This is a genomic window from Acidisoma sp. L85 (assembly GCF_009765865.1).
GTDB lineage: Bacteria > Pseudomonadota > Alphaproteobacteria > Acetobacterales > Acetobacteraceae > Acidisoma.
The window spans coordinates 287,543-344,197 of the sequence record NZ_LMUQ01000039.1; the positions used below are offsets into that span (position 1 = coordinate 287,543).

Here is a 56,655-nt window from a genome sequence, read left to right on the forward strand (position 1 = left end):
GTCCCGGCGCAAGACGCCGGAAACTTCCTAGATACGCCGGGCTCCGCCGATAGGCGAGACTCTGCGCACGCGCGGGGCGAAGATCAGCCCTCCGCTCCCGCGCGCGCGTTTCGGCTCAGGGTTGCAGGTGGACGTGCTCATCCTCGATCGAGAAGCCGATCTTGAGAGTCACCTGGTAGTAGTGGACCTTGCCGTTCTCGACCTGGCCCCGGGTCTCGATGACCTCGAACCAGCGGATATGCCGGATCGTGGCGGAGGCTTTCGTAACGGCGGATTGGATAGCGTCCTCGATGCTCGTCTCGGAAGAGCCGACGACTTCGATGAGGCGATAGACGTGGTCGGTCATGAGGGCACTCCTGGCGCTGGTCCGTTCGCATTTAATTTGGGTGTCGCGAGCAATGCTCAAGCGCCACTGTTAGACACAATCTCCGATCGGGCTTCTGTAGCATAGCTGAATGCGGAGAAAAGCTATTCCGTCAGGTTGGGCCATGTCCTACGACATGTCGCTTTCGATGAGGGTAGCACCTTTGATTCCAAATCAAATCGAAATCTAGCCGAAATGAATCGGCTTGCCGTTTTTCGGATTCGTTTACTGAACCAACCTAGATCTGGTTCTGACTAGCAACCAAGGAAAGTCAGGCCGATGCCCAAGATCGAAAATGTCGACAAAGTACGTATGTTGCGGCTGAAGCCGCAAGACGTGCCGCACGCCCAGATGTTCGGCCTAGCGCTCGAGAATGCTCGTCAACTCGGCCCAAACCTGACACACGAGCAGAGATTTAAGCTGGAGCAGAACAATCGCCGGTTTGCCTATATGGTCGAAATCCCCAACAACGTCATCCGCCCATACAAGCCACGGGGCCCTGTGTCCAGCACTACAGGTCTAATCACGAAAGCCCGTGGGTTTCTCGGAGTCTAATTTCGTCCGAGCGGTTATGCGGCGGGCTACCGCTACTACGGCGGTCCGCCGATTTCCGGGTGAAGCAACCTGTAAACAGCCTACTTCACGCAATTCCTCTCGCGGGACTACGGGCGCCCCTCAGTTCGTCGCCTCGATCATCGCGCGCACCTTGGGGTAAATCTCCCGCGCCCAGTGGCTGCCGCTGAAGACGCCGTAGTGACCGACGCCCGTCTGCAGGTGGTGGCTTTTCATCGTTGCCGGCAGGCCGCTGCACAGATCCAGCGCGGACATCGTCTGGCCGATACCGCAGATATCGTCCCGCTCGCCCTCCACCGTCAGCACGGCGGTGCGGCGGATCGCCCCAGGATCGACGAGCTCTCCCCGGTGGGTGAGACAGCCGCGCGCCAGGTCATGGTCCTGGAACACCCGCTTCACGGTCTCCAAAAAAAACTCCGCCGGAAGATCCATAACGGAGAGATACTCGTCGTAGAAATGCCGATGCATTTCGGCCTTTGGAACGTCGCCGCCCACGATATTGCGACACTGGGTAACTTGAGCCCGTAGATGGCGGTCGAAATTCATCGCGATGAACGACCCGAGCTGCAGGAACCCTGGATAGACATGCCGGTTGGCGCCTTTGAACTTCCAGGGCACCACGCCGATGAGCTTCTCCTCGAACCATTCGATCGGATGCTGCTTGGCGAGGTGATCCACCTTCGTTGGTGACACCCGCGTATCCACGGGTCCCGCCATCAACGTCATGCTGCGTGGCGCCGCGATATTGTCCTGCTGCGCCATCACCGCCACGGCGGCCAGCACCGGCACGGCGGGCTGACACACACCGAGCACATGCGCGCCCGGACCGATCGCTTCCAGGCTGTCGATCACGTGATCCGTATAGTCGTCGAAGCCAAAGGCTCCGGCGGCGAGCGGAACCTCCCGCGCGTTCTTCCAATCGGTGATGAACACATCGTGATCAGCGAGGAGCGTCTGGACCGTATTGCGCAGCAGAGTGGCGAAGTGGCCAGACATCGGTGCCACGACCAATACACGCGGCTGCCGCGGCGCGCCTTCCTTGCGGAAATGGAGCAGCGAGTAGAAGGGCGTTTCCCGCAGAACCTCCTCGGTCACCGTGAAAGCCTGGTTGCCCACCGTCACCGGCCGAAAACCGAAAGCCGGGCGCTCATGCAGGACCTCGGTCCGCCACATCGTTTCGCAGACGGCCGCCGCCTGTCGCCAGCCAAGAGCATAGGGCGAGGCAAGATTCATCTGATGCAACAGCGTATCTGCGAATTTCGCCATCTGGCGCATCGGCGCCATGGCATCCGCCTGCGCCTGGTAGAGCTGATAGATCATTGGCGTGCCGGCAGCCGCCACCACGTCCGAAAACGGCAGACCCGCTACGGGACGCGCCATGTCGTAGAAAATCGACTTGCCAGAATCTTCCATTCTCTGCGCGCGATCGTTTCGCCCCAGACCAGCGTACTGGTAGGGTATCGACGCCTTCCCCCGCGAAAGGGCTTCGCCCATGACAGAGGCCACGCTTCTCATCAGCAGCAAGAACTATTCCTCCTGGTCACTGCGAGGCTGGCTCATCATGCGCCTCTCCGGCCTGCCATTTCACGAGGAAACGGCATCGCCCGACGATCCGGTCGCGCGCGCGGAGCTGCTTCTGCAATCATCGTCCATTCGACTACCGATGCTCATCCACGGCGAGATATCCATATGGGACACGCTCGCGATAGCCGAATACCTCAATGAGCTGAGACCAGATGCGCGCATGCTGCCTGAGGAACCCAAGGCACGCGCGCTGTGCCGCGCTATCAGCGGCGAAATGCATTCGGGCTTTTCGGCTCTGCGCAACTCGCTGCCCATGAATCTCCACGCCCATCGCCCCGGCTTCAAACTCTGGTCCGCGGCGCGCAGCGACATCGATCGAATCCTGGAAATCTGGGAAGAATGCCTCAATGAATGGGGTGGCCCCTTCCTATTCGGAGCACGCCCCTCGGTCGCAGACGCAATGTATGCGCCCGTCGTCACTCGCCTGCAGACCTACGATGTCGCGGTGGGAGGGCGTTCGGCCGGGTATTGCCGCACCATCCTGGCGTGGCCCGAGATGGTCGAATGGGTGGCCGCCGCACAGGAAGAACCTCAGGAAATTACCGAATTGGAGCTCGATTTCTGACGCCGGACCATCAACCTAGTTCCGGAACATGTCAAAGACATGAACGGGCGGAAAGTCTTTCTGTGGGACAATCTGACAGATATGTGACTTCCGGGCATCACCCGAGCAAGCGTCCCACAACCCGGGCGGTGTAATCCACAACCGGTATCACCCGTCCGTAATTGAGACGGGTCGGCCCGATCACCCCGATGGCGCCCACGATCCGGTCCCGCGCGTTGCGGGCCGGCGCCACGATCATCGAGACGCCGGCGCTGCCGAACAAGCCGCTTTCGGCGCCGATGAAGATCCGCACCCCGTCCGAGGTCTCGGCGAGTTCCAGCAGGCGCAGCATCGTCTCCTGCGTCTCAAGGCGCTCAAACAGTGTCTGGATCGAGGCCAGCTTCTCGATCTGATCGACATCGGCGAGCAGCCGCGCCTGACCCCGTACAATGAGGTTGCCGCCCCGCCCCTCTCCGCCCCAGGTAGCAAGCCCGGCCTCGATAATGCTGGCGGCCAGTTCGTTGAGGGTGGTGCGGTCCTGCGCCATCTCATCCCGCACATCCAGCTTGAACTCCGCCAGAGTTCGCCCGGCGAGGCGCGCGTTGAGAAAGTTGCTCGCCTCCTGCAAAGCTGAGGGCGGCACGCCCAGCGGGATGTCGATCACCCGATTCTCGACCTGTCCGTCGGACGAGACCAAGACCACCAGCGCCCGGCCCGAGGCGAGCGGCACGAATTCGATGTGCTTCAGCGCGCCTTCCGCCTTCGGCGCCAGAACGAGCCCGGCGGCCGAGGAGAGGCCCGAGAGCAGCAGCGAGGCTTCCGCCAGCGTGTCCTGCAGGCTGCGGCCATGGCTGAGCAAAGCCACATCGATGGCGTCGCGATCCTCCTCCGCCAGTTCGCCGAATTGCAGCAGCCCGTCCACGAACAGCCGCAGACCGCGATCGGTCGGCAATCGTCCGGCTGAGACGTGCGGCGAGTAAAGTAGGCCTGCCTCGGTCAGATCCGCCATGACGTTGCGGATGGTGGCGGGGGACAGCGAGACTGGGAGGCGTCGTGACAAGGTGCGGCTGCCCATGGGCTCCCCGGTCTCGACATATTGCTCAACGATCTCCCGCAATACCGCCGCCGACCGCGGATCGAGTCCGGGCGGCAAAGGTGGCGAGGTCGGTGGCCAGGCACGGCCGCGGGACTCCATGGTGATAAGAACGATCCTCCAACGACTGATGACGTGCCAAACTACAGGATAGCACGCGACCTCGGGACAAGCCTCCGCCATGATACGACTGCAGCGCAGGTCACGCGCGCTCATGGAACGCTTCGGCCGGCTCCCGCCGGTGCTCGCGCAGCATTCCGGGCTTCTGCTGGTTCTCGGCGCTTACTCCGCCTTTGCGGCTCATGATGCGCTGGTCAAGGCGCTGGTCGCTCATTACGCCTCCGGCGAAATCCTCTTCATGCGCAGCCTGACGGTCGTCGTTCTCTGCCTCTCGCTCGGTGGGCGCGGGGTGATTACCCGCGGGCTCTTCTCTCCGGTGCGCAACAAGCTGCTCGTCCGCTCCTTCCTCACCCTCACGGCTTGGCTGCTTTATTATTCTTCGGCGCGCTATCTCGGCCTCGCCCAGCTGATCACGATCTACTTCGCAAGCCCGCTGATCGTCGCCGTGCTGGCCGGGCCAATGCTCGGCGAGCGGGTCACACTGGTTCGTTGGTTCGCGCTAGGCATCGGCTTTGTCGGTGTTGTGCTGGCGGCGCATCCGCGCGGGTCCAGCCCGCTGCTGCCGGTGCTTTGCGTCGGCGCGGCAGCCATAATCTGGGCCTATACGATGATTCTGATGCGCCAGATCGCGGCGCAGATTCGGGGCTACGACCAGATCTTCTTGATCGGCGTGATCTTCGTGGTGGTCTGCGGCGGCACGCTGCCCTTTGTCTGGCGCACGCCGACACTCCCCGCTTCCGCCCTCATGCTGAGCCTCGGCCTCATCTCGACCACCGCGCAACTGCTGCTCATCGAGGGCGTCAAGCGCGCCCAGGCGAGTGTCGTGGCGCCCATGGAATTCAGCGGACTGCTGTGGAGCTTCGTCTTCGGCTACCTGCTGTTCGGCGACATCCCGGCGGTCGGCGTTTTCCTCGGCGCGGGCCTCATTCTGCTGAGCGGCGGCATGGTGGTGACGAGCGAGATCCGCCAGGCGCGCCGCGACAGAATGGCGCGCGAGGTGTCGCCGCTGGGTTGAGGCTTGGGAACTCCGCGTCACGTCCACTCAGCCTGAAATATTACCGCCGCAAAGTCATGGCCTCCCCCGTCATGGCACGCGGAGGCGTGCCATCCACGCCTTACCCGAACCGGCCGCATGCCCAAGGAAGGCGTGGATGGCATGCCTTCGCATGCCATGACGCTCGGAACATTGGGCGCGACTCGCCCATGCGCAGCCGTCGCGGGTCACACACATCCAAACCTACCTCAACAACGCCGCCAGCAGCGGATCCAGCCGCAGCCGTCCCTCTAAGGTCGCTCGTAACCGATCGCCCGACCAGACCAGGTACCCCTCCCCGATCGCCGTCTCGAGAATCTCGGGATCGACCGCCTCTTCCAGTGTCCGCCCAGTCCGCGCCGCGAAGGCGCTCGCCGGCACGCCTTCCGTCAGGCGCAGCCCCATGAGCAGCATCTCCCGCCCGCGATCCTCGGTGCCGACCGTAAGCTCCTCGCCGGAGCCATGCCCCTGCGCCTCGACCCGAGCCGCCCAGATCTCCGGCGCCCGATGCCGCCGCGTCGCGACAAGCCGGTCGCCCAGCATGATCCGGCCATGCGCGCCGGGGCCGATGCCCACGTAATCGCCATAGCGCCAGTAAGCGAGGTTGTGCCGGCTTTCAGAACCCGGTCGCGCGTAATTCGACACCTCGTAAGGCAGCAGCCCGAATCGGGCCGCCTCCTCGCCGGTCGCGTTGTAGAGCGCCGCCGCGAGGTCCCCCTCGGGCAGAATGATTTCCCCGCGCCGGTGCCGCGCCTCGAAGCCGGTGCCAGGCTCGATCGTCAGTTGGTACAGAGAGAGGTGATCCGCCGCGAGGTCCAGCGCCTGGCGCAGCTCGGTACGCCAGGCCGCCTCGGTCTGGTCCGGCCTCGCATAGATAAGATCGAAGGAGATACGCGGGAAAAGCCGCCTCCCGATTTCCAGCGCCGCCACCGCCTGGGTCGCCGAATGCTCCCGCCCCAGCATCCGCAGCGCTGCCTCATCCAGGCTCTGCACACCAATCGAGACGCGGTTGACGCCAGCCCCCCGGAAACCCGCGAAACGCCCTGCCTCGATGCTGGTCGGATTGGCCTCCAGCGTAATCTCCAGATCCGCCACCGGCACGAATAGCTCCAGCGCGCGGGCGATCAGCGCGGCGACCGTCTCCGGTTCCATGAGGCTCGGCGTGCCGCCGCCGAAAAAGATGGAGCGCAGCGGGCGCGGGCCGAGGCGTTCGGCCTCCCATTCCAGTTCACGCACCAGGGCCGCGCGGAACCGTGCCTGCGGAATGACATCCCGCACATGGCTGTTGAAGTCGCAGTATGGGCATTTCGCGAGGCAGAAGGGCCAGTGGATATAGAGGGCGAGCGGTTCCAACGTGGCTATAACCGCTCGACCATTGCGCGCATCTGCGCCTCGGTCGGCTGCCGCCCGCGAGACCAGGTCACACCCTCCCGCACCACCCGCGCGGGCGTGCCGACGGCGGCGACCCGCGCCGGAATGTCCTGCGCCACGACCGCTCCTAAGCCGATGATGCTGCCGGCACCGATTGTCACGCCTCGCGAGATGCGGACCCCCTGTCCCAGCCAGACATGGGCGCCGAGCACGAGGTCCCTTGCCGGGTTGATCAAGGCGAGGCTCGCGATATCGAAGATTCCGTGCGAGTCGGAATTCCGGCACCACACATCCCAGGAGACCATGCTGTCGTCCCCGGCCATCACGCAGCAGGGACCTGACGCATCTTCCTCCACCAGCCACTGGCTGCCGACTGACGTGAAACCGGGCGCGAAATAGGCCGCGCAGCCCGCATTGATGGTCAATGCGATGCGCGAGCCGTGCATGGTGCCGCAGCCGCCGAAACCCGCCAGGCCGCCGGGCCCCCAGAAGTTAACCTCGCCGGCCAGCGGGCCACCCATACCGATGATGACGGTGCAGTCGTCATGACCCCGAAAGCCGATCCCAAGCTCCAGCCCCGTCAACCGCGCATCGACAATGACGACGCACCCCACCCCGGCCGAACCGTTCACGGTTACGCCGCGTTCCAGTAGCCGCCCCCGCGTCGCCTCTTCGACGGGCAGGACCAACGGATCGCCAAGGCGAGGCGGCTCGTAGCCGCGCTCCCCAACTTTCGGCACACGCGCGAAGCCCGGATGCCGCTGAAGGCGCTCGATCGCCGGTGCCGCAAGATCGGTCATGACAGGCTCACAAAAACTCCACGGATCGACAGTGGCTTAGTTCATGCCATCTATAGGTGAGATGAACCACGGCGGAGCGAGAATGGCCGACGAGAGCCCGGCGGAGGTGGAGCAAGTGCGCGACGCGTTGCGCGCGGCTGGCCACCCCGACACCATCAAGACGTTCGACCAAAGCACCCACACGGCCGCCGAGGCCGCGGCCGCCATCGGCTGCAGCCCGAGGCAGATCGCGAAATCCATCGTCTTCCGCATCGGCGATACCCCGGTGCTTGTCATCGCCTCGGGACCCAACCGTATCAGCCTGCCCCGAATCTCGAAGGAACTGGGCCAAGGCGTGAGCCGCGCAGATCCTGACTTCGTGCGCGAGAAAACCGGCTTCGCGCCGGGCGGCGTGCCACCCATCGCCCATGCCACGGCACCCGTCACCCTGTTGGATGAAGATCTGCTCGCCTTCGACACAATCTGGGCAGCGGCGGGCAGCCCCGCCCATGTCTTCCAAACCACCGCCGCCGAACTTATGCGGCTTTCCGCCGCACGCAGCGCCACCGTGAAGGATTAGCCACAACGTGCTCGGCTCCACCAAGATCGCCGCCGCCGACCTTTCGATCCGCAACACGCTGGTCTGGGGCATCGGTCTCATTCTCGCCGGCATCGTGCTCTGGCTGCTCCATGGCGAGTTGCTGCTGGTGCTGCTCGCCACCCTGCTCGCCGTCTCCCTGCGCGGCGCGGCCGAGCGGGTAGCGCGCCATTCCCCGCTCTCGACGCATTGGGCCCTCGCGATCATCAGCCTGCTGATCCTGCTGCTCATCGTCGGCTTCTGCGTTTGGGTCGGACCGCAGCTGCTCCAGCAGGGTCAGGACCTTGTGAAGCACCTCATCCAGGAGGGCACCGACCTCAAGAACCGCTACGGCCAGACCAGCTGGGGCCGCATGATCATGCAAAAGGCCTCCTCGGGCGCGCCGGACCCGAAGTCGCTCGCCGCTCCCGCGGCGGCCGCCGCCGGGGCCTCGATCGAGGGCGTGGCCTCCTTCCTCGTGCTGATCGTGACGATGCTCTATTTCTCGGCCAATCCCGACCTCTACACCAAAGGTCTGGTCAAGCTGGTGCCTGAGCCGCGCCGTGTCCGCATCCGCGAGGTGATGGGCAAAGTCGCCCATGCCTGGCGCTGGTGGTTCATGGGCCAGCTCGTGGACATGCTGGTGGTCGGCGTCCTGACCACCATCGGCCTGATGCTGGTCGGCATGCCTCTCGCTTTGGCTTTGGGCGTGCTGGCGGGTCTGCTGACCTTCGTGCCCTATTTCGGCGCCATCCTGGCGGCGATCCCGGCACTTGCCATAGCCCTCGGCTCCGGCTGGCACATGGTGCTGATGACGCTGCTTGTCTTCGGCGTCTGTCATCTCGTCGAGGGCTATGTCGTCTCGCCCCTGGTGCAGGACCGAATGGTGAAGCTGCCGCCCGCTTTGCTGATCCTGTCGATGACCTTCATGGGCACCGTCTTCGGCCCGATGGGCATCATCATGGCGAGCCCCCTGGCCGCCGCCGCCCTGGTGCTGGTGTCGGAGCTTTACGTGGTGGATGTGCTCGGTGACGAGAGCGGCCGGGACGTCACAACACGGAAATAATCGGCTTGCGGCAATCACACCCAATCATGATGATTGGGTGTGATTAGTGGAGTGTCCTCATGGAGACGAGAGTCCTGACGACCCTCGTCCGTTGCCGCTCGCGGAGAAGGTCGATCTGCTCGCGGCCCGGCTGGAGCGTTCGCGCGGCTGGATCGTCAAGCAGGCCCTGACCGCCTGGATCGAGCAGGACGAAGAGCGGCGGCGGCTAACGCTGGAAGCGATGGCCGAGGTCGATGCAGGGCAGGTTATAGACCACCAGGCCGTGCAAGCCTGGGCCGATAGCCTCGGCAGCGATGCGCCGCTTCCGGCCCCTACCGTTACGCCCTGAATCTACGGTGGACGGGCCGCGCCTTATCCGACCTGTCACGCCTCCATGACTTCCTAGCCTCGGTCAATGCCAAGGCCGCCGGGGAGATCGTGCGTTCACTGACCGCCGCGCCGTTATGGCTAACCAAACACCCGCATCTTGGCGAAAAGCTCGACGAGTTCAGCCCATATCACATCCGCCGGATCTTCGTCGGCCACTACTAGATTCGCTACGAGGTCTGCGACGGGACAATCTTCGTCCTGCGACTAAGGCACACACGTGAGGACAGGTAGACGTCCTCAGACCATCACGACACGGAAATAAACGCAGCACGGCGTTGGAGCGATTGACATCACCCGCGTGTTGGAGTAATTTCCAACATGAAAGCTCGGCTCCTGCTTCATGAGCGCCTCCAGCTCCGGGTCGATGCCTTTGTGGAGTTGCGGGTTTGGCAGGTGCCGCGACCGGTAGCCGGATCAGCGCATAGCTACAAACATGCCTTGGCCTATGTCGTCGCTAAGCTCTGTGTGTTCCGCTACGACAATGAAGCCGTGAAAGGCGACCATCGCCATATCGGCGGTCTTGAGGCGCCCTACGACTTCAGGACGCCCGATGAACTTCTCGGGGATTTTTGGCAGGATGTGGACCGATGGAGACCCGAATGAACAACGTGACACTTTCGGTCGCTACGCGCGAGGATGTCGGCCCCCGCGCCCGCGCCGCTTTCAAGGGCGAGCATCAAGGCGCTTACATTTCTTTCGGCTCCTTTGAGTTGCTTGTGCAGACGCTCACCGTGAAGCGTTGGGAGATCCTGCAAGCGCTGACTGGGCAGAGCGAAATGTCGATCCGCGAGGTCGCGCGCCGCGTCAGGCGAGACGTCAAAGCCGTTCACGGAGATGTAACGGCGCTTATCCAGGCCGGAGTGATCGACCGCACCGATGGCGGTGTGGTCTTCCCCTATGACTCAGTGCATGTCGATTTCACGCTGACCAAGACGACCAAGCCGCGGCAAGCGGCTTGATCCCTCCGGGCGCTAAACCTTCCGCCCCCGGATGTCTCGCAGGATCTCGCGCGCCGCATTGTGCCCGGGAATACCCGACACGCCACCACCCGGATGGGTCGAGGCGCCGCAGAGGTAAAGACCCTTCACCGGCGTGCGATAATCGGCATAGCCGGAAACCGGGCGCTGGAAGAAAAGCTGGTCGGCTGAAAGCTCGCCATGGAAGATATGGCCCTGCGGCACGCCGATCATCGCCTCTAGATCGGGCGGCACCAATGTCTGCGCCGCGATGACGTCATTTGAGAAGCCCGGCGCGTAGTTGTCGATCGTCTTCAGCACGATCGACTTGAACTTCTCCTTCTCGACGCCCCAGTCACCGTTCTTGAGCTTATAGGGCGCGTGGCCACCGAAAACATTCACCACATGCTTGCCCGGCGGCGACAGCGTGTCATCAACGATGGTCGGCGTGCAAAGCGTCATGAAGGGCTCGGACGAATACCAGCCGTGCTTCGCATCATCATAGGCGCGTTCGAGATAATCGATATCCGGCGCGATGTGGCAGTATGTTGGGTAGGGGAAATTGCCCAATGAACCGTCGGCCCGAGCCTTCTCCAGGATGCGATATTGCGGCGGCCGCTCGCAGGCGATGTTCATCTTGAAGGCAGTGGAGAAAGTCCGGTAGCCGCGCACCTCTCGCAGCACCTCCGGCGGCACGTGTTTCTCGTCCAGCATGTCGAGATAGACCGCCTTGGCATTGGCGCCCGAAGCCACGACGCGGGCGCGGAAAACATCGCCCTTCGTCGTCACCACTTCGCTCGCGCGGCCATTGGTCACGCGAATTTCGGCGACCGCGGTCTCAGTGAAGATCTCGACGCCCATCTCCCGCCCGGCCGCGGCGAGCGCCTGGGTGATCGAACCCATGCCGCCCTTGATGAAGCCCCAGCCGCCGGCGCCCTCATGCTCTCCCATGATGTGATGCATGATGACATACGCGGTCCCTGGACTCTTCGGCCCCGCGAAGGTTCCGATCGAGGCGTAATAGGCGAGGCATGCCATCACGCGGTCGTCGTCGAACCATTCCTTGAGATAGTCATAGGCGCTCATCGTGAGGAGATCGACGAGGCGATACATCTTCTTGCCGATGCGGCGGTACTTCCACAGCAGACCAGCGCCTTCGCGGAAATTCTTCCAATTCGCCTTGGACGGATCGATCGGCGTTTCCCACAAGAGGGACTGCACGACCTTGGTCGCCTCCTTCAGATAGGCGTCGAAAGCCGGATAGATCTCGGCATCGTGCAGCGAAAACTTGGCGAAGCTTGCCTGGGTTTTCGCCATATCCTCGGAAAACAGGATGTAGTCGTCATAGGACACCGACGAGATCATGTCCGAGCAGGGCAATACCGTCAGCCCATGCCGCTTGAGGTCGAAGTCCTTAATGATGCGAGGATGCAGCAGACTCATCAGATACGAGAAGATCGAGGCGCGAAAACCGGGCGCGATCTCCTCCGTCACCGCCGCACCGCCGATCACGTGGCGGCGCTCCAACACCGCGACCTTCAATCCCTTGCGGGCAAGATAATTGGCGCAGACAAGACCGTTATGGCCGCTGCCGATGATGACGGCATCATAGGTCTTGGCGGCCGTCTGCGCGGCCTGGCCGGGGGCGATAGCGTCAAGCATCCGGATCAGCCTTCCAGGCCGGGCATGGCGGCGCGCACCATATTCTGGAAGGCGCCGACCGCGCGCTCCTGCTTCGGCGAAAGAATGCCGCGATCATAGACGCCGATTTCCAAGTTGCGCTGCACGGTCACGTTCATATCCATATCCTCGGCGACGATTTGCGCCGACCATTCAGCCGAGCGCCGGTTCTCCTCAGCCTTCTCCGGGCTAAGGTCGGAGAACAAATACCAATTGATGTGACGCAGCCGCCCCGCACCCAGTGGCTCCACGGTCGCGATCGAGCTGCCCCATTGGTAGAAGTTCAGCATCAGGAATGGGAACCGATAGAAATACAGACCATCCGTGAAGCCGCCATCACGCTTGGGGCCATACAGATGGAAAAACCCATCCTCCGGATAAGAATCGATCGTGTATTTCGAGATGTCGAGCGATTCGCAAAGGCCCGGATGCATATTCGGGCAGTGGTAGCATTCCAGATAGTTCTCGCCGTAGACTTTCCAGTCGATCGCGACCTCCTGGTTCTTCTCCATGAAGAAGCGCTGGTCCTGCAGCGGATATTGCGCCGCCATCGGCACGATGGGACCGAGCCATTCCACGAGCGTCGGACCCGCTGTCGCGATCCGCACGAAGACAAGGCCGCGCCACTCGTCAGCGGAAATCGGAAAGAGCGACCACTGCGCAGGATCGATCGCGCCTTTCTCGGCACCGAAGCCCGGCGAGCGGTTGAGGCAGCCATTCAGCTCATAGGTCCAGCTATGATAGGGACAGCGGATCATGCCGCCGGAAAACGCGCCTTCCGGATTCTGTGCCAGCGCCGCAGCGCGATGACGGCACACGTTGTGGAAACCCTTCAGCGTGCCGTCCTTCTGGCGGACGACGACGACCGGATAACCGACGATGGTGAGCGCGAGATAGTCGCCGGGCTTCGCGAGCTGGTCGCTGCGGCCATACAGCAGCCATTCCTTGGTGAAGATCGCCTGCCGCTCGCGCTCGAACTGCGCGGGATCGCGATAGAGCGTCGCGGGCAGCGTCGGCACGGGGTTCGCGACATTCGGCCGCTCCAGGATCATCGACATCGGGCTGTCCCCCTGCTTTTCGGGCGCATGACACCCGACACGCGACCATTAACAGATGCTGAACGATCGCTCAACACTGAGCCTGCACTGAATAATATCATGGCGCGTTGCGCCGCTTCGCGAATTCGCCCAGCACCTTCATGACTCGTCATTTTTGATCTAGCCTCCCGACAAACAGCGTCAGGAAACGCGCGCCAATGCCCCGCTTCGCGGCCAATCTCAGTATGATGTTCACGGAGCATCCCTTCCTCGACCGCTTCGCCGCGGCCTCGGAGGCCGGCTTCACGGCGGTGGAATTCCTTTTTCCCTACGATCACACGCCGGAAGCCGTGGGAGACGCCCTTCGCCGTAACGGCCTGACCCAGGCCCTGTTCAACCTGCCGCCCGGCGACTTCGCGCTCGGCGAACGCGGCCTCGCGGCACTCCCTGCCCGTGCGGACGAGTTGGCCGCCGGCGTGGACACCGCATTGCGCTACACCGCGGCGACGGGCTGCAAGACGCTCCACCTCATGGCCGGGAACGCCTCGCGCGAAAACACCTCAGCGGTGGCGGCCTATCGGGCAGGCGTCCGGATGGTGGCGGAACGTCTCGCGCCGAAGGGCATCACGCTGGTGATCGAGCCGATCAATGGCCGCGACATGCCCGCCTATTTCCTCAACGACTTCGCCTGGGCTGCCGCGCTCATCACGGAACTCAAGTTGCCGAACCTGAAGCTGCAATTCGACATCTACCACCGCCAGATCATGCATGGCGACGTGACGAAAGCGCTGGAAGCCATGATGCCCCTGATCGCCCATGTGCAGATCGCCGGCGTTCCCGATCGGCACGAGCCGGATAGCGGCGAGCTAGACGCAGCCTATGTCTTCGCCGCTCTGGACCGGCTCGGCTATGACGGTTTCGTCGGCTGCGAATACCGCCCGGCGGGAGACACCGTAGCCGGCCTCGGCTGGTTCGCGCCGTGGAGGGGTCGCGCGTGACCCTCGTCCTCGGCTGCATCGCCGACGACTATACCGGTGCCTCCGACCTTGCGAATACGCTGACGCGCCAAGGTCTGCGCACCATCCAGACCATCGGCCTTCCCGCCCCCGGCCTCGACCTGCCGGAGGTCGATGCGATGGTGATTGCCTTCAAAAGCCGTTCGATCCCGGCGGAGGAAGCCATCGCTTTGTCGCGCTTGGCCGACCGCTGGTTGCGCACCGCCGGGGCGAGCCATGTGCTGTTCAAGATCTGCTCGACCTTCGATTCGACCGATGCCGGCAATATCGGACCGGTAACGGATGCGCTACGGGCGGATTGCGGCGCGTCGATCGTCGCCGTCACGCCCGCTTTCCCCGGCACCAACCGGACCGTGTTCCAGGGCAACCTCTATGTCGGCTCCGTCCCGCTGAACGAGAGTCCGCTGAAGGACCACCCGCTCAACCCGATGCGCGACGCCAATCTCGTCCGCGTCCTCGCGCGCCAGAGCAGCAGCACTGTCGGCCTCGTGCCGATCGCCACCGTCGAAGCGGGAGTCGAGGCTTTGCGGGAAGCGCTCGCGGCCTTGGCCGCCGAGGGCTATGGCGACGCCATCATCGACGCCATCTTCGATCGCCATCTGGAGACCATCGGCGAGGCTGTGCTCGACAACCCGCTTTCGACCGGCGCCTCAGGTCTCGGCCTCGGTCTCGCCCGCGCCCTGGTGGCTCGGGGCCGGGTGACGGCAGCGTCGGCAAGCGGCGATCAACGCGCGGCGCCACCTGGTCATGCCGCCATCATCGCCGGCAGTTGCTCCCGCGCCACGCTGGAGCAGATCGCCGTCGCCGAACACGCGATGCCGGTGCGCCACCTCTCGCCCGAGCGCCTGGTGACTGAGGGCGCGACCGAGGCAGTGGAAGCGCTCGCCTGGGCCAAGTCGCGCCTTGCACTTGGCCCGGTGCTGATCGCGAGCAGTGCCATGCCAGAGGATGTGACAGCGCTGCAAGCCAAGCATGGCGGCGCCGCTGCCGGACATGCCATCGAGCAGGCGCTGGCGACCATCGCCGAGGGCCTGGTCCATGCCGGTGTCGGGCGGCTGGTGGTCGCAGGGGGCGAGACCTCCGGCGCCGTGGTCGACCGGCTCGGGCTGGCCGCGTTCCTGCTCGGTCCCGAGATCGCACCCGGCGTGCCGGTGCTGCGGACCATTGGCGACAGGGACCTCGTGCTCGCCCTGAAGTCCGGCAATTTCGGCGGACCCGATTTCTTCGCCCGCGCCCTCACCGCCATGGAGCAGCCGCTGTGAGCCATGCCGCGGCGCGCGAGGCCATCTGCCGCCTCGGCCACAGCCTCTATGCGCGGGGCCTGACCTTTGGCAGTTCGGGCAATATCAGCGTCGCGGTGCCGGATGGCTGGCTGATGACACCAACCAATGTGACGCTGGGGGACCTCGACCCCGCCCGCCTCTCTCATATCGCCACTGACGGAAGCCTCATCGCCGGCGAGCCGCCGACCAAGGAGGCCTTTCTGCATCGCGTGATGTATGAGGGTCGGCCCGATGCTGGCGCCGTGGTGCATCTGCATTCGACGCATTCCGTCGCGGTCTCCGTGCTCGCCGACATCGATCCGGAGGACGTGCTGCCGCCGATCACCGCCTATTACGTGATGCGCGTCGGCCGCCTGCCGCTGGTGCCTTATTTCCCGCCCGGCGACACCGCGCTGGCCGAGGCGGTGCGGCCATTGGTAGGCAAGCATCATGCGGTGCTGCTGGCCAATCACGGGCCGGTGGTGGCGGGCACTTCCCTCTCGGCGGCAGCGGCGGCGATCGAGGAGTTGGAGGAGACCGCGAAGCTTCATTTAATGTTAGAAGGACACCGGATTCGCCTGCTCACCCCTGAGCAGGTGGCAGTGCTGCGACATCGTTTCGGCTGAATATTAAATAAAAGAGGATTCCATCCATGAAATTCGCCCGCGTTCCTTGGGTGCTCGGCGCCCTTTTGCTTGCGGCGCCGATGCTGCCCCGACATGCACTGGCTCAGGCCTCGGCCATGGGCGGCGCCGGCAGCAGCCAGACCGTGACGATCCGCGCCTTGGTGGTGATGGCCAATCCAACGTCGCATTTGCTCGAAGTGCGGGACGCCTCGGGCGCACCGCTGTTCGTGACCTATGACCCGACGATTTCCGGAGCTGAGCGGCTGAAGCAGGGCGATGTCATCGTGCTGCATTACCATCAGGCCGTATCCTTCGTACTGTCCGGCCGCGGCACGCCGCTGCCGCCCGATTCGCTGACCACCAAGTCGAAAACCTCAGCGCCAGGCGCGGCAGATCCGACGATCGCCGCGCATGCGCGGCTGGTGGTGACGGGCCTCGTCGTTGGTGTCGACCCTTCGGCGAATACGATCTCGCTGGCACCGCCGGACGGCGGCCGTGTCGAGGTGCTGCCGGTAACCGACCCACAGATGCAGGCGCGCCTCCCCAACGTAAAAGTGGGCGACACGCTAACGGCGATCTTTACGCGCGGCGCGGCGGTGGGGATCGAACGAGGGCAGTAATGTTTACGGCGGAATGCGCCGCAACGCGCATTCCGCCGTATCGAGGTGTGACCAAATTACTTGGGATCTGAGTCGTCGTCCTCGACAGCGCGGGTCAGCAGGAAGGAAGGAATGGTTGGGCTGATGAGCGCGCTGCGCTTGAGGTAGAACCAGCCGATCGCGAGCGCCGCCGCCACGAAGGGGATGGCAACGATCGTGAAGGTACCATCGGGATAGTCGAAGCCCATCAGAACCAGCACACCGAACAGGAAGGCGAGGGTGAGCCACGATGTCAGTGGCGCGAAGGGCATGCGGAAATCCACCCCTTGCAGTTCGCCACGATTCACGGCGCGGCGAAACATCATCTGGCAGATGATGATGAAGCCCCAGGTGCTTACGATACCGAGCGAGGCGATGTTCAGCACGATCTCAAACACGCTGGACGGCACTATATAGTTCAGCACGACACCGATGAGATAGATCGCGACTGTCACAAGGATGCCGCCATAGGGCACCTTATGCACGTTCATCTTCGCGACGAAGGGCGGCGCGGAACCGCCCATGGCCAGCGAGCGCAAGACGCGGCCTGTGGAATACAATCCCGAATTCAGGCTGGAGAGCGCCGCCGTAAGCACGACCACGTTCATTACGGAGCCAATACCCGGCACGCCGAGCGCACCGAAGAAGGTGACGAAGGGGCTCACGCCCGCCTTGTATGCGGTCCAAGGCAGCAGCAGCACCAGCAACACCACGGAGCCGACATAGAAAAGGGCGATGCGCCACATCACGCTGTTGATGGCGCGCGGCAAGACCCGGCGCGCATCCTGCGCCTCGCCTGCCGCCGTGCCGATCAGCTCCACGCCCGCATAGGCAAAGACGACGCCTTGCACGATGATGATGGCGGGCAGCAGACCATGCGGGAAAATGCCGCCATGATCGGCGATCAGATGCAGTCCCGTGGTGTGGCCGGCGATGTGATGGCCGCTGATCAGGAAAACCACGCCGATAATCAGGAACAGCACCAGCGCCGTCACCTTCACCAGCGAGAACCAGAACTCCATCTCCCCGAACCAGCTCACGGCGATCATATTCATGACCGTGACGAGCGCAAGCGCCGCCAGGGCAAAGAGCCATTGCGGCACATCCGAGAAGGTGCCCCAATATTTCATGTAAAGCGCGACGGCGGTGATATCGACAATGCCGGTCATCGCCCAGTTCAAGTAATAGAGCCAACCGGCGACGAAGGATCCGCGTTCGCCTAGAAATTCCCGTGCATAGGATACGAAACTACCTGACGTCGGGCGATGCATCACAAGCTCGCCGAGAGCGCGCAGGATGAGGAACGAGAAAACACCGCAGACCAGATACACCAGCGCCAGTGCAGGTCCGGCGCTCTGAAGCCGCCCGCCGGCGCCGAGGAATAGACCGGTGCCGATCGCGCCGCCGATCGCGATCATGGTGACCTGACGGGGTTTGAGGCCTTTGTCGTAGCCATGTTCGTGCGAGTCGAGCCAGGCGCGCTTCGCATGGGCGCGAGCGGCATGATGCTCGGAGAGCGCCGGTCTGGTCTGATCGCTCACAATCGCCACTCCTTGCTGAAATGTTTCGATAATCCAGCAAATCGTGTGCCAAGCGGCAAAGGTTCTCGTTTTGGGATGTAACAATCCCGTTACGTGCGGCCTTTGAGTGACATCTTAAACAACCCGTCTTGCGCGCAGAGCCGTCGCCAGTGTGCCGTCATCCAGCACCTCCAGCGCGCCCCCAATCGGGACGCCCTGGGCAACTCGCGACACTTCCACCGGCAGTGCCGCCAGACGATCCATCAGCCAATGCGCCGTCGCGGCACCATCCACTGTCGCGCCCAAAGCCAGAATGACCTCGCGCGCCTCGCCCTCCGCTATGCGGCGCAGCAGCGGGGTCAGGCTGAGGTCCTCGGGTCCCACCCCTGCCAGCGGCGACAAAGTGCCGCCGAGCACATGGTACAGCCCGCGATGCGCTTGCGCGCGTTCCAGAGCCCAGAGATCGCCGACACCCTCGACCACGCAGATCAGCGAGCGGTCGCGCTCAGGATTGGCGCAGATGGCGCAGGGGTCCTGGCTGTCGAGGTTGCCGCAAAGCTCGCAGGGCCGCACCGCGCGGGCGGCCTCCACCAGCGCTTGCGCCAAAGGCACCATACGGGCCTCGGGCTGTTGCAGCATGCGGAGCGCCGCTCGGCGGGCGCTGCGCGGGCCGAGGCCGGGCAAGCGTGCCAGCAGCCCGATCAGCCGCTCGACTTCCGGGCCGCCCATTAGCCGATACGCCTAGAAGGGCAGCTTCATCCCGGCTGGAAGCTGCAAACCACCCGTCGCCTTCTGCATTTCCTCGGCGGCCAGCGCCTCGACCTTGCGCTTGGCGTCGGTATGGGCGGCGAGGATCAGATCCTCAAGCATCTCCATCTCGGCCGGATCGGCGAGCTTGGGGTCGATCTTGACCCGGCGCATGTCGCCCTTGCCGCTCAGCGTCACGACCACCATGCCGGCGCCGGCCTGCCCCTCGACCTCGCGGCTTTCCAGCAATTCCTGCATTTCCTGCATTTTCTGCTGCATCTGCGACGCCTGCTTCATCAGCCCGGCCAGGTTCTTCATCGATCTTCCTCCAACGCCATCTCGGCCTCGTAATCCAGGTCCGGGTTCATCGAGCCGACCAGCTCCGCCTCCGGCGGCGCGAAATCCGGCATGTCCGGCGGCATCTCTAGCCCGGCTTCGGCGGCCGGCATAACCGGAGCGGGCGGCGCTGGGAATTCCTCGGCCAGCGGATCGCGCACGGCTTGCAACTTGGCGCCGGGGAAACTCGTCAGGATGGCGCGGACCAGCGGGTGCTCACCAGCCTCGGCCAGCAGCGATTGCTCGGCGGTCTGGCGCTGTTCGTCGATGGTGGGGTCGCCAGGAGCAGCGGAGAGCGCGATGGTCCAGCGGGTGCCGGTGGCCTCACCGAGCAGGGCGGCGAGTTTCGAGGCGAGGTCGCGCGGCGCCTCGGGCTGCGGCCGCAACTCGATGACCGGAGGCGCGAAGCGGACCAGATGGACCGAGTGCAGTAGGTGGCCGTAGAGGCGGACTTCCTTCAGGTCGCGCACCAGCATCACCACGTCGCGGAAGCTCGCGGGCAAGGCGGGGGGGGCGTCCGGCGAAGGAGTTTCGGGCGGAGGCGCTTCGGCGAGTGGCTGCGGAGCCGGAGCCATGGCGGCCTGGGTTTTGGTATTGCCGTAGCTCGCGAAGGCGCGGGGCGTGTCCGCTCGAGGCTGTTCCACGCGGGTCGGTTCAACCGCGAAGGGCGGTGCTGCGACAGCGGTTGCTACTGCGACGGGCGTGGGGGACGGCGCGGCGGCGGGTGCGGGCAGGCGGGGCGCGCTGGGTTCGCCTGAAGTCAGACGGCGAACCAGCTCACCCGGCGGGGGCTGGTCGGCGAGGTAGCAGAGGCGGATGAGCACCATCTCGGTGGCGGCGCGGCGATCGGGCGCCGCCTCGACCTCCTGCACGCCGCGCAGCAGCATCTGCCAGGCGCGGCCGAGGATGGGGATGCTGAGGCGGTCGGCGAGCGCCGCGCCACGGGAACGCTCGGCCTCGGGCAGGTCGGGGCTTTGGCGCAGGTCGGGCGAGGCTTTAAGGCGGCTCAGCACATGGGCCAGCGCCAGCATGTCCTGCAGCACCAGCCCGGCATCGGCGCCGCGCTCATGGGCCTGGTCCAGCGCCGCCAGGGCCGCCGCCGGCTGGCCGCCCATGACGCCTTCCATGAGGTCGAGGACGAGGCCGCGATCGGCGAGGCCCAGCATGTCCGCCACCGCATCGGCGCTGACGGTGGCCCCGTCGTCGCCCGGCCCCATGGCGATGGCCTGGTCGAGGAGAGAAAGACCGTCGCGCACGGAACCGTCCGCCGCGCGGGCGATCAGGGCGATGGCTTCGGGGGAGACGGCGACGCGCTCGATCTCGGCGATACGGGTGAAGTGGGCGGCGAGTTCGGCGGCCGGGACGCGGCGGAGGTCGAATTTCTGGCAACGGGACAGAACGGTGACGGGAACCTTGCGCAACTCGGTCGTCGCGAAGACGAACTTCACATGCGGCGGCGGCTCCTCCAGCGTCTTCAGCAGCGCGTTGAAGGCGTTGCGCGACAGCATGTGCACTTCATCGATGATGAAGACCTTGGTGCGGGCCTCCATGGGGCGGAAGCGCGTGGCCTCGATGATTTCGCGTACGTCGTCGACGCCGGTGTTGCTGGCGGCGTCCATCTCGATGACGTCGGGGTGGCGGTCGGCGATGATGGCACGGCAGTTGGAACAGACGCCGCAGGGCTCGGCCGTGGGGCCGCCGGCGCCGTCGGGGCCGGTGCAGTTGAGGCAGCGGGCGATGATGCGGGCGGTGGTGGTTTTGCCGGTGCCGCGCACGCCGGTGAGCATGAAGGCATGGGCGATGCGGCCGGTGGCAAAGGCGCGGCGCAGAATGCGGACCATCGCCTCCTGCCCGATCAAATCCTCGAAGCGCGTCGGGCGATAGGCGCGGGCGAGGACTCGGTAGGAGGCCTGGCGGGATGAAGGCGCGGGCGTCGCCGCATCGCCGAACAGGCCGGGGCCTTCGGGTATCGGCAGGGTGTCGTCGGGGGAATCGAGATCGGCCACACGACCTCTCTAGCGGATATGGACCGTGGCCGGGAGAGGGCGCTGAGTGCGGGCGCCTGGAGAAGCGGGGGGCCGGACGATGACCCGAGCGGAAACTCGTTGCGGCTGCTTCCTTCCGGACCTGACCGGGTTGGCGAGGTGCCCGTCCACCGCCGACCCCCCTACGCGGTATTATCGCGTGGCAGCCTTCCCGCTGCAAGTGTCGCGCTGGGTTGTCCGCTCGCGGCGGCCATGCGACCAAGACCCATGAACGCTATCAGACCCTCCCGCAAAAATATGTACACCGGCAGCCCGCTTGACCGCATGGCGGAGCGACGCCCGGATGCGGAGTGGATTGCGGATGCGATCGCGGCGGAGACCGCCCTGGTGGTGCCGCTGTGGCGCACCAAGAGTCTGCTGCGAAGCGAACAGGCGCCGGCGGCGGTTTTTGTCGAGCCGACCGCGGCATTGCGCGGCGCGGTTGAGCCAGCGGAGTGGGTTTTCCTTGGCATGTGGAGCGGGCGGCCTATCTTCACGGTCGATCTCAGCGCGACCGAGGAGCCGGCGGCGCTGCTGCCGCCCGATCATGGCGCGTTTGGCGATTTACGCGGGATCGCGAGCCTGTTGCCGGCAGGCGAGGCATCGATCCTCGCTCATGCGCGCGGGCTGCTGCACTGGCGTAGCCGGACCCGGTTCTGCAGTGTTTGTGGCGCGCCCTGTGAGCCGACGGGCGGAGGGCATGTCATGCACTGCACCGGCTGCGGCACGGATCACTTTCCGCGCACGGATCCGGCGGTGATCATGCTGGTGACGCGCGGCGATTCCATTTTACTCGGCCACGCCTCGCGTTTCCCGACGGCGATGTATTCGACGCTGGCGGGTTTCGTGGAGCCGGGGGAAAGCCTGGAAGAAGCGGTCGCGCGCGAGGTCTATGAGGAAACCGGCATCCGGGTCGGCCATGTCGCCTATCATTCGAGCCAGCCCTGGCCGTTTCCGGCGTCGCTGATGCTGGGCTTTTACGCGGAGGGGCTGACCGAGGAGATCACCCTGCACGACGCGGAACTGGCGGATGCCCGCTGGTTCACCCGCGCGATGTGCCTGTCACCCGAGGAGCATGGTTTCCAATTGCCGGGCGGCGACAGCATCGCGCGTCGGCTGGTCGAGGACTGGCTGGCGCATCCGGCTGATTAAGCGCGCCAACACGTCATGTTCGGCGAAGGCCGAGCATCCACGCCTTCGCTTGCGCGACGAAGCAAGGCGTGGGTGGCACGCCTTCGCGTGCCATGACGGATTTTTCTGGTCGCCCTTCGATACAAGATCACGCCCTCAGAGCACGTGGAAGATCAGCAGCAAAATGATGATCGGGATAGGGATCCCCAGCAGCCATAATAGAATTGCCGGCATCGCGGCCTCCTTCGTCTTGATGATGAACCGATCTCCGACTTGGGAATCGGCCGCGGTTCCTCAAGCCGGGCGGTCGATCACGGATTAGTCGGGTCGCGTGCGAAGCGTGTCGCGAGGCGCGACCGTAAGGCGGCGAAGCGGCGGCCGGAGCTGACGGCGCCGTGGTTGCCGCGCAGAAGCCGCGCTACGCCCGCGCGGACCCTCCGCCAGCTCGGCCCCACGATGCTGGTCGCCCAGCGGCGGCTCGCCTCAACCTTGCCATGCAACCATGCGAACCAGCCAATCGTCATGAGAGCAGGGCGGCAGGCTTGGTAAATCCAGAGGGCGATGATCACCCCCACTCCCTTGATGAGCACCACGACGGCGGTCGCCGCGGCGTATTGCTTGTGGGCGAAGAGGAAGGCGGCATAGAAGCCGCCGACATGGCTCATTGCCTCCGGGATGAGAAACAGCGGAAGGATCGCCCAAGGCGGCAGCCGGGCCAGACGCGCCTCAAGATGGCGAACCGGCGTCCAGCGCCGCAGCACGCGCGACCCCGAGCGCAGCATCGCCTCGCCGAGCACGAGCATAAGCGCGAAAGGCAACAGGAGGGCATCGACGAGTCGCCGCCGCCAGCGGGCGCGGCCTTGGCCGAGGAAGGGTTGAGGCATGGCGACCTTCTACGCCACTTCGCCCATTCCCCGCACCTTAACTCCCCCCAAGGTAGGGCCGCCCAAAAACAGGGACGGCCGGGGCTTTTGTGAATTCCGGCCCCCTCCATTAGAACCGGCGCCTCCCGACCCGGGACGCTGCCGCGCCGCCGACGAGGACAGGATACGACACGCAGATATGGCGACCGCCTCCCCCTTCCGGTCCGGGTTCACGCGCCTGGACCGCTATATCTTCAAGCAGGTGCTGACGGCGCTGATCGCCGTCACCGTGGCACTCGTCGCCCTCATCTGGCTCACCCAGTCGCTGCGTTTCGTCGAGCTCATCGTCAATCGCGGCCTGTCGCCCTTCGTCTTCCTCCGGCTGACTGTGCTGCTGATCCCGAGCTTTATCGCGGTGATACTGCCCATCACGACCTTCGTGGTGGTGCAATTCGTCTACCAGCGGCTGGCCGGCGACCGCGAATTGACCGTGATGCGAGCGGCCGGCCAGTCGCCACTGGCGCTCGCCAAGCCTACCTTGCTGCTGACCCTGCTCGTCACGCTGTTCTGCTACTGGCTCAACCTCTCGGTGGTGCCGGCGAGTTTCGCCGCCTTCCGGGAGTTCCAGTTCGAAATTCGCAACCGCATCGCCGCCTTCCTGCTGCAGGAGGGCGTGTTCACGCCGATTGCCCCGAACCTCACCGTCTATGTCCGCAAACGGGACCAGGACGGCACGCTGCACGGCATCCTGGTCGATGACGAGCGCAGCGGAACCGACCCCACCACCATCCTCGCCGAAGGCGGCCGGATCATTCCCGGCCCGCTCGGTCCGCGCGTGGTGCTGTTCAAGGGCGTGCGGCAGGAGGTTGATGCCAAGACCGGGCGCCTCAACCTGCTGAGCTTCAGCGAAAACGTCATTAACCTCGCCGAAAGCGCCGGCGGACAGGATGCCCGCTTCCGCGACGATTCCGAGGTTTCCCTGCATGATTTGCTCAACCCGCCGCCCGGCGAGATCAGGCCGCAGGATATCCCGAAATGGCGGGCCGAGGCGCATCGGCGGCTCGCGGCGCCGCTCACCATCATCTCCTACGCAATGGTCGCCCTCGCTTCGGTTCTTACCGGCGCTTTCCGGCGGCATGGCGGTTTGCTGCGGCCGCTGATCGGCGTCGCCATCACGGTGGGATTGGTGGCGCTGGGGCTAACGGTCAACAATATCGCTGCACGCGACAGCGCTTGGCTGCCTCTTGTCTGGGCCCATGCGGTGCTGCCCGGGCTGATCGCCGGATGGCTGCTACTACGGCCTGAGCGCTTCCGGGTTCCGGCACCACCCGAGTCTCTCGTCTCCGCGCGTCCCGACACCGTTAGCGGGCCGGGCTGAGCCGATGTTCCCGTCTCCCATCCTGACGATCTACATCAGCCGGCAGTTCTCCGTCGCGGTGGCTTCGGTCCTTGCCGCCCTTACCGGGCTGGTCTCGCTCTTCGATTTCCTGGAGTTGCTGCGTCGCTCGGCCTCCCGCCCCGACGCGACCTTCAACCTCATTGTCGAGATGGCGCTGCTGCGGACGCCCTGGGTGGTCATGACGATCCTGCCCTTCGCCATCCTGCTTGGGGGCATCTGGGCCTTCTGGCGGCTTACCCGCTCTTCTGAACTGGTAGTGGCGCGGGCAGCCGGGCTTTCAGCCTGGCAGTTTCTGGGCGGCCCGGTGCTGTGTGCCCTCGCCCTCGGGCTCTTTGCCGTCGGGGGGCTGAGCCCGGTCTCGGCGGCGCTGTTTGCCCAGGCGGAGCGGCTGCAGGAAAGCTTCCTCGACGCCGGCGGCGGTCCGCTCGCGTTGAATGGCGGCCAGCTCTGGCTACGCCAGGCGGACAATACCGGGAGTGTCCAGGGTGTCGCCATCATGCATGCGCGTGGCGTGATGATGAGGGATAACGTGCTAACCGCCTCGCAAGTCAGCATCTTCCGTCTCGGTCCCAACGATCACATGATCGACCGCATCGAAGCGATGCAGGCGCGGCTCATTCCCCACAGCTGGCTACTCGCCAATGCCCGCGTCCTCGTGCCAGGAAAGCTGCCCTCACCACCGAGCGCGATGGCGATGCCGACAGACCTGACTATCGACCGCATCCAGCAGAGCTTCGCGGCGCCCGAGGCGCTTTCCTTCTGGCGCCTGCCGGGCTTCATCCATGTGCTGGAGCGCGCGGGCTTTTCGGCGGTGGGTCACCGCTTGCGATTCCAGGCTTTGCTGGCACTTCCGCTGCTCTGTGCCACGATGTCCCTGGTGGCGGCCGGATTCTCGATGCAGAGCAGCCGGAGAGGCGGCGTGGGGCGGATGATCGGCGGCGGAGTCGCAGCCGGCTTCGCCCTTTTCATGCTCTCGAATATCGCTGAGCAGTTTGGGCAATCAGGGGCGCTCCCTGTGGTATTGGCGGCTTGGGCGCCGGCCGCCGCCGGCCTCATGCTCGCGCTGTCGCTTCTTCTCCATCTCGAAGACGGCTAAGGATCGGCGATGTCCAAGACGAGTTACGGGATCGGCCTGATCGCCCTCGCCGCCACAGTCGCAGCGGTCGTCGCCGTACCGCGCGTCCAGCACGCCCATGCCCAGATCGCCGGGCTTACGGGCGGCGAGACGGCATCCGACGCGAAGCAGCCAGTGACGTTTCGGGCCGATCGGATCGAATACAACCAGAAGTCGAACATCGTCACGCTGAGCGGACATGTGGAGGCGTGGCAGGCTGGCCACGTCCTATTCGCTGATCACGTGCTGTATGACCGCAACACCAATATTTCCGATGCGATTGGTCACGTGGTGCTCATCTCCCCCGACGGGCAGGTGGTTTACTCGGATTACGCCGAGCTCAGCCGCGACATGACCAACGGCATCATGAAGTCGATGAACGTGACCTTGCCGAGCAACGCCAAGCTCGCGGCGAATGGCGCGAGGCGGACCGAGGGCAAGCTCAACGAACTCAGCCATGCGGTCTACACGGCCTGCGAGGTCTGCCTGAAGCATCCCAAAAGTTATCCGCTTTGGCAGATTCGCGCGCGATCGGGCGTGCAGGATCTGCAGCATCACGTGATCGAATACAAAGACGCGACGATGCAGATCTACGGCGTTCCGGTCGCGTATTTTCCCTATTTCTGGCATCCCGACCCGACGGCCAAGCGGATGAGTGGCCTGCTCATTCCCAGCATCGGCGTCAATAGCCATCTCGGTGGGTTCCTCGACCTTCCCTATTATATTGTGCTCGACGACCAGTCCGATGCGACGGTCACGCCGATCCTGACGACGCATAACGGCGCCGCCGGTGACCTCAAGTATCGCCGCGCCTTCAATTTTGGTCAGGTAAATGCGGATGTTTCGGGCGGCTACGATGAGGGCAAGCTGGAGGGCGCTCTCTTCGCCCATGGCACCTTCGACCTCAATGACACCTGGCGCGCGGGCTTCGATTTCGAACGCGCATCCTCGGTCAGCTACCTCAACGACTACTCCATCCTGCCGAGTGTCAACGAACTGACAAGCGACGCTTATCTCGAAGGTTTCGGCAACGGCTCCTATGCCCGCATCGACAGCCGCTGGTATCAGGGCCTCACCGACAGCGTGACCGACAGCGAGTTGCCGGTGGTGCTGCCGCATGCCGAGTATTCCTTCACCGGCACGCCCGATACCCTCGGCGGCCATGTCAATTTCGATGCCAGCTTCTTTAATATCCTGCGCAGCACCGGCACGAACACGCTACGCGGCGCCGCGACGACCGAATACGAACTGCCCTTCCACGACAATCTCGGCGGCCAGTGGAGCACCGTCTTCCACCTTGACGCCGCAGGCTATTCCGCGCGCGACCTGAGCCAGTTCCCGAACTTCTCGACCGGCGCGAATGACGCGCAGACCGCGCGGGCCCTGCCGCAGATCGCGCTGAATTATCGCTGGCCGTTGATCAACGATAGCGGGCGCTGGGGTTCCGAATTGATCGAGCCGATTTTCCAGCTCATCGCCGCGCCGATCGTGGGCAACAGCGTCGACAAGACCAATATCCCGAACGAGGACAGCTTCGACTTCAATTTCACCGACGCCAACCTGTTCGGTTTCAACAAATACCCAGGCCTTGATCGGCTGGAGAGCGGCATGCGCGCCAATCTTGCGCTTCATGGGGCTTGGTATCTGAACAATGGTAGCGTGATCGACGCGCTGGTCGGCCAGTCCTATCGCGCCCACAAGGATGACACCTTCCCTGTCGGCTCCGGCCTTGAGGACAATATCTCGGATATCGTGGCGAAGATTTCCTATACGCCGAATCAGTATGTCGATTTCACCTATCGCACGCGACTCAGCCACGTTTCGCTGCAAAATGAATTCATCGATGCCTTCGCGACGGCGGGCGTTCCGATACTGCGGGTCTCGGCGGGCTATCTATATTCCTCCACCGATCCCTACTTCTTCTACGACGGCGTGCCGCCGCCGGCGTCCTATTTTACGCCCCGCAACGAAGCAACGCTGGGCATTAGCACGCAGCTCCAGCAGTGGACGCTGAACGCCTCCGCGCAGCGCAACCTGCAAACCGGGCAATTCGACGCGACCAATCTTGACGCGACCTGGCAGAATGACTGTCTCGCGCTTAGTGCCAGCTTCAGCCGCCGTTACACCTCGGTCGCGGATGACGACGGTTCGACCACGTTGCTGTTCCGCGTGGTCTTCAAGACCCTCGGCGGCATCGGCTTCAACGCCCTCTAATGCAACAACAAGAAACTCGAGCGAAGGTAGCGTATATGTCCCTCCGCCTGAAAATGGCCTGTCTGCTGGTGCTCTCAGTTTGGCTGGCCGTCGCGACGCTTCATCCCGCCCGCGCGCAAGACGCCTCGATCGCCGCGGTGGTCAATGGAGATGTCGTGACCCAGGCCGATGTGGAGAATCGCGCGCGCTTCTTCGCGTTGGCAACCGGTCAGCGGGTCTCACCCGATGTGCTGCAACATCTCAAGCCGCAGATCCTGCAGCAGCTCATCAATGAGCGGCTGGAGATTCAGGAAGCCGAGAAACGTGGCGTGGTGGTGCCCGACCGGTCAGTCGCCCAGGCGATCACCGAGATCGAGCATTCGAACAACATGGGGCCGGGTGTGCTCCATCAGAAGCTGACCGAACTCGGCATCGGCTTCGATACGTTGGTCAACCAGGTGCGCACGCAGCTCGCCTGGACGCAGGTGCTGCATCAGGTTCTCGGCGATGCGGGACGCCCGAGTGCCGCCGATATCGACCGTCGTATTCTCATTGAGAAGAACAAGGGCGCGCAGCCACAATATAACGTCGGCGAAATCTTCATCCGGGTCGCCAATCAGGCGGCTCAGATGGACGCGCAGAACTTCGCCAATACCGTGATCGCTCAGCTGCGCAGCGGCGCGCCCTTCCCGATCATCGCGGCGCAGTTCAGCCAAGGCGAGACGGCGCTGCAGGGCGGCTCGCTCGGCTGGGTTGGACCGGATCAGCTCGATCCCGCGGTCCTCGCCTTGGTGTCGCAAATGCCGATCGGCGCCATCAGCAATCCGGTGCAGGTGGCGGGCGGGCTGGTGATCGTGCAGCTGCGCGGCCGGCAAGGCCCCGGGATGGCGGGCCCGGACGCCGGCGGTGATGCGGGTGCCAATGTCATGCTCAGCGTGCGGCAGATTTTCCTGCCGTTCACCACGCCGCTCGATCCGAAAAATCCTACCGAGCAGCAGCGGCAGACGATGGTGACTTTCCACAAGATCGCGACCTCAGTGCATAGCTGCGACGATATGGAGGCCGCGAACCGCGCCGATGGCGGCACGAAGCCTGCGGACCCTGGGCCGGTCAACCTCGCCCAGGTCACGCCACCGCAGTTCCAGAGGCTTCTCGCCAGTCTGCCGGTCGGCAAGCCGAGTCCGCCGCTTATCGCCAATAACGGTGTGACCCTTGTCATGGTTTGCGGCCATGCGGCGGCCACCGCACAGGTGGCAGACAACTCCCGGGAGGCGGTGGCGCAACAGATCTTCGAGCGCCGGATCGATCTCACGGCGGAGCAGACCCTGGACGATCTGCGGCGGCGTGCTTCGATCCAGATCATGCATTGAACGCGCTTCCGCCGCTGCGGGATGTCATCGTCCGGCACAATTTCCGGGCGCGTCACTCGCTCGGGCAGCATTTCCTGCTCGACCTCAACCTCACGGCGCGGATCGCGGGGCTGGCCGGGGACTTGAGTGGGCGGCATGTGGTGGAGGTCGGGCCGGGTCCAGGCGGGTTGACGCGGGCGCTGCTCGACACCGCGGCGGTCGATGTGACGGCGATCGAGATCGATCCGCGGGGCGTGGCGGCGCTGGAGGAGCTGGCGCCGCATTATCCTGGACGGCTCGCGATCGTCGCAGGGGATGCCATGCGGGTCGATATTCCGGGGCTGGTGCCGGCGCCGCGCCAGATCGTCGCGAACCTGCCGTATAATGTGGGCACGCCGCTGCTGATCGGGTGGCTGCGGCAGGCTGCGGCTTTCGAGCGGATGATTCTGATGTTCCAGGAGGAGGTGGCGCAGCGCATAGCGGCGGCGCCGGACACGCCGGCTTATGGTCGGCTGTCGATCCTCGCACAATGGACCTGCCGGGCCGATATCGCGATGCGGCTGCCGGCGGAGGCGTTTACGCCGCCACCCAAGGTCGCCTCGAATATCGTGCGGCTGACGCCACATGCAGAGCAGCCCGAGCCCGCGCTTTTCACGATCATGGAACGGCTGACGGCGGCGGCTTTCGGACAGCGGCGCAAAATGCTGCGGGCGGCGCTTAAGCCGCTCGGCGGCGAGGCGCTGTTGCGACGAGCCGAGATCGAGCCGACGCGGCGGGCGGAGACGCTCTCCGTGGCGGAGTTCGATCGCTTGGCGCGACTTTTGGCGATCGAAGCCATGACTAGTGTTGCGGAGGTTGTGCCGCAGTCGTGAAAAAGGCCTGCGAGCACGCAGGCCTTTTCGTCGACGGCTTAGGGAAGGCGATCGGGGCCAGAGCAGGATGTCTCTGGTTTCAACCGCTCGTTTCCCCTTCGTCATGCTCGGCGAAGGCAGAGCATCCACGTCTTCCTTGCTCGACGAAGGCGAGACGTGGATGGCACGCCTTCGCGTGCCATGACGGATCTTTGGGTCGCACCCAGTATCAGGTCGTCACAACACCTAGGACGGGTTGGCGGGCGCTCCGGGCGACGGGGTCGGGGGCGCCATCGGGGCGGGGTTCGGCGGTGCCATCATGGGGGTCGCGGGGGCCATTGTGGAGCCCGGCGCCATCGGCATCGCCGAGCTCGGCGCCGACATCGGGCTCATGTTGTTCTTAAGCTGCTCAGCGTTGAGCATGTCGGCCGAGTGATCCGCGTCCGAAGGGCCGCTCATGGCCGTGCCGTGCTTCATCCAATGCTTGTGCTTCATGCCCATACCCATGGGCTTCGCCATGCTAGAGCCGCTGGCACTCGGCGCGGCCATCGGGGTGGTGCTGGTCGATTGCGCCCATGCGGAGGCGCTTCCCATGATCGCCACGCTACAAATCGTCGAGAGAAGGAAGGTCTTTTTCATGTCGGTCTCCATGCCTTTTGAGTTCAATCAGCTTTAGGCGCCGGCTAATCAGTACGGGTACAGCCCTTCGCGAAGCCCCTATGGCGCCGTGATCGTAGCCCGACATGGGGTTGCTCGCCAGAAGCGGAAGGGGTTGCTCAGCCCCGGCGCTCAGTCCAAAACCCCTCCATTCCGCCATACACCCTTCGTTCCAGAGGGCCGGACGGTTGCAGGAGGTTCGGTGACTCGTCTGGCGGATATCTTTTCCCGCAGACCCCCCGTCACGACAGATGCGACACCGCTTGCGCAGGCACGCCAGCCGGAGCGTCGGCAGCGCATGGTCGAGGCCCTGCGGCTGACCGCCCTGCGCAACTGGGCGGATGCCCATTCCGATGCGATCCGGCATGAGGGCAACGGCAAGGCGCCCGGCGCTACCGCCGCTCCACCCGCTTTCGCCATGGCGGACGTCGTGACGACGCTCTGGACACGCGTGCTGCGGATCGATGCCGCCGATAGTTCATGGCCGGACCGCGACCGCATCATCGTCGCGACACGGCAGGATGCGCGGCTGATGCGCGCGGTGCTGGAACTGTCGGGCCTCGATCCCGCTGACCTGTCGCATGGCCTGCCGGGGATCGAGGCGGTCATCGGCCAAGCAGGTGAGGCGCTCTCCTTCGCCGTGGGCTGCGTGCTCAGCGAGCGCATGCTCGCGGCGCGTTTCGGCAAGAGCCTGGTCGATCACCGCGCCTGGCTCTTCGCGACACCGGCGGACATCACCGGCGGCATCGGTTATGAGGCCGCGAGCCTCGCGGGTGAGCTGAAGCTATCGAAGCTCGCCATCCTGCTGGAGGAACCGGCGCATCCCGAGCCGGATGAGACGCCGGCGGCGGAGTTGCTCGAGCGTTTCGCCTCCTGGGGCTGGGCGACCAAGCGCATCGCGGGCCATGACGCGGCAGCTATCGCTTCAGCGCTGTCCTTCACACTCAGGGCGCGCAAGCCTGTTCTGCTGGTGTGCAAGACCTCGGCGCCCGCTCCGCCTCGCACGGACCGCGCAATCTCCGAGGATGTCTCTGAAGCCTGGCGCGGCGCGGGGGCGCGTGCCACGGCGGCGCGGCGCGGCTGGCTCAAGCGCCTAGCGCGTCATGCTTTGGCCGCCGACTTCGAACGGGTTCTCAATGGCCGCCTGCCGGATGGCTGGCGCGATGCGGCCCGCGTCAATCGCAGCGCGCTGGCGGAAGAAGGCGCCGCCCTCTCCGGCCCGGAAGCGAGCCGCCGCGTCATCGAAGCGCTCGGGACCGCGGTGCCGGAGATGATCCGGGCCTCCCTCGGCGCGGCAGGACGGCCGGCGGGACTTGCACCGCTGGGGCAGGAGCCCGTCGAAAATGGCGATTTCGCGCGGCGGCATATCCAGTTCGGCAGCCGTCAGGTCAGCATGGCCGTCACCCTAGCCGGCGTCGTCGGGCATGGCGGCCTGATCCCGGCCGGCGGCCTCGCCATGTCTTGCGGACACACGCTGTTTCCGGCGATCCGCACGGTCGGCCGCCACCGCCGCCGCATCGTCTTCACATTGCTGGAGGAAGCGGCTGAAACCGCGTCCGCCGAGTATCTCGCGACGTTCCGCGCCTTGCCCGAGCTGCTGGTCTTCCGCCCCGCCGGCGCGGTCGAGACCTCCGAATGCTGGGAGCTCGCTCTGCACAAGGAGGATGGGCCGAGCGTCCTGGTGCAGACGCCGCAGCCCGTCCCGCCGTGGCGCACCGATACAGTCGAAAATTCCTCGGCGCGCGGCGCCTATCTGACCGCGCCGGAAGAGGGTCCCCGCGCGGCCACCCTCATCGCAAGCGGTGCCGAGGTCGGGCCCGCGCTGGCGGCGCAAGCGGCCCTGGCGCAGGCCGGCATTACCGTGGCGGTGGTCTCCATGCCCTGCTGGTCACTTTTCGCGGCGCAAGACGAGGCGTATCAGACGCAAACCCTGGGCGATGCGCCGCGGATCGGCGTCGAGCCGGGAACCGGATTTGGCTGGGAGCGTTGGCTTGGCTCGGGTGGCCACTTCGTGAGCAGCGATGTGAGTCTTCCGGGCCAGACGCATACCGCGCAGACTGTCGAGACCCTGACCGAGGCGCTGATTATCGCGGTCAAGAAGAAGCTTTGAAGAAGGAAGAGAGAACCATGGCTGTGAAGGTTGCGATCAATGGCTTCGGGCGCATTGGCCGCCTCGTTTTGCGCGCGATGGTCGAGAGCGGCCGCACGGATCTGGAGCCCGTCCTGATCAACGACCTAGGCAGCGTCGAGGCCAATGCGCATATGTTCCGCTACGACAGCGTCCATGGCCGCTTCCCCGGCACCGTCGAGGTGAATGGCGACGCCATCACCATCAAGCTGAACGGCCGCACCTACGGCCCGATCCGCGTTTCGGCCGAGCGCGATCCGTCCAAAGTGCCGCTCGCCGGCGTCGATGTCGCGATGGAATGCACCGGCCTCTTCACCAGCAAGGACGCGGCGTCCAAGCTGATCGAGGCGGGCGCGCGCAAGGTTCTGGTATCGGCGCCGGCCGATGGGGTAGATGCGACGATCGTTTTCGGCGTGAACGACAAAACCATCACCAAGGAGATGACGGTCATCTCCAACGCCTCCTGCACCACCAACTGCCTGGCGCCGATGGCGAAGATACTGCACGAGAAGTTCCATATCCTGCGCGGCTATATGGTGACGATCCATTCCTACACGGGCGACCAGAAGACGGTCGACACGCTGCACAAGGACCTGCATCGCGCCCGTGCCGCTGCCCTGTCGGCGATCCCGACCTCGACCGGTGCGGCCCGTGCCGTCGGCCTCGTGCTGCCGGAGCTGAAGGGCAAGCTGGATGGAACCGCCATTCGCGTGCCGACGCCCAATGTCTCGCTCGTTTCGCTCGATGTGAACCTGCGCACGCACGCGACCAAGGAGCAGATCAACGCGGCGATGAAGGAAGCCTCGGAAGGCGCGCTGAAGGGCATCATCGACTACAACACCGAGCCGCTGGTGAGTTCGGACTTCAACCACAACGCGGCCTCCTGCACCTTCGACGCGCCCCAGACGGCGGTTGTCGATGGCGAGTTGGCCCGTGTGCTGGGTTGGTATGACAACGAGTGGGGCTTCTCGAACCGCATGGGTGATACCGCGGCGGCTTTCGGGGCGCTGTAGGTCCAGCACACTCTGCCTCGTCATGCTCGGCGAAGGCCGAGCATCCAGGCCTTGCCTGCGTAAAGAAAGCAAGGCGTGGATGGCATGCCTTCGCATGCCATGACGGTGTGAAAAGGGGAACGACACGATGACCTTCCGCACGCTGGATGACGCCGATCTCAAGGGCAAGCGCGTGCTGCTGCGCGCCGACCTCAACGTGCCTGTGCGCGATGGCCGCATCACCGATCTCACGCGCGTCGAGCGGGTGGTGCCGACCATCCGCGAGATCGCGGAGAAAGGCGGCCGGGTCATCGTCTGCTCGCATTTCGAGCGGCCGAAGGGAAAGCGCGTGCCGGAAATGTCGCTGCGGCCGCTGGCCGACGCGATCGGCAAAGTACTCGGCTCGCCGGTCGGTTTTGTCGATGACTGTATCGGGCCGGAGGTCGAGGCCGGCGTCGCCAAGATGAAGGACGGCGATGTTCTGCTGCTCGAAAACACCCGCTTCCATTCGGGCGAGGAAGCGAACCACGTCGAGATGGCGAAAAGCCTCGCCAAGCTCGCCGATCTCTATGTGAACGACGCCTTCTCCGCCGCCCATCGCGCCCATGCCAGTACCGAGGGCGTGGCGGGCCACCTGCCCTCCCATGCCGGGCGGCTGATGCAGGCCGAACTGGAGGCACTGGAGAGCGCGCTGACCGACCCGGATCGGCCGGTCATGGCGATTGTTGGCGGCTCGAAGGTTTCCACGAAGCTCGACCTGCTCGGCAATCTGCTGGGCAAAGTCGATGTCCTGGTCATCGTCGGAGCCATGGCGAATACCTTCCTCGCCGCCAAGGGGCTGCCGGTGGGCAAGTCGCTGCAGGAGAAAGACCTCCATGACACCGCGCGCGAGATCATGAAGCGCGCCGAGGGCGGGCGATGCGAAATCCTGCTGCCGGTGGACGGCACGGTCGCGCAGGAGTTCAAAGCCAATGCCGCCACCCGCACGCTTGCGGTGGATGCCGAGCATGACGGCATGGCGCTGGATGTCGGGCCGGAGACCGCGAAGCTCATTATCGCGCGGCTCAAGACGGTAAAGACGCTGGTCTGGAATGGCCCGCTCGGCGCTTTCGAGACGCCACCCTTTGAGGCTTCAACGATGGCGGTCGCAAAGGTCGTCGCGGAACTTACGCGCGCCGGAAAGCTGCGCAGCGTGGCGGGCGGCGGCGATACGGTATCGGCGCTGCGTGAAGCAGGCGTCACCGATGAGCTGACCTATGTGTCCTCGGCGGGCGGCGCCTTCCTGGAGTGGCTGGAAGGCAAGACGCTTCCGGGCGTCGCGGCGCTGCACGCATGAGCGAGTTTGTGATTCCGGCGCCTCCTGTCCCGGCTGTGCCGGTGCGCGGTGGCGGCTTATTCCCGGTGCGCCGGATCTTCTGCGTGGGCCGCAACTATGCGGCGCATGCGCGGGAGATGGGGCATGATCCCGATCGCGAGCCGCCCTTCTTCTTCACCAAGCCGGCGGATGCGATCGTCACCGGCGGCGAGATGCCCTACCCCGCGGCGACGAGCGAGCTGCATCACGAGGTCGAGCTGGTCGTCGCCATCGGCGCCGGCGGCCGCGACATCGCCGAGACGGATGCGAAAGCCCATATCTGGGGCTACGCAATCGGCATCGACATGACGCGGCGCGACCTGCAGGCGGAAGCCAAGAAGCTCGGACGGCCCTGGGACATGGCGAAGGGCTTCGACCATTCGGCGCCAATCGGCGAGATCGTGCCGGTGGGCAATTTCGGCAGGTTCGAAAGCGGCCACATCCTCCTGAACGTCAATGGCGCCGAGCGGCAGGAAGGCGACCTGCTGGATATGATCTGGAGCGTGCCCGAGGTGATCGCGGCGCTGTCCCGGCTGGTGGAATTGCAACCCGGCGACCTCATCTTCACCGGCACGCCAGAGGGCGTGGCCGAAGTGAAGCGCGGCGATGAGTTGGAGGCGATGATCTCGGGGCTGCCACCGCTGAGGGTGAGGGTGGTTTAGCTCAGCATCGAGTTCATGCCCCGTCCGCTTCGTATCGTTACCTGGAACATCAATTCGATTCGCTTGCGGCAGGTGCTGCTGCGCGATGTCGTGACCGCGCTCGACCCCGATGTCGTGTGCCTACAGGAAACGAAATGCCCGGACGAATTTTTTCCGCTGGAACTGCCGGCGGTGCTCGGCCTGCCGCATGTCCAGTTTCGCGGGATGAAAGGCTATAACGGCGTCGCCACCTTCTCGAAGCTGCCGATGCGGCGGCACGGCACGACACAAGATTGGTGCGGGCGTGAGGATTGCCGTCACCTCTCCGTCGAGATCGACGCGCCCGGCGGCCCGCTGGTTGTCCACAACTTTTATGTGCCGGCCGGCGGCGATATTCCCGACCCCGAGGTCAATCCGAAATTCGCGCATAAGCTCGATTTCGTGGCCGCCGCGCGGGATCATTTCGCGCCGACGCCTGAGCTGAAACGTACCGTGCTCGTCGGCGATCTCAACATCGCGCCGCTGGAGCATGATGTCTGGAGCCACAAGCAGCTTCTCAAAATCGTCTCACACACGCCGGTCGAAACCGCTTTGCATACTGAGTGGCAGCGCACCTGCTTTCATGACGCGTTGCGCCACTTCGTGCCGGACGATCAGAAGCTCTACACTTGGTGGTCGTATCGAGCACGAGACTGGGAAGCGGCGGACAAGGGACGCAGGCTCGACCATATCTGGGTCACGCATGACCTGACGGGGCGGCTTGTCCGTCATGCCATCCTGAAGCAGGCGCGCGGCTGGACGCAAGCGTCGGACCATGTGCCAGTGCTGCTGGAAATGAGACTTTGAACCAAACGCTTACGGCGAGCCGGCGAGCGCTTGTGTGATCGCCTCCACCACCTCGTCCCAGCGTCGTGCCGCGCTTTGCCGGAATAGCGTGATGCTTGGGTACCATGGCGAGTCCGAGCGCTCCTGGAGCCAGCGCCAGTCGGCGGCATAGGGCAGCATCACCCAGCACGGCCGGCCCATGCCGCCCGCGAGATGGGCGACGGAGGTATCGACCGTCACCACCAGATCAAGAGCACCGATAACGGCGGCGGTGTCCTCGAAGTCGATGATTTCGGCGCCGGCATCGATGAGTGGCGCATGACCCTGATAGTTCACGAGCTGCCCGGCCGCCTCGCCCTTCTGCAGACTGACCAGCGCGATGCCCCGCACCGCCGCGAGCGGGTTGAGCGCCGACAGCGGCATCGAGCGGTTGCGGTCGTTGCGATGGGTGGCGCGTCCCGCCCAGACCACGCCGATGCGGCGCAGACCGCTCGGAACCTGACGATCAAGCCGTGCCTTCCAGAGGATCGCGCGGCCCGCATCCGGCTCGATCGCCGGCGGCGGCGGAATAGTGTCGAGCCTTGTGCCATGCAGCCGGGGAAGGCCAGAGATCGGGCAGAAGGTCGCGAACGCGGGGCATTCGGACCAATTCGTGAAAATGTGGAGCCGGGGGAAAAGCCGCCGGAAGAGCGGCGCCATTTCGATGCTGGTCGCCATGACGATGCGCGGGCATCGTGCCGCCGCCCATCGGATATAGCGGCTGAACTGGATGACGTCGCCGAAGCCTTGGTCACCGATCAACAGCAATAGGCCACCGCCAAGATCGCCGCCCCATTGCGGGCGGCCCTGTTGCAGCGCTGGCGGCATCAGGCGCGGGAAGCCGGCCAGCCGAAAGCGCCACTCGTACTCCTCCCAGCCCTCCGCGTAATTGCCGAGCAGGAGCTGCGCCTCGGCGATGGCGAAATGCGGCCCGGGCATCATCGGCTTCAGCGCGATGGCCTGACGGGCACAATTGACGACCTGTTCGGGCTCGCCTCTCTCCTGGTGGATGATCGCCTGGTTGTGCAGGGCCAGCGGGTCCGCCGGCTGCAAGTCGAGACCCCGGCTGGATGCGGCAAGCGCATCATCCAGCCGTCCCGCCACGCGATACATCTCGCTGAGGTTGCGCAGGTAAACGGCGTTTTGCGGTGCGGCGAGAATGGCATGCTCGACCAGCGCGACAGCCTGATCGACGCGCTCGCGCCGGAAGGCGACAACGCCTGCGAGATGCAGCGCGTCGGGCTCCTCCGGCGCGGCGCGCAGGATATGCACGGCGAGTTGCTCGGCGTCGTCGATGCGGCCACTTTCTTCGGCACGGACGGCCATTGCCAACAGCGATCGGAACGGCACCGGAATGAGCCGCTCGAGCTCTGAACGCCAGTCCGCGTCGAGCGGGACCTCAAGCTTGTCCTGGCTCAAGCTGGCTCCTTCGCCCCTATCCTTCAGGTGTTCGGGAAATGCATCCTGGCTGGTCACAGGGCCGGTTTCAGTCGAGCTGGTAGCCTAACTTCTCAATCCAGGGCTCGAGGATCGGCAAAGCCGGGGCGAGTTCGTCTCGGTAGTGGCGATAGCGGTAGCGCGACCGGTCATAGAGCGGTTCCTTAACCTGCGCGTAGCTTGCCGTGCGCGAATGATGGCGGCTCTCATGGAAGACGAGGGACGCCGGCTCGTAGGCCACGGACAGGAAGCCGCACAGCGCCCTCAAGGTTTCTTCTGGCTCCGTCAAAAGGTCCTCGTAGCGCAGAGTGTGCAGAGACAGGTCGATCTCGGCCCTGTAATGTGCGACGAGCTGCATGATGCGCGCGTAATGCGTCGCCGCCGAGACCAGGCTGCTGGCGCAATGAAAACCATGGGTCAGCATATTGCCCATGATCGAAACCATGACATCCAGCGGATGCCGGACGACATGGATCAAAGGCGCTTTCGGGAAGATCAGCGAGATGAGACCGAGATGAGTCTCGTTGAGCGGCATCTTGTCGGTGAAAAGATCCTTGTCCGGCTTGAACACGCCCATTTGGGCGGCGCGGTGCAGATAGACATCCCGCAAGTCATTCAAACCTTGCTGACGATCGCCCATCCATAACTCGCTCAAAGCCTCTGGGTAGCTGAGCGGACTCTCGAGAAGGCGCTGGAGGGTCGCGGCGATATCGCTCACGAAAGGCAATTCGTCACCCGCCGCGATGCGCGAATGACGGGACAGCATCTGTTCGAGAAGCGTGGTGCCGGAACGCGGAAAGCCGAGGATAAAGATCGGTTGCGGCCCAGGGGCGACATCCGCGCGCGGTAGCAGCGCCAACCGGCCGCGCGTGAAGAAGCCACGCAGCCGGCGTATCATCTCGCTGACCGCCTCGTCCTGATAGATCTGGCCCAATTCGTCCCGCACGCGCCGCTTGCTTTCGAGGAAGACCTCGAAGGCCGCCGCATATTCGCCGGTCTGGTCGAGCAGGCGGCCTTTTTCCGCAAGTTCGGCAGGGGTGAGTTTGCCCAGTCGCACCTGCTGCTCCAGGCGATCGAGCACCGCGAAGGCGCGGTCATTGTCGTGTAGACGGGTGTGTAGAACAGCGCGGGTCAAAAGGCTGTCGGGATCGTCGGGAAAGAGCCGGTCGATGATATCGAGCAAAGAACCCGCTGCCTCGAACCGGCCATCCGCCTCTTCCAGCCGGGCCCAGCCGAGCAGGCTTTGCCGCACCCGCGGATTGGCACTGACCGATTCCTGATAGAGGCGTCTCGCCTCATCGAACCTGCCCTGCTTCTTGAGGTTCCAGGCAAGATTCGCGATCACGATGGGGTCGCGCTTGCCCGTCAGGCTCAGGACGCGGCGGTAGTGGAATTCCCCCGGTTGCGGGCGGTGCACGCCGGTTAGCACCATGGCGAGCAGGTTGTGACTTTTCGGATCCTCCGGCGCGATGCGCACGGCATTCCGCGCATGGACCTCAGCCTCTTCCAGGGCGCCGCGCGCGAGAAGCGCCATGGCAAGCGCCTGGGTGGCGGGTAAATCGTTGGGATTCGCCGCGACCCGCTTGGCCGACTCCTTTTCAGAGGCGGTGGCAGGGGATGCCGGCAGGCCCGCGAATTCAACCGATGACTGAGAAGAACCGACCGAGACGTTCATTCCGATGATAGAACGTCATGCCCGTCCGTTCGTCAACCGGAATGAGATGAGCGCGAATCCGCTCAGTTCGCGCGCGCCTGAACCTTCTTCCCGGTTTCCGGCTTGGCCGGCTGGGCGTCTCGCCGCAGCCGGTTCTCGCCGAGCAACAACAGGATCGGGGCGGCGATGAAGATCGAGGAGGAGGTGCCGACGACGATGCCGAACAGCATGACGATGGCGAAGGCTTTCACGGAAGCGCCGAAGATCGCCAGCGGCAGCGCCGCGAGGAACACCGTCATCGAGGTGCCGAGTGTCCGGTTCAGCGTCTCGTTGATCGACTGGTCGATCAATTGGCGCAGCGGCATGGTCTTGTACTTGCGCAGGTTCTCGCGCATCCGGTCGTAGACCACGACCTTGTCGTTGGTGGAGTAGCCGAGGATCGTCAGGATCGCGGCGACCATCACCAGGTCGAATTGCAGGCGAGTAACGACGAGGAAGCCGATGGTTTTGGTGATGTCGAGAATGAGCGTCACCACGGCACCAACCGCGAACTGCCACTCGAACCGGAACCAGATATAGACCAGGATCATGAGCAAGCTGAGGCCGAGTGCCAGCAGGCCCTGGCGGAAGAGTTCCTGCGATACCGAGGCACCGACCGCGCTGGTGCTGAGGACCTTGTTGCCCGGCGCCACCTGATCGAGTGCCGCATGAACCCGCGCCACCGCCAGGTCGGTCGCCGCGGCATTGGCCCGGCTTTCGAGGCGGATCATGAACTCGTTGGCGGAAGCGGAGCCCACGCGCTGCAGCCCGGCATCGCTGAGGTTATGGGCGGCCAGCGCGGCGCGGAGATGGGCAAAATCGGCGGGTTGCGGTGTGCGGGCTTCCATCACCACGCCGCCCTTGAAGTCGATGCCTAGCCGCAGGCCGGGATAGAAGAACAGCCCGACCGAGGCGAGCGACAACACGGCCGAAACGATAAGGCCCGCGAAGCGTCCCTTCATGAACTGAATGCGGGTACCCTCCGGAACCAGGCGGAACAGCGGCTTGTAAAAAAAGCGCATCTTCATGCCGTCCTTTGGGGCGCCTGGACCGGCGCGGCCGGGCCATTGCCGTCAGGCGAAAACTCGCGTCGGTCGAGCAACATATTGCCCGCCTATACCGGCAAAGCCGACGGGCGGCGCCGGATATACCATCTCGATGTCAGCAACCGGGCGAAGACGGTGGCGGTGAAAAGCGTGGTGACGATGCCGACGGTGATCGTCACGGCGAAGCCGCGCACCGGACCCGAACCAAAGATGAACAGCATCACATGCGCCAGCAGCGCCGTCACGTTGCTGTCGATGATAGTGCCATAGGCGCGGCGATACCCGGCTTCGAGCGCCTGCAAGGGAGACCGCCCGTTGCGCACCTCTTCCCGTACCCGCTCGTTGATGAGGATATTCGCGTCCACCGCCATGCCGAGGGTGAGCAGAATGCCCGCCATGCCCGGCAGCGTGAGTGTCGCCTGGAGCAGCGACAGAATGCCCATCAGCATGATGAGATTGACGACGAGGGCGAGGTTCGCAAACCAGCCGAACAGGCCGTAGAAGGCGCCCATGAAGAAGATGACGAGCACGAAGCCGACCATCAGCGAGATGGCGCCGGCCCGGATCGAATCCGCGCCAAGCTCGGGTCCGACGCTCTGCTCCTCGATCACCGTCAGCGGCGCGGGCAAGGCGCCGGCACGCAGCAGCAACGCGAGGTCGGTTGCGGCCTGAGCATTGGCGCTGCCGCTGATCTGGCCGCGCCCGCCGGTGATCGCCTCGCGGATGACCGGGTCGCTGATCACCTGGTTGTCGAGCACGATGGCGAAGGGATGGCCTACATTGGCCGAGGTCACATCGCCGAACTGACGCGCGCCTAGGCTATCGAATTCGATATTGACCACCCAGCCGCCGGTCTGGGGATCCTGGCCGGCCTGGGCATTGGTTAGGTTGGCACCGTCAACCATGACGGCCTGGCGGATGGCGACCTTTTGGTTCGGGCTACCCTGAAGCGGCAGGAAGGCGTCGCCCAGCGGCGGCGGCTCGCCGGAATTCGCGTTGGCGCTCTCATCGACCAGGTGGAAGGTCATATGCGCGGTCTCGCCCAGCAGCGTCTTGATGCGCTGCGGGTCAGAGATGCCGGGCAGCTGGACCATGATGCGGTCGGTGCCCTGACGCGCGATCTGCGGATCGACGATGCCGGTGCTGTCGATGCGGCGGCGAATGATCTCGATCGACTGGGTCACGGCGGCGGTGGCGCGGGCGATAAGGGCGGGCCGCGATAGCGTGAGGATCAGATTGGCGCCGTCGCCGCTGGCATCGAAATCGGCAAGGCTGGTGGTGGTGCCGAGGGACGGCGTGAGCAGGTCGCTGAGCGCCTTGATCGCCGCTTGTCGCTGGTTGGGGTCGAGTAGCGTGATCTCGACGCGGTTGGCCGCCTGATCGGCCGCGAGGCGGGTATAGCCGATGCCCGGCGCGCGGAAATCCTGTCGCACCTGGTCAACGGTGCTGCCGAGCTTCTCCTTGGCGACCGCGCCCATATCGACCTGCATCAGCAGGTAGCTGCCGCCGCGCAGGTCGAGGCCGAGATGGATCTGCCGCCAGGGCAGCCAGCCATTCGGCGCGCGCATCAGATTGGGTATGCAGAAGAGGACGCCGAGCAGGCAAGCCCCGATGATCGCGGCAGCCTTGAGTCGGCTGAAATAGAGCATGGGGGCGGACGGCCTTAGCGGTTCATGATTTGGCGCGGAGGTATGGCGGCGCGTTTGTCTGAAGGCAAGCCTCGGGGCCTGGGCAGGTCCCAGGCGCCAGAAGGTTGACGCCTCGCCACGTCCTGGTAACGCTGCCGCGCGTTCCGATAGGTCCAGAATTTGGCAACATCACCCAGCGGCATCGTTAGAGTTGGAGTGGCCGGTGTTGGTCACTTCGGCCGCATCCATGCCTTGAAGGCCGCCGCCTCCCTCCGCGCCCGCCTGGTCGGTGTCTATGACCTGGATGCCGAGCGGGCGCGCGCCGTGGGCTGGGAGGCCGGCGTGCCGCCCATGGACTTCGCGGCCTTGCTCGCCGCCTCGGACGCGATAGTCGTTTCCGCCCCGGCGGAGGCGCATCACGACCTGGCCGCCGCCGCCATCCGCGCGGGCCGCCATGTGCTGATCGAAAAGCCGATCGCCTCCACGCTCGCGGAGGCCGAGGATCTCGCGGCTTTGGCGAAGGCGGCGGGTGCCGTGCTGCAGGTCGGGCATCTGGAACGGTTTTCCGCGGCCCATGGCGCGGTCGCAGCGCGGATGGGACGGCCGCTTTATATCGAGGCGGTGCGCGTCGCCCCCTTCAAGATCCGGGGTACGGATGTTTCCGTCATCCTCGACCTCATGATCCACGACCTCGACCTTGTGCTGGCGCTGGTGGATGCGCCGATCGCCCATGTCGATGCCGTGGGCGCGGCGGTGGCGAGTGCGCATGAGGATATCGCCAATGCCCGCGTGCGCTTCGCCAATGGCTGCGTCGCGACGATCACCGCGAGCCGCATCTCGCTCAAGACCGAGCGGCGGATGCGGATCTTTTCCCAGAGTGGCTATCTCGCGGTCGATTTCGCCAATCGGCGCCTGACGGCCATCGGACGCGGCGGCGGAATGCCGGTGCCGGGAATGCCGGAATTCTCGATCGAGGAGTCTTCCTGGGAAGATCATGACGCGCTGGCCGCCGAACAGGGCGCCTTCTTCGCCTCGATCCTCGATGGCGCGCCGGTGCTGGTGGATGCGGAGGCCGGGCGGCGCGCGCTGGAGGCGGCGCTGGCCGTTACCACGGCGATGGAACATTCTCGCCAGGAGGTTTCAGACTCCGGGCTTTTCGTCGAGCAAGGCGAGAACGGCGGCAGCGGCGGCCTCTGAGGGCAAGCCGGCGGCAGGCCGCAGGCTATCGGTAATCCGCGCGAAGGCGGCCTTCTGCAAGGCGGCGGCGGGGCCTTCCTGCAACAGGCGGCCTAGTTCCTCGGCAAGGCGTTCGGGGCGGCAGGCCTGCTGGATCAGCTCCGGCACCACTTCACGCCCGGCGAGAAGATTGACCATGGCGGCATGTTTGACCCGGACCACGCGCCTGACGAGCGCGGCGGTGATCGGGTTGACGCGATAGGCCACCACCATGGGCACCCCAGCGACGGCAAGCTCCAGGGTCGATGTGCCGGATTTGGTGAGGGCGGCGCGGGCAGCGGCGAAAGCGTCGTGCTTCTCGGTGAGGGTGGTGACGAGGATGGGTTTTTGCGGCCAAGCGGCGGCCGCAGCGGTCACGGCCGCCGCCACCGGCGCGGCCACAGGCACCACGGGCAGCAGTTTGGGAAAGCGCGGTGCCAATTGCCGCAGGGTCTCGCCGAAGATCGGCAGGAGCCGGGAAACCTCCGTGGAGCGGCTGCCCGGCATCAGGATGACGGGCATGCTGTCAGGTGCCAGGCCGTGCGCGGCGCGGAAGCGGGCGGCGTCGCCGGTGCCGGCGCCGGATTCCAGGACGGGATGACCGACGAATTCGGCGGTGAGGCCGTGGCTGGCGAAGAACTCGACCTCGAAGGGCAGCAGGCAAAGCAGGCGGTCCCAAAGCCCGGGGTATTTCCGCACCCGTTTCTCGCGCCAGGCCCACACCTGGGGTGCCACGTAGTGAATGCGCGGGATGCCGAGCGGGATGACGCGGCGGAGCAGCCTCAGTGAAAAGCCGGGGCTGTCGATGGTGACGACCACATCGGGGCGCCGCGCCGCGATATCGGCCACGGTCTCGGCCATGCGGCGACGCAGGGCGGGGATACGCGGCAGGATCTCGGCGAGACCCATCAGCGCCAGCTCCTCCATGGGGAAGAGGCTGACGAAGCCGTGCTGCGCCATGAGAGGGCCGCCGATACCGGCGAAAGACAGCTCCGGCCGTTGCTCGCGGAGCGCCTGGATGAGCCGGGCGCCGAGAACGTCGCCGCTCGCCTCACCGGCCACGAGGTAGATGAGGGTCACGATAGGGCTGCCCCGGTGAGGCTTTTCCACCAGAAGTTCAGGCGGTGCGGGGTCTCGGCTGTGGCGCCGACTTCGCGCCAGGACATGGTGCAGCCCATGCCAGTGGCCTGGGCGAAGCCCCGATTGCGCCAGAAAGCGTCGAGCGGGACGTAGCCGACAGGGCGCGCCGGGTGATTGACAGAGCGCTCGACGGCGCAGAAGGCGGCGATGTCGCAGGTGGAGACGCGGCGCGCATGCGCCTCCCGCTCGGCGAAGAAGCGGCGGCCGAGGCCATGGCCTCGCCAGGGATGCAGCAGGATCGATTCGCCGAAGTAGAAGACGCGCGCTGGGTCGATGCGCTGGGCGACGAAGGGCGCCTGGATGTTCGCGGTTTCGTCGGTGAGCGGCAGGCAGGTGGAAGCGCCGACGACCTCGTCGCCCGCAATCGCCAAAACGACACCGGCGCGCGGGCTGTCGACGTAGCTGCGCAAGTACCGCTCCTCATAGGCGGGGTCGCCGTCATAGAGGTAGGGCCAGTCCCGGAACACCGTGATTCGCAGCTGCGCGAGCGCCGGGACATAGGGCAGCAAGCCATCGCCGCTGACGGTAAGAATCTCGGGCGAAGGCCCGATGCGCGCGCCGCTCATACGCATGGGGCGTGATGGCGAGCGGTTATGGAATGAGTGGGGAGCATCCGGCTTAGGCTACATGAAAAGCGTGAGCCGGAAAGCCATCGGCTGTCACGCTTTGGCGAACCCGGTGCGCATCGGAAACAAGGCGTCGCTTTCAGTCGGGGTCGGGCGGGGAGGGCAGCCACTGCACCTGATCGATGCGGTCGGCGCCGGCGGCGATCATCGCCAGACGGTCGAAGCCCAGAGCAATGCCGGCGGCTGGCGGCATGCCATGGGCGAGCGCTGCGAGAAAATCCTCGTCCAGCGGCCAGTCGGGGCCGCCATAAAGGGCGTGACGGCGGGCGCGGTCCGCCATGAAACGACCGCGCTGCTCCTCCGCATCGGTAAGTTCCACGAAGGCGTTGGCGAGTTCCATGCCGCAGAGGAAAAGCTCGAAGCGTTCGGCGACGCGGTGATCGGCGGGGTCGCGGCGCGCAAGGGCTGCCTGGGCGGCCGGCCAGTGGGTGAGGAAGGTCGGATGCCGCTGACCGAGCTTCGGCTCGATGCGGCCGAGGATGAGGCGGAAGAACAGATCTTCCCAATCCTCGCCTTCCCGCAGCCGCTCGCCAGCGGCGGCGGCGAGCGCCGGGGCGTCGCCGGCGGTTGCCAGCAGGTCGGCGCCCACATCCCGCGCGAAGGCTTCGGCCAGGGTCAGGCGCTCGACGGCGGCCAGGGAGGTGGTGATCCCTTGGCTCGTCACCAGGGGCGACAGGACGGCGCGGAGGAAGGCGGTGGTCTCTTCGATGAGGTCGTCCAGGGTGGCGACGGGGCGATACCATTCGAGCATGGTGAATTCGGCGGCGTGGCGCGCGCTACCCTCGCCGTTCCGCCAGACGCGCGCGAGCTGGAAGATGGGGCCCGCCCCCGCCACCAGCAGGCGCTTCATCGCGAATTCGGGGCTGGTGTGGAGACGCAGGGGATGGCGCATGCCGTCCGTGCCGATGCGCTCGGTGGCGAAGGTGGCGAGATGCACCTCCTCCCCCGGCGCAGCCACCGCATAGGGCGTCTCGACCTCGGTATAGCCGCGCGCGGTGAAGAAGGCGCGGGTGGCGGCGGTCAGGAGATTGCGCCGGCGGAGGAAGGGTAGCCGTGCCTCCAGACTTTCGGGACGCCAGGGCGGCAGGGGATAGGAGGACATCGGACGAAGCCTAGAACGGGCGCGAGGGAATGAGAACTCGCGCTCGTTCTGAAGGGCGCTCGATGCCACCGCGTTCAGGCAGGAGTGACGGGTATGGCTTGGAGGGGCACCACTTCAGGGGTCGGTGCAGCCTGTGGCGATGGTTGTTGCGTGAAATACTGGTAGAGCCAGCGGCCACCCAGGAATACCGGCACGGCGAACAGCGCGATGCCGCCGAGGACAGCTGCTTGCACGGGAATGCATGAACCCGGGCATTCCTGCGAGCCACCCGAAGGGAGATTCGGCAAGCCTAGCGGCGATACATCGGTCCAATTATGGAGTGCACTGGTCTGAGTGGTGAGATAACCGAGCGTGGCCGCGCCGCTGTAAGGATTGAAAAAGTCGATAGCTCCCCTGGTAGCGTTCATAGCCGCCCCCGCAAAGTCGTACGCACTCCTCGTTACTGAGTCCACCATGTAGTCAGATTTGGAGAAGATAACGCCGGGAACGCCATCATCCCGGGATCGCATAAAACAAATCTTGTTCTTGCAATTCCAAATATTCTTGTGCGGAAGCTGATTTCTGGGGCGCGCCCCGTCCTTGCGATCGCCTACAAGGCGCTCGAAGCGGCCCGGGTCTCCCTGGGTCATAGAGGGAGCGCGCGTGGGAGGCGAATGGACGGGTACTAAGGCCATGATGAACACTCCCAAAATTTCAGAGGGAGCAAACTGCTTGGTTATTGTTTTCGAAATGTTTAACGGACGCCGCCACATCGCTTGCAACAACATGAAGTCTAGTGGCAGCGCGTAGCCCAAGGCGTAGCGATCATCCCGCTCCCTTGCCCCGAGAGAGAAGATTGCGCGATCCGGACCCGAGCAGGCTTGATCCAGCCACTCACACTTGTGCGTTTCAATAGTCTCTAAGACACCGGGCCGATCACCGTCATGCTCAGCCATAAGACCGACCAGACCTATATGACGTATCGGCTCACTCTCTAGCCGCCCATCCCAGTCTGGCGCTCCATATAGCGGTTCGCGCGCAAACGAAGTTCCTGCAAGCTGCTGACCTTGTGGATCGGTTTCGTCAGGTCAATAGCGCCGCCATTGCAGATCGTTTCGAGCACATGCGCGCCAAGCGCCCGATAGGCCTCGAACTGCGATTCGGAATACCACTGGTCGAGCGTGCTCTCATGCGGAAAGTCCCGATGAGCCATCGCGTAGCTGCGGATATCGAGCCGCTCATCGCCATGATAGCCGGGCTTGATGTAGAGCAGCCAACCAAGTTTCGACGATCCGGGATAAGTGATCGTACCGATTGCGCAATAGGCTCCGGCCGCCGGAGGTTCTTGCCGCGGATGAATTTCGAATCTCTCGAACTCTATCCCCACGCCTTGATCGATGAAAATCTTGCGCACGGCATTGCCGAAATCCTCGAAGGCGCCTTCGGCATCCGCACCCGCATCACTTACGACGATGAAGCGGCAGCGCCGCCGCACCATCTCATAGAGACCGAGGTTCTCAAAATGCCCGCCATCGGATAGATAGATCCATTTGCGATCGTCGGTCGTGGCACCTGCCAGCTCCATCAATGCCGGAACGAGGCCAGGCTGCGGCCCCTTCTTACGGTATTGCGCGCGCGCGGGATTGCCGAGCCACCAGCCAAGGCGGACGTTGAAAAGCATCAGAAGGAAACTCACGATAGCCGAGGAGTGATAGCCCATATTCGGACTGACGGCGGCACCCGACACTGCCATTGCAGTGCCGAGCGAAAGTCCGTGGCGGCCGCCATAATGCTCCGTCCGCCGATAGCCGACGATGGGGTTGCCGCAAGCCATATCGGTGACCGTGAAGACCTCGGCCTTACGCTCCTGCCAGGCAAGCTTTTTCGTGGAGACCACATTGAGAGTCATGTTGATGACGTGCAAGAGGCGTGCGCTGTCCTTAGGCTCAGGCCGGACCTCGAACATGCGCGGATTGTCGTCGCTGTCGAAGCTGGTGAAAGGATCCGGGCTTCGTGGTTTGCCCGCTCCGGCCCGCGCGGAACCGAGAAAGGCGCGCACCAGCCGGTTGCGATAGATGCCGTGCAGCGTGAAGCGGTTGATATTGACGAGACAGGACGCGCCGAAAGCGACCGCGATGAGAATAGTTGCGGTTCCCAGTTCGACCAGGCCCGCGCCATTCAGCGGCAGAAGCTTCATCCAGGGCGCGTTTTTCACCTTGAAGACGTCGGTCAGCACATCACGGAGCTTCGCATCGATCGCCGACAGGACCGCCACAAGGCAGATCGCGAAGACGACGCTCGCGACGGTGACCAGGTTGTTGAGGGAGAGCAGCCCCGATTTCGCCTGTCCGGGCAATGCGGCTGTTTTACCGCTGGAGCCGATGATTAGCGTGATGAAGCCGAAGGCGCCGGTGATAGTGACCGTGCCGAATAAGGTCCAAGCGGAGTACAGGCTCCACTTCAACAACCAGGGTCCGTGAAGATCAATGCCGGCAATGATGCTCCAGCTGATGGCCGTGGCCATACAAAGGCCGCTTGCCCGGGCGAGCCACTCCCGGTCCATGTCACTGCGCGGCAGAAAGCTCGACACAGCGACATAGACGATATCACCGACGAGGATGGACATCAGCGTCCACAACACGCCGAAGACGACCAGGCCTTTGCTGTCCACCAGCGTGGCGAAATCGACCCCGACCAGGAGAATGGCGCCGACGACGGCGCCCGTCAGCGCGGCGGCCAGAAGTTCGAGTGCGGCGCATCCAGCCGTCGTTTTCTGGTGGAAGAAGACAATCAGGCGCGCGGCCATCCAAGCGACGACATAGAGCGCGGCGCCTCCGAGGATCCATCGCCAGTCGATGACGCCTGAGCCCGGGCCCGCGTTGACGCCGACGGCGGCGGCCAAGGTGAAGCAAGCACTCGCGATCGTGGCAGGTATCAAAGCGAGACGGATGAAGCGGCCGGTCGTCAACCATTTGTTAGTCATGCGGAGCCTACCCACGAAAGCGACGATCGACGCGAAGAGGGCGAAAGCGGCGCCGATCCAGGCAAAGAGTACACCAAGCGGCGGCGGTTGCAGGCAATGGGGCGCGGGACAGTATTTGGCACGGAGCGAGACGAGCAGTGCGTCAGAGAATAGCGGGATGAACAACAAGCCCAGGAAAAGCGGCCCGAAGACCAGCCAGTTGAGAACGAGGTTCCGCACAGTAAGCGCCACGACGGCCCAAGTGTCGGGCGAAAGCAGCCCCAGCCTTGGGGTCAGGTAATTGCTGTCGGCCCTGATTCCGGCGATCTCGGCGGCTTCCTGGCCGGTCCGGCGCAGTTGATCGAGGCCGGCGAAGACCTTGGCATCGCTTTTCGCGTGATGCCGCCAGGCGGTCAGCCAGCCACCTATATAGCCGCCGCCTGACACGGTCGAAAGATAATGGAAATGTTCCAAGGCGCCGCAGCGTGCCAGCGCCTGCAACGCGCCGAGGGCGAAGGCCGCACTGCGAATTCCGCCGCCCGATAGGCAAAGTGCGGAGAGAGGTTCAGGCAGATTGTCAATCGTCGATTGTGTGGTTCGTTCGAACTCGTCCCATCTCGCTTGTTTAGTGGTTCGATCCTCACCTAGTCCAATTGTAGGAGGCGGCGTCGGTGTCTCGATCCCTGGGAAGAGTCGCTTAAGTTCGTCACAGATAACTTCTCCGACACCACGTCCGGCGTTGCTCGGATCTTCGGAGGTGTTAGGCATCGGAAGGCCCTCTCATGCGAGTTAGGCGATGGTCGGCGGCCAACGCCCCGATGCTCCGTCGCTCGTGCGGCGTCGGCGTGAATTGAGAAGGCGCAATGCGAGACTAGCGGATCCGATCTATAAAGACTATCATTGCGTGCAACAAATTTGGCCGCACTCGCGTGGACCATGTGATGGCTCCCTGTAAGAGAGGCGAGACGATGGCGTATGACGTCGATCAACTGCTCCGCATGTCGCAAGCGGAACTCGATGCGCTGTTCAGCTCGCTAGAGGCTGGACCGATTCCGGATGGCGAGGGCGACGGCACCGCGATCATCGCGCCGGGCACGGTGTTCACCCGCGAAATCGCGGCGTTCGTCAATCATTTCGCGTGGCAGGGCAAAGTCTTTGACGCTAAGGCTGGGCTTCTGAAGAATCGCATCCTGCCGTTCGGCCTGAACGCGATTGTCGCACGTGTTTACAAGCAGGCGAGTTGGCTGGATGGGAAGGAATGCATCGTCCTCGATTATTCGGAGACATCGATGGTGGCGCATTGGGTCCGTGATGAGATCAGGCTGATCTCGCCTGGGTCCTATCTGGGCATCGTCTATTGGGACAAGACGCGGCTGATCGACTTCGCTTTGCGTTTCTGACCTAAAGTCGGCAGGCAGATGACCCCGCAAGGGAATTTCATGGTCGCGGCCTCGGTCCTCCCCGTTGAGGTTCCGGGCTTGCGGGTTTTGCTGGAGACCATGAACCTGCGGCCGGGTTTCGCCGATCCGGACAATACGCTGGTGACCTTTGGCGCTTTCGACCGGCTGCACTTCGCGCGGTTTGTTATCCTGGAGGACCAGACGCTCGGCGATCTCACCGCTTATGGCGTGGCGTTTCCCGATGCGCCGATCTGGCTGGTGTTTCTGGGCGACTGCGACGGTGATGGGCGAGAGATGGTCGAGGCTTTCGCGAGAGATGCCGCTCCGGGATTGCGGCGGATCTTCGCGCATTGCACGGATTTCGCGCCGACGACCGATTTGCGGCAGTGGATGCATTCGCATTCGGTTTCTCCGGCGACGCAGTATGTGAATTGGGTCGGGCGCACGGTTCTTGATGTGTGTCAGGAGGCGGCGTTGCATGCAGCGCTGAGGGCGGCACTGCCTGTCGAGGCGGGACCGCAACCGGCGATCGCGCTGCGCAACACGCTGATCGCGGAGGTCGCGCGGCATGGGCCGCTGCCTTCGCCTCGCCCTCCGACGCCTTTGGCCTGGCGATTGGCTCAGCTTGGCCGGGCGGGTTTGGGCGTGCTGGCATTTCTGATCGCCATTCCCGTTGGGTTGCTCATCGCGATTCCGTTCCTGGCGATTTTGCGGCGGCGGGAGACCCGTGACGCTGTCATAGCGCCACGGCCGACGCCCGCGCATGTCGCGGAGCTTGCGCTGCGGGAAGACTATGACGTTACCAACCAGTTCAGCGCTTTTGGCAACGTCAAGCCTGGGCGGTTCCGGCTCTGGACTCTGGTTGTGCTGCTTTGGGTGGTCAATCTCACGACCCAGTTGATCTATACGCGCGGGCGGTTGGCTCGCGTGGGCACCATACATTTCGCGCGTTGGGTGTTTTTCGATGACCGAAGGCGGTTGCTGTTTCTGAGTAATTATGACGGCAGCCTGGACAGCTACATGGATGATTTCATCAACAAGGTTGCCTATGGACTGAACCTCGTCTTCAGCAATGGGATTGGCTATCCGCGAACACGGTTCCTCATTCTGGGCGGAGCGGAGGATGAGCAGGGATTCAAGAATTACCTTCGTCGCCATCAATTGCCGACCGAGGTTTGGTACAAAGCCTATCCTGGCCTCACCACATCCGATCTCGACCGCAATACCCGCATTCGCGAGGGTTTCGAGCGCAGCGCCATGAGTGACGAGGAGGCTCGGGCATGGCTGGCGCTGATCTGACCGTGCCCGGCGATGTCACTGAGCGCGATGATGTGCAGGCCTTGCTGCGATCTGGCTTCGGGCCGCTCACCGAAGCGTGTTTCCTGTTGTTGCGGGTGGCGGATGTCGTGGCGGCGCGGGCTTGGCTTGCGCGGGTCCATGTGACGAGCATGGCGGATTTGGACACCAAGCAAGAGACAGTTCTGCAAGTCGCGCTGACGGCGGCGGGGATGCGGGCGCTCGGGACTGACCCGAAGGTGATCGACGGGTTTTCCGCGGAGTTCGTCGCGGGCATGGCGGGGGATGCGGCGCGCAGCCGGCGGCTTGGCGATGTCGGGCCGGACGCGCCCGAGCATTGGGATTGGGGCTGGGCCGAGCGAGAGCCGCATGCGCTTGTCATGCTCTATGCGCAGCCGGGCGCTTTGGCGGTGTTTCGCGAGGAGGTCGTGGGGTCGATCGGAGCGGGTTTCGATGTGCTGACGAGCCTCGAGACGTCGGACATGAAAGGCCACGAGCCTTTCGGCTTTCTCGATGGCGTCAGCCAGCCAAGTATTGACTGGAATGGCGAACGCGCACCGGGAAGCGCCGCTGATCTGGACTACGGCAATCTCATCGCGGCCGGCGAGTTCGTGCTGGGGTATCGCAATGAATATGGGCGGCTTACCGAGCGGCCAATTGTCGATGGCGCGCAGGATGAGCGGGCGGCGGCCTTGCTGCCTCGGGCCGCCGATCGGCCGAATGCCTATGATTCGGGGCGCAACGGGACCTATCTGGTGCTGCGGCAGTTGGAGCAGGATGTGCCGGGTTTCTGGCGCACGATGAGCGCGGCGGCCCCGGCGAATCCGATTCCGCTGGCTGAAGCGGTTGTTGGGCGGCGTCTCGATGGGTCGCCACTTGTGCCGTTGCAGCCTCAGAGGATTCCGGGGGTCGGCGAGGATGCGGGTGACAGGGTGCGCAACCAGTTCACCTATACGCGGGATCCGCAGAGGCTCGCTTGTCCCATCGGCGCGCATGTGCGGCGGGCCAATCCGCGTAACGGGGATATGGCGGAGGGCCGCACCGGGCTGGTGGGTCAGCTGCTCTGCACGCTGGGCTTCGCGGCGGATACCGATGCCGATCGCATCGCGCCGAGCCGCTTCCATCGACTGCTGCGCCGAGGCCGAGAATATGGGCGCCTCCTCTCGATCCGCGAGGCGCAGGCCTCGGTCGAGCATCCGCCGGCCGGCATCCATTTTCTTTGCCTGAACGCGAATATCAGCCGGCAATTCGAGTTCGTGCAGAATGCTTGGCTGCAGGGGACCACGTTTGGTGGCCTCACCGGTGAGGCGGATCCGCTGACGGGCAATCGCGCGCCGCTGATGACGGGCGCTGCGACCGATGAGTTTAGTATGCCGCAGGGTGGTGGGGTGGCGAAGCGTGTCGCCGCGCTGCCGCGTTTTGTGACGGTGCGCGGGGGTGGGTATTTCTTTCTTCCGGGGGTGCGGGCGCTGCGGTATTTGGCGGGGTAGTAGTGTGAGCTTAGCCGGGATCAAAAACTGGATGGCATGACACCTTCATGATAGCGTTTCCCGATGGCCAGAAAATCAACAAAGGTCTCACTTACGCCCCTCGAGAAAGCCGTAGTCAAGGCATTGCTTGACGACGGTTGGCGCAATCAAGATGTTCAAGCGCTCATCAACACCGGGCGGACAGCTTCAATTAACTCCGGTCGAATTTCCGGGATCAAGGCCAATGCCTCGATCGCCCCGGCAACCAGGCAGCAAGTCGAAGCCTTCCAGCATAAGAAGCTCGTCTTCGATCACGTGACGGGCCTTTGTCCCATTGACAACGAACGGCTGGTCCGCGCACGGGAGGCGATGATCCTGGCAGTCGAACTGTTCAATACGCCGCGTATCGCCTTCAAAGCCGGGGTCTTCTCGATGCTCGCAAATGTCGCCTGGACTTACCTATTGCATGAGCATTATGAATCCAACGGCGTTACGATTGTCAATAGAGACGGCTTCAGCCTGCTACTCTCGCAAATGATTGACCGACATGATTGTCCCATTTCCAAGGGCTGTAAGCAGAATCTTCTGGCAATCAAGGAGATCCGAGATGTGGTCGAGCACCGAACTATCGGGTCGTTCGATCTGGAGTGGCTACCTCTCTTTCAATCAACATGCCTTAATTTCGAAAAGACACTGACTGACCTGTTCGGCCACCGGCTTACCCTCGGTCGCGAGCTCGGTTTTTCACTTCAGTTTGCCAAACTGTCCACGGAGGAAATCGCAAAGCTTCAGGCGCAGGAACTGCCCGAGCACATCGCCGCGCTAGATGCTAGTCTAGCTGCTAAGCTGGGCGAGGGCGACGCGGACAATCTCGAGTATCAGTTTAGGGTTGTCTACACACTTACGAATGCCTCGAAGACTAAGGCACATTTCCAATTCGTCCAGCCAGATTCCGCTGAAGGAAAGGAAATCCAGAATGTTCTGATCAAATACAAGCCGGCCGAAGATATCTGGCCACTGAAACCTAACGAAGTTGTCAAGCTCGTCGCCCGCGCTAGCGGGCGACAAGCACCAACGGGCTTGGAAAATGTATAGTGCTCGTCCCAAAACGGGAGCGGCAGATCCCGCAGCTACTAACAAGGACTACTGCTGTTATCATCCGCCGTATAAATCGTATACCTATTCCCAAGCGTGGGTCAGTTACCTCGTCAAGCAGATTGCCGACGACAAACGGTGGGAGGAGCTCTCGGCTTATGGCCCATAACGTGAAGATAGCGCACTAACCTAATGATGGGTCAGATCAGGTCAATTCGCCATCGGCGCCAGTTGCAAGATGACTTGGTAGGTTTTGGTCATAGGGCCTGGCGAGCGGCCCTGGCAGCTAACTTCCAGGTGAGTAGATAAGTCTCTCCGTCCGCCGCCCTCCGTAACCCACCCCTAACCCCTCCCTTCCAGGGAGGGGAACCCGCGCCGTACACAATCGCGCATCAAAGTCACCACACCCTCAGCCGCATCCCCTCACCCAAAGACCTCATCCCCCGTAGGCTCCACATGCGGCGTCGCGTTCATCTCCTGCCGCAATCGCGACAACTCCTCGTAGATCACCAACCGCGCGCGGTTCTGGTTGCCGAGAGGCCGGTGTGCGGGCAGCGCGTGCCAAGGATTAAACGAAAGACTACTCGCAAACCCCAACTGCGCCGCGCTGTCGAAGATTTGGCGCGGCAGAATGAGCCGTGCCACCGGAATCGATGGCGACAAGCGTTCCGGCCAGATGACGGAGGCACACTCGATCGGCATGCGGCTCGGGACGGTCTGGCGTTGGATGCGGAAGTCGAAGGTGGCGTCGCGTTCAGCGAGAGTCGCGACCATGGCCTCGCGCAGGTAGTTGTCGGGCGGACGTAACGGGAGACGCGGCACTTTGCTGTGTGGCGCATTCACCGGGACGAGCGAGTAGCGCATCGCCTGGCCCTCGCCGAGGAGATACGGCACGCAGCTCCAATATGGCGTTTCCAGCGGACTCGTCTGCGTGCGGGCCCAGAGGCCCTGCATGATGGCGTCGAACAGATGGGGGTCACGCGGGTCGAGGAAATAAAACAGCGGCAAGCGGCGTGCTATGGCGCGTTGCAGCTTGGCGTTCTCTCGGACATTCGGCGTGGTGAAGGTCGGTGTGCTGATGCCGGTGAAGTCCTGAGTGAAACGCTCGTCGGCGAGCAGTTTCTCGCCAGGAACGCCCATGACTTTGATGCCGAAACTGAGGACGCCGATATCCTCGATATCCGGCGGACTGTCCGGTCCTGGCCCCGCGAAGCGGATCCAGGCGGGGTAGTCGCCCGGCTCCGCGAAGAGGCCGTGGCGCAGGGCGGGCGGAAGATCTGGCGAGACGATGAAGCGGCCGCGCAACACGGCGTGGGTTTTGGTATTGCCGGCGCGCTGGAAGCCGCCGGGCGCGTACATCGATCGCATATAGGCGGCCATCGTGGCGATGATGGAGGCGGCGATGGCGGCCTCGTCGGGCAGTGGAGTTTCGCGCGCGGGCTCGTCGGGCTCGGGCATGCGCGTGCGGTTGATGAGCGATTGGGTCAAGGCGGCGAGCCAGGGGCGGAACAGGCTGTCGAGCGCGGGTCGGATGAAGGGATCGATGCGGCGCTCGGCATGCAGAAGGCTGACCGCGGCGGCGTGGAGGCGTTGCGCGATCATTGTTTCTGATCCTGCTGCCAGATCACCTCGGCGGCCTTTTCGGCGATCATGTAGATGGCGCTGGCGATGAAGAAGCCGGGGATACGGGGAAAAACCGAGGCGTCCACGACGCGC

53 protein-coding genes and 1 other RNA gene (1 of these 54 running past the window's edge) are annotated in these 56,655 nt (G+C 64.3%); 29 read left to right on the forward strand and 25 right to left on the reverse strand.

Translation table 11 applies throughout. The annotated features are described in order from the left end of the window. Window positions 1–115: 115 nt before the first annotated feature. Window positions 116–346, reverse strand: a complete 231-nt coding sequence (locus GSQ83_RS11625) for a dodecin (protein WP_158803038.1) — start codon at window positions 344–346, stop codon at window positions 116–118. A 297-nt stretch (window positions 347–643) separates the two neighbouring features. Here GSQ83_RS11625 and GSQ83_RS11630 point away from each other — a divergent pair, with 297 nt between their 5' ends. Next, on the forward strand, window positions 644–919 hold the full coding sequence (locus GSQ83_RS11630; protein ID WP_158803039.1) for a hypothetical protein: 276 nt from the start codon (window positions 644–646) through the stop codon (window positions 917–919). 120 nt (window positions 920–1,039) lie between these two features. Here the strand turns inward: GSQ83_RS11630 and GSQ83_RS11635 are convergent, their stop codons facing one another. Continuing rightward, window positions 1,040–2,350, reverse strand: a complete 1,311-nt coding sequence (locus tag GSQ83_RS11635; protein WP_371417998.1) for a polyhydroxyalkanoate depolymerase — start codon at window positions 2,348–2,350, stop codon at window positions 1,040–1,042. Window positions 2,351–2,429: 79 nt separating this feature from the next. Between GSQ83_RS11635 and GSQ83_RS11640 the strand changes: the two genes are divergently transcribed. Then, complete coding sequence (locus GSQ83_RS11640; protein WP_158803040.1) at window positions 2,430–3,086, forward strand: glutathione S-transferase family protein; 657 nt, start codon at window positions 2,430–2,432, stop codon at window positions 3,084–3,086. Window positions 3,087–3,183: 97 nt separating this feature from the next. On the opposite strand, the gene hrcA is transcribed toward GSQ83_RS11640, so the two are convergent. Next, complete coding sequence (gene hrcA, locus GSQ83_RS11645; RefSeq protein ID WP_158803153.1) at window positions 3,184–4,260, reverse strand: heat-inducible transcriptional repressor HrcA; 1,077 nt, start codon at window positions 4,258–4,260, stop codon at window positions 3,184–3,186. 112 nt (window positions 4,261–4,372) lie between these two features. Here hrcA and GSQ83_RS11650 point away from each other — a divergent pair, with 112 nt between their 5' ends. After that, entirely contained in the window at window positions 4,373–5,293 is a 921-nt protein-coding gene (locus GSQ83_RS11650; RefSeq protein WP_158803041.1) for a DMT family transporter, read from the forward strand. Between the two features lie 222 nt (window positions 5,294–5,515). Here GSQ83_RS11650 and hemW read toward each other — a convergent pair whose 3' ends face one another. Together hemW and GSQ83_RS30485 are read right to left on the reverse strand one after the other, a co-directional pair. Next, window positions 5,516–6,664 (reverse strand): radical SAM family heme chaperone HemW, encoded by a 1,149-nt coding sequence (gene hemW / locus GSQ83_RS11655; protein WP_158803042.1) that lies wholly within the window; start codon window positions 6,662–6,664, stop codon window positions 5,516–5,518. A 5-nt stretch (window positions 6,665–6,669) separates the two neighbouring features. After that, complete coding sequence (locus tag GSQ83_RS30485) at window positions 6,670–7,482, reverse strand: hypothetical protein (RefSeq protein ID WP_158803043.1); 813 nt, start codon at window positions 7,480–7,482, stop codon at window positions 6,670–6,672. Between the two features lie 82 nt (window positions 7,483–7,564). Between GSQ83_RS30485 and GSQ83_RS11665 the strand changes: the two genes are divergently transcribed. The 6 genes from GSQ83_RS11665 (at window position 7,565) to GSQ83_RS11690 (ending at window position 10,432) form a co-directional block, all read left to right on the forward strand. Continuing rightward, entirely contained in the window at window positions 7,565–8,041 is a 477-nt protein-coding gene (locus GSQ83_RS11665) for a YbaK/EbsC family protein (RefSeq protein ID WP_158803044.1), read from the forward strand. Window positions 8,042–8,048: 7 nt separating this feature from the next. After that, on the forward strand, window positions 8,049–9,104 hold the full coding sequence (locus tag GSQ83_RS11670; protein ID WP_158803045.1) for an AI-2E family transporter: 1,056 nt from the start codon (window positions 8,049–8,051) through the stop codon (window positions 9,102–9,104). A 91-nt stretch (window positions 9,105–9,195) separates the two neighbouring features. Beyond that, window positions 9,196–9,432, forward strand: a complete 237-nt coding sequence (locus tag GSQ83_RS11675) for a CopG family ribbon-helix-helix protein (RefSeq protein WP_254065629.1) — start codon at window positions 9,196–9,198, stop codon at window positions 9,430–9,432. After that, entirely contained in the window at window positions 9,429–9,635 is a 207-nt protein-coding gene (locus GSQ83_RS11680; protein ID WP_216850072.1) for a type II toxin-antitoxin system RelE/ParE family toxin, read from the forward strand. The genes GSQ83_RS11675 and GSQ83_RS11680 overlap by 4 nt, the downstream gene beginning before the upstream one ends. A gap of 156 nt (window positions 9,636–9,791) precedes the next feature. Beyond that, a complete protein-coding gene (locus tag GSQ83_RS11685) occupies window positions 9,792–10,076 on the forward strand; it encodes a DUF6516 family protein (RefSeq protein ID WP_158803047.1) in 285 nt (94 codons plus the stop codon). After that, complete coding sequence (locus GSQ83_RS11690; protein WP_158803048.1) at window positions 10,073–10,432, forward strand: transcriptional regulator; 360 nt, start codon at window positions 10,073–10,075, stop codon at window positions 10,430–10,432. Before GSQ83_RS11685 ends, GSQ83_RS11690 begins: the two co-directional genes overlap by 4 nt. Window positions 10,433–10,444: 12 nt before the next feature. Here the strand turns inward: GSQ83_RS11690 and GSQ83_RS11695 are convergent, their stop codons facing one another. Next, window positions 10,445–12,091, reverse strand: a complete 1,647-nt coding sequence (locus GSQ83_RS11695) for an NAD(P)/FAD-dependent oxidoreductase (RefSeq protein WP_158803049.1) — start codon at window positions 12,089–12,091, stop codon at window positions 10,445–10,447. A gap of 5 nt (window positions 12,092–12,096) precedes the next feature. Then, entirely contained in the window at window positions 12,097–13,167 is a 1,071-nt protein-coding gene (locus tag GSQ83_RS11700; RefSeq protein ID WP_158803050.1) for an aromatic ring-hydroxylating dioxygenase subunit alpha, read from the reverse strand. A gap of 197 nt (window positions 13,168–13,364) precedes the next feature. Between GSQ83_RS11700 and otnI the strand changes: the two genes are divergently transcribed. From otnI to GSQ83_RS11720, 4 genes are read left to right on the forward strand one after another with little or no spacing between them, the layout of a single operon-like run. Beyond that, window positions 13,365–14,144, forward strand: a complete 780-nt coding sequence (otnI, locus tag GSQ83_RS11705) for a 2-oxo-tetronate isomerase (protein ID WP_158803051.1) — start codon at window positions 13,365–13,367, stop codon at window positions 14,142–14,144. Then, entirely contained in the window at window positions 14,141–15,424 is a 1,284-nt protein-coding gene (gene otnK, locus GSQ83_RS11710; protein ID WP_158803052.1) for a 3-oxo-tetronate kinase, read from the forward strand. Before otnI ends, otnK begins: the two co-directional genes overlap by 4 nt. Continuing rightward, window positions 15,421–16,050, forward strand: a complete 630-nt coding sequence (otnC, locus tag GSQ83_RS11715; RefSeq protein ID WP_158803053.1) for a 3-oxo-tetronate 4-phosphate decarboxylase — start codon at window positions 15,421–15,423, stop codon at window positions 16,048–16,050. The genes otnK and otnC overlap by 4 nt, the downstream gene beginning before the upstream one ends. A gap of 26 nt (window positions 16,051–16,076) precedes the next feature. After that, entirely contained in the window at window positions 16,077–16,670 is a 594-nt protein-coding gene (locus tag GSQ83_RS11720; protein ID WP_158803054.1) for a hypothetical protein, read from the forward strand. 56 nt (window positions 16,671–16,726) lie between these two features. Here GSQ83_RS11720 and ansP read toward each other — a convergent pair whose 3' ends face one another. The 5 genes from ansP to ffs form a co-directional block, all read right to left on the reverse strand. Continuing rightward, window positions 16,727–18,229, reverse strand: coding sequence for an L-asparagine permease (ansP, locus tag GSQ83_RS11725; protein WP_254065630.1), 1,503 nt, complete (start codon window positions 18,227–18,229; stop codon window positions 16,727–16,729). Between the two features lie 114 nt (window positions 18,230–18,343). Further along, window positions 18,344–18,937 carry a recombination mediator RecR gene (gene recR, locus GSQ83_RS11730; protein WP_158803055.1) on the reverse strand — a complete coding sequence of 198 codons (594 nt, stop codon included), beginning with the start codon at window positions 18,935–18,937 and terminating at the stop codon, window positions 18,344–18,346. Between the two features lie 12 nt (window positions 18,938–18,949). Further along, window positions 18,950–19,273, reverse strand: coding sequence for a YbaB/EbfC family nucleoid-associated protein (locus GSQ83_RS11735; RefSeq protein ID WP_158803056.1), 324 nt, complete (start codon window positions 19,271–19,273; stop codon window positions 18,950–18,952). Then, entirely contained in the window at window positions 19,270–21,297 is a 2,028-nt protein-coding gene (locus GSQ83_RS11740; RefSeq protein WP_158803057.1) for a DNA polymerase III subunit gamma/tau, read from the reverse strand. Before GSQ83_RS11740 ends, GSQ83_RS11735 begins: the two co-directional genes overlap by 4 nt. A gap of 63 nt (window positions 21,298–21,360) precedes the next feature. Next, window positions 21,361–21,459, reverse strand: an RNA gene (ffs, locus tag GSQ83_RS11745) — signal recognition particle sRNA small type. 84 nt (window positions 21,460–21,543) lie between these two features. Here ffs and nudC point away from each other — a divergent pair. Beyond that, window positions 21,544–22,467, forward strand: coding sequence for an NAD(+) diphosphatase (gene nudC, locus GSQ83_RS11750; RefSeq protein WP_158803058.1), 924 nt, complete (start codon window positions 21,544–21,546; stop codon window positions 22,465–22,467). Between the two features lie 290 nt (window positions 22,468–22,757). Here the strand turns inward: nudC and GSQ83_RS11755 are convergent, their stop codons facing one another. After that, a complete protein-coding gene (locus GSQ83_RS11755) occupies window positions 22,758–23,330 on the reverse strand; it encodes a hypothetical protein (protein WP_158803059.1) in 573 nt (190 codons plus the stop codon). 178 nt (window positions 23,331–23,508) lie between these two features. Between GSQ83_RS11755 and lptF the strand changes: the two genes are divergently transcribed. The 5 genes from lptF to rsmA are packed head-to-tail and all read left to right on the forward strand — an operon-like array spanning window position 23,509 to window position 30,236. Continuing rightward, window positions 23,509–24,687: an LPS export ABC transporter permease LptF gene (gene lptF, locus GSQ83_RS11760; RefSeq protein WP_158803060.1), complete on the forward strand. Its 1,179-nt coding sequence runs from the start codon at window positions 23,509–23,511 to the stop codon at window positions 24,685–24,687. A gap of 4 nt (window positions 24,688–24,691) precedes the next feature. After that, the gene (lptG, locus tag GSQ83_RS11765) at window positions 24,692–25,804 is read left to right on the forward strand and encodes an LPS export ABC transporter permease LptG (RefSeq protein ID WP_158803061.1); all 1,113 of its coding nucleotides are present in this window, start codon (window positions 24,692–24,694) and stop codon (window positions 25,802–25,804) included. Window positions 25,805–25,813: 9 nt separating this feature from the next. Continuing rightward, on the forward strand, window positions 25,814–28,036 hold the full coding sequence (locus GSQ83_RS11770; protein ID WP_158803062.1) for an LPS-assembly protein LptD: 2,223 nt from the start codon (window positions 25,814–25,816) through the stop codon (window positions 28,034–28,036). Between the two features lie 35 nt (window positions 28,037–28,071). After that, window positions 28,072–29,385: a peptidylprolyl isomerase gene (locus GSQ83_RS11775; RefSeq protein ID WP_158803063.1), complete on the forward strand. Its 1,314-nt coding sequence runs from the start codon at window positions 28,072–28,074 to the stop codon at window positions 29,383–29,385. Then, on the forward strand, window positions 29,382–30,236 hold the full coding sequence (gene rsmA, locus GSQ83_RS11780) for a 16S rRNA (adenine(1518)-N(6)/adenine(1519)-N(6))-dimethyltransferase RsmA (protein ID WP_158803064.1): 855 nt from the start codon (window positions 29,382–29,384) through the stop codon (window positions 30,234–30,236). Before GSQ83_RS11775 ends, rsmA begins: the two co-directional genes overlap by 4 nt. A 225-nt stretch (window positions 30,237–30,461) precedes the next feature. Here rsmA and GSQ83_RS11785 read toward each other — a convergent pair whose 3' ends face one another. After that, on the reverse strand, window positions 30,462–30,854 hold the full coding sequence (locus tag GSQ83_RS11785) for a hypothetical protein (RefSeq protein ID WP_158803065.1): 393 nt from the start codon (window positions 30,852–30,854) through the stop codon (window positions 30,462–30,464). A gap of 220 nt (window positions 30,855–31,074) precedes the next feature. Here GSQ83_RS11785 and GSQ83_RS11790 point away from each other — a divergent pair, with 220 nt between their 5' ends. The 5 genes from GSQ83_RS11790 to GSQ83_RS11810 all read left to right on the forward strand — a co-directional run bounded on the left by GSQ83_RS11790 (window position 31,075) and on the right by GSQ83_RS11810 (window position 36,833). Next, a complete protein-coding gene (locus GSQ83_RS11790) occupies window positions 31,075–32,982 on the forward strand; it encodes a transketolase-like TK C-terminal-containing protein (RefSeq protein WP_158803066.1) in 1,908 nt (635 codons plus the stop codon). A gap of 17 nt (window positions 32,983–32,999) precedes the next feature. After that, window positions 33,000–34,013, forward strand: coding sequence for a type I glyceraldehyde-3-phosphate dehydrogenase (gap, locus tag GSQ83_RS11795; protein ID WP_158803067.1), 1,014 nt, complete (start codon window positions 33,000–33,002; stop codon window positions 34,011–34,013). A 127-nt stretch (window positions 34,014–34,140) separates the two neighbouring features. Then, complete coding sequence (locus GSQ83_RS11800) at window positions 34,141–35,328, forward strand: phosphoglycerate kinase (protein WP_158803068.1); 1,188 nt, start codon at window positions 34,141–34,143, stop codon at window positions 35,326–35,328. Beyond that, window positions 35,325–36,008 (forward strand): fumarylacetoacetate hydrolase family protein, encoded by a 684-nt coding sequence (locus tag GSQ83_RS11805; protein WP_158803069.1) that lies wholly within the window; start codon window positions 35,325–35,327, stop codon window positions 36,006–36,008. The genes GSQ83_RS11800 and GSQ83_RS11805 overlap by 4 nt, the downstream gene beginning before the upstream one ends. Before the next feature lie 15 nt (window positions 36,009–36,023). Then, on the forward strand, window positions 36,024–36,833 hold the full coding sequence (locus GSQ83_RS11810; protein ID WP_158803070.1) for an exodeoxyribonuclease III: 810 nt from the start codon (window positions 36,024–36,026) through the stop codon (window positions 36,831–36,833). Between the two features lie 9 nt (window positions 36,834–36,842). Here GSQ83_RS11810 and GSQ83_RS11815 read toward each other — a convergent pair whose 3' ends face one another. From GSQ83_RS11815 to secD, 4 genes are all read right to left on the reverse strand, one after another. Further along, window positions 36,843–38,270 (reverse strand): tetratricopeptide repeat protein, encoded by a 1,428-nt coding sequence (locus GSQ83_RS11815; protein WP_158803071.1) that lies wholly within the window; start codon window positions 38,268–38,270, stop codon window positions 36,843–36,845. A 67-nt stretch (window positions 38,271–38,337) separates the two neighbouring features. Continuing rightward, window positions 38,338–39,822, reverse strand: a complete 1,485-nt coding sequence (locus GSQ83_RS11820; RefSeq protein ID WP_158803072.1) for a sulfotransferase family protein — start codon at window positions 39,820–39,822, stop codon at window positions 38,338–38,340. 203 nt (window positions 39,823–40,025) lie between these two features. Then, window positions 40,026–41,003, reverse strand: coding sequence for a protein translocase subunit SecF (gene secF / locus GSQ83_RS11825; RefSeq protein WP_158803155.1), 978 nt, complete (start codon window positions 41,001–41,003; stop codon window positions 40,026–40,028). 92 nt (window positions 41,004–41,095) lie between these two features. Continuing rightward, window positions 41,096–42,676, reverse strand: coding sequence for a protein translocase subunit SecD (gene secD / locus GSQ83_RS11830; protein ID WP_158803073.1), 1,581 nt, complete (start codon window positions 42,674–42,676; stop codon window positions 41,096–41,098). Window positions 42,677–42,835: 159 nt separating this feature from the next. Between secD and GSQ83_RS11835 the strand changes: the two genes are divergently transcribed. Beyond that, window positions 42,836–43,852, forward strand: a complete 1,017-nt coding sequence (locus GSQ83_RS11835) for a Gfo/Idh/MocA family protein (RefSeq protein ID WP_158803074.1) — start codon at window positions 42,836–42,838, stop codon at window positions 43,850–43,852. Here the strand turns inward: GSQ83_RS11835 and lpxB are convergent. The 5 genes from lpxB to GSQ83_RS11860 all read right to left on the reverse strand — a co-directional run bounded on the left by lpxB (window position 43,796) and on the right by GSQ83_RS11860 (window position 50,447). Next, entirely contained in the window at window positions 43,796–44,950 is a 1,155-nt protein-coding gene (gene lpxB / locus GSQ83_RS11840; protein WP_158803075.1) for a lipid-A-disaccharide synthase, read from the reverse strand. The genes GSQ83_RS11835 and lpxB overlap by 57 nt on opposite strands. Further along, the gene (locus GSQ83_RS11845; protein WP_158803076.1) at window positions 44,947–45,576 is read right to left on the reverse strand and encodes a GNAT family N-acetyltransferase; all 630 of its coding nucleotides are present in this window, start codon (window positions 45,574–45,576) and stop codon (window positions 44,947–44,949) included. The genes lpxB and GSQ83_RS11845 overlap by 4 nt, the downstream gene beginning before the upstream one ends. A gap of 139 nt (window positions 45,577–45,715) precedes the next feature. Continuing rightward, window positions 45,716–46,738, reverse strand: a complete 1,023-nt coding sequence (gene epmA, locus GSQ83_RS11850) for an EF-P lysine aminoacylase EpmA (RefSeq protein ID WP_158803077.1) — start codon at window positions 46,736–46,738, stop codon at window positions 45,716–45,718. Between the two features lie 74 nt (window positions 46,739–46,812). After that, window positions 46,813–47,673 carry a hypothetical protein gene (locus GSQ83_RS11855; protein ID WP_158803078.1) on the reverse strand — a complete coding sequence of 287 codons (861 nt, stop codon included), beginning with the start codon at window positions 47,671–47,673 and terminating at the stop codon, window positions 46,813–46,815. Window positions 47,674–47,711: 38 nt separating this feature from the next. Next, a complete protein-coding gene (locus GSQ83_RS11860; RefSeq protein ID WP_158803079.1) occupies window positions 47,712–50,447 on the reverse strand; it encodes a patatin-like phospholipase family protein in 2,736 nt (911 codons plus the stop codon). Window positions 50,448–50,647: 200 nt separating this feature from the next. Between GSQ83_RS11860 and GSQ83_RS11865 the strand changes: the two genes are divergently transcribed. The 4 genes from GSQ83_RS11865 (at window position 50,648) to GSQ83_RS11880 (ending at window position 54,939) form a co-directional block, all read left to right on the forward strand. Then, window positions 50,648–51,079, forward strand: coding sequence for a hypothetical protein (locus GSQ83_RS11865; protein WP_158803080.1), 432 nt, complete (start codon window positions 50,648–50,650; stop codon window positions 51,077–51,079). An 18-nt stretch (window positions 51,080–51,097) separates the two neighbouring features. Then, entirely contained in the window at window positions 51,098–52,378 is a 1,281-nt protein-coding gene (locus GSQ83_RS11870; RefSeq protein WP_158803081.1) for a hypothetical protein, read from the forward strand. Beyond that, window positions 52,360–53,865: a hypothetical protein gene (locus GSQ83_RS11875; RefSeq protein WP_216850055.1), complete on the forward strand. Its 1,506-nt coding sequence runs from the start codon at window positions 52,360–52,362 to the stop codon at window positions 53,863–53,865. The genes GSQ83_RS11870 and GSQ83_RS11875 overlap by 19 nt, the downstream gene beginning before the upstream one ends. A gap of 63 nt (window positions 53,866–53,928) precedes the next feature. Next, a complete protein-coding gene (locus GSQ83_RS11880) occupies window positions 53,929–54,939 on the forward strand; it encodes a DUF3644 domain-containing protein (RefSeq protein ID WP_216850056.1) in 1,011 nt (336 codons plus the stop codon). 423 nt (window positions 54,940–55,362) lie between these two features. On the opposite strand, the gene GSQ83_RS11885 is transcribed toward GSQ83_RS11880, so the two are convergent. Beyond that, window positions 55,363–56,541, reverse strand: coding sequence for a catalase family protein (locus GSQ83_RS11885; protein ID WP_158803082.1), 1,179 nt, complete (start codon window positions 56,539–56,541; stop codon window positions 55,363–55,365). After that, window positions 56,538–56,655: the final stretch of a GMC family oxidoreductase gene (locus GSQ83_RS11890; RefSeq protein ID WP_158803083.1), read on the reverse strand. The gene runs 1,712 nt beyond the window's last position; 118 of the gene's 1,830 nt are visible here — the last part of the coding sequence; its start codon lies beyond the right edge, outside the window; its stop codon occupies window positions 56,538–56,540. Before GSQ83_RS11890 ends, GSQ83_RS11885 begins: the two co-directional genes overlap by 4 nt.

What these genes read in the sequence shown, in the direction of transcription:
- GSQ83_RS11640 (WP_158803040.1), top strand. Translation starts at nt 2,430, where the DNA reads ATGACAGAGGCCACGCTTCTCATCAGCAGCAAGAACTATTCCTCCTGG.
- secD (WP_158803073.1), bottom strand. Translation starts at nt 42,676, where the DNA reads ATGCTCTATTTCAGCCGACTCAAGGCTGCCGCGATCATCGGGGCTTGC.
- otnI (WP_158803051.1), top strand. Translation starts at nt 13,365, where the DNA reads ATGCCCCGCTTCGCGGCCAATCTCAGTATGATGTTCACGGAGCATCCC.
- hrcA (WP_158803153.1), bottom strand. Translation starts at nt 4,260, where the DNA reads ATGGAGTCCCGCGGCCGTGCCTGGCCACCGACCTCGCCACCTTTGCCG.
- GSQ83_RS11875 (WP_216850055.1), top strand. Translation starts at nt 52,360, where the DNA reads ATGGCTGGCGCTGATCTGACCGTGCCCGGCGATGTCACTGAGCGCGAT.
- GSQ83_RS11755 (WP_158803059.1), bottom strand. Translation starts at nt 23,330, where the DNA reads ATGCCTCAACCCTTCCTCGGCCAAGGCCGCGCCCGCTGGCGGCGGCGA.
- GSQ83_RS11625 (WP_158803038.1), bottom strand. Translation starts at nt 346, where the DNA reads ATGACCGACCACGTCTATCGCCTCATCGAAGTCGTCGGCTCTTCCGAG.
- GSQ83_RS11885 (WP_158803082.1), bottom strand. Translation starts at nt 56,541, where the DNA reads ATGATCGCGCAACGCCTCCACGCCGCCGCGGTCAGCCTTCTGCATGCC.
- GSQ83_RS11845 (WP_158803076.1), bottom strand. Translation starts at nt 45,576, where the DNA reads ATGAGCGGCGCGCGCATCGGGCCTTCGCCCGAGATTCTTACCGTCAGC.
- GSQ83_RS11880 (WP_216850056.1), top strand. Translation starts at nt 53,929, where the DNA reads ATGGCCAGAAAATCAACAAAGGTCTCACTTACGCCCCTCGAGAAAGCC.
- GSQ83_RS11855 (WP_158803078.1), bottom strand. Translation starts at nt 47,673, where the DNA reads ATGGCTGAGCATGACGGTGATCGGCCCGGTGTCTTAGAGACTATTGAA.
- GSQ83_RS11805 (WP_158803069.1), top strand. Translation starts at nt 35,325, where the DNA reads ATGAGCGAGTTTGTGATTCCGGCGCCTCCTGTCCCGGCTGTGCCGGTG.
- GSQ83_RS11685 (WP_158803047.1), top strand. Translation starts at nt 9,792, where the DNA reads ATGAAAGCTCGGCTCCTGCTTCATGAGCGCCTCCAGCTCCGGGTCGAT.
- nudC (WP_158803058.1), top strand. Translation starts at nt 21,544, where the DNA reads ATGAACGCTATCAGACCCTCCCGCAAAAATATGTACACCGGCAGCCCG.
- GSQ83_RS11775 (WP_158803063.1), top strand. Translation starts at nt 28,072, where the DNA reads ATGTCCCTCCGCCTGAAAATGGCCTGTCTGCTGGTGCTCTCAGTTTGG.
- GSQ83_RS11635 (WP_371417998.1), bottom strand. Translation starts at nt 2,350, where the DNA reads ATGGAAGATTCTGGCAAGTCGATTTTCTACGACATGGCGCGTCCCGTA.
- GSQ83_RS11820 (WP_158803072.1), bottom strand. Translation starts at nt 39,822, where the DNA reads ATGGCGCTTCTCGCGCGCGGCGCCCTGGAAGAGGCTGAGGTCCATGCG.
- GSQ83_RS11630 (WP_158803039.1), top strand. Translation starts at nt 644, where the DNA reads ATGCCCAAGATCGAAAATGTCGACAAAGTACGTATGTTGCGGCTGAAG.
- GSQ83_RS11700 (WP_158803050.1), bottom strand. Translation starts at nt 13,167, where the DNA reads ATGTCGATGATCCTGGAGCGGCCGAATGTCGCGAACCCCGTGCCGACG.
- epmA (WP_158803077.1), bottom strand. Translation starts at nt 46,738, where the DNA reads ATGTCCTCCTATCCCCTGCCGCCCTGGCGTCCCGAAAGTCTGGAGGCA.
- GSQ83_RS30485 (WP_158803043.1), bottom strand. Translation starts at nt 7,482, where the DNA reads ATGACCGATCTTGCGGCACCGGCGATCGAGCGCCTTCAGCGGCATCCG.
- GSQ83_RS11695 (WP_158803049.1), bottom strand. Translation starts at nt 12,091, where the DNA reads ATGCTTGACGCTATCGCCCCCGGCCAGGCCGCGCAGACGGCCGCCAAG.
- GSQ83_RS11810 (WP_158803070.1), top strand. Translation starts at nt 36,024, where the DNA reads ATGCCCCGTCCGCTTCGTATCGTTACCTGGAACATCAATTCGATTCGC.
- recR (WP_158803055.1), bottom strand. Translation starts at nt 18,937, where the DNA reads ATGGGCGGCCCGGAAGTCGAGCGGCTGATCGGGCTGCTGGCACGCTTG.
- GSQ83_RS11865 (WP_158803080.1), top strand. Translation starts at nt 50,648, where the DNA reads ATGGCGTATGACGTCGATCAACTGCTCCGCATGTCGCAAGCGGAACTC.
- GSQ83_RS11650 (WP_158803041.1), top strand. Translation starts at nt 4,373, where the DNA reads ATGGAACGCTTCGGCCGGCTCCCGCCGGTGCTCGCGCAGCATTCCGGG.
- GSQ83_RS11735 (WP_158803056.1), bottom strand. Translation starts at nt 19,273, where the DNA reads ATGAAGAACCTGGCCGGGCTGATGAAGCAGGCGTCGCAGATGCAGCAG.
- GSQ83_RS11770 (WP_158803062.1), top strand. Translation starts at nt 25,814, where the DNA reads ATGTCCAAGACGAGTTACGGGATCGGCCTGATCGCCCTCGCCGCCACA.
- GSQ83_RS11785 (WP_158803065.1), bottom strand. Translation starts at nt 30,854, where the DNA reads ATGAAAAAGACCTTCCTTCTCTCGACGATTTGTAGCGTGGCGATCATG.
- GSQ83_RS11800 (WP_158803068.1), top strand. Translation starts at nt 34,141, where the DNA reads ATGACCTTCCGCACGCTGGATGACGCCGATCTCAAGGGCAAGCGCGTG.
- GSQ83_RS11860 (WP_158803079.1), bottom strand. Translation starts at nt 50,447, where the DNA reads ATGCCTAACACCTCCGAAGATCCGAGCAACGCCGGACGTGGTGTCGGA.
- gap (WP_158803067.1), top strand. Translation starts at nt 33,000, where the DNA reads ATGGCTGTGAAGGTTGCGATCAATGGCTTCGGGCGCATTGGCCGCCTC.
- GSQ83_RS11870 (WP_158803081.1), top strand. Translation starts at nt 51,098, where the DNA reads ATGACCCCGCAAGGGAATTTCATGGTCGCGGCCTCGGTCCTCCCCGTT.
- lptG (WP_158803061.1), top strand. Translation starts at nt 24,692, where the DNA reads ATGTTCCCGTCTCCCATCCTGACGATCTACATCAGCCGGCAGTTCTCC.
- GSQ83_RS11690 (WP_158803048.1), top strand. Translation starts at nt 10,073, where the DNA reads ATGAACAACGTGACACTTTCGGTCGCTACGCGCGAGGATGTCGGCCCC.
- secF (WP_158803155.1), bottom strand. Translation starts at nt 41,003, where the DNA reads ATGCGCTTTTTTTACAAGCCGCTGTTCCGCCTGGTTCCGGAGGGTACC.
- lptF (WP_158803060.1), top strand. Translation starts at nt 23,509, where the DNA reads ATGGCGACCGCCTCCCCCTTCCGGTCCGGGTTCACGCGCCTGGACCGC.
- GSQ83_RS11720 (WP_158803054.1), top strand. Translation starts at nt 16,077, where the DNA reads ATGAAATTCGCCCGCGTTCCTTGGGTGCTCGGCGCCCTTTTGCTTGCG.
- GSQ83_RS11665 (WP_158803044.1), top strand. Translation starts at nt 7,565, where the DNA reads ATGGCCGACGAGAGCCCGGCGGAGGTGGAGCAAGTGCGCGACGCGTTG.